Raw genomic sequence first — 56,049 nt, 5'->3', positions numbered from 1 at the left:
CTCCGCCCGCCATGCTACCCCGCCCCGGCGGCCCGTTGCGGGCGGCGGGTGGAGAGATCATGGACGCAACGCTGCCGACCCTGGCGTTCATCGCTTCGGAGACCGAGCAGGCCCAGGAGGCCGCGCGCCGGCTTTCGGCGCTCTACGGCCAGGAGCGGCCGGAGGAGGCCGACGTCATCGTGGCGCTCGGCGGCGACGGCTTCATGCTGCAGACGCTGCACGCCAACATGAATGCCGGCTGCAAGATCTACGGCATGAACCAGGGCACCGTCGGCTTCCTGATGAACGAATACCGCGAGGCCGGCCTGCGCGAGCGGGTGGCGGCGGCGATCGCCGAGACGATCCGGCCGCTGCGGATGCGGGCGATCACGGCCGACGGCGCGGAGGTCGACGCGCTGGCGATCAACGAGGTGTCGCTTCTGCGGCAATCCTACCAGGCAGCCAAGCTGCGCATCACCATCGACGACCACGTGCGGCTCGACGAACTGATCTGCGACGGCGTGATGGTGGCGACGCCGGCGGGTTCCACGGCCTACAATCTCTCGGCGCAGGGACCGATCCTGCCGCTCGACGCGCCGCTTCTGGCGCTCACCCCGGTGAGCGCGTTCCGGCCGCGGCGCTGGCGCGGGGCCCTGATCCCCAACCGCTCGACGGTGCGCTTCGACGTGCTGGAAGCCGGCAAGCGGCCGGTCAACGCGGTGGCCGACCATACCGAGGTGAAGTCGGTGATCTCGGTGACCATCCGCGAGACATCCGACGCGACGGCGACGATCCTGTTCGACGCCAGCCACTCCTGGGACGAGCGCATCCTGGCCGAGCAGTTCCGCTACTGAGGCGGGAGCGGAGCGCCCGGCTGCAAGCGCCGCCGGCCGCCACCCGGGGCGCGCGGGCGGGGAACGCCGGGCGCCATGCGGGCCGGTCGAGCGCCGGAAGCGGACGGCCGAAGCGGCGGACGGAACCCCAGTGGCCGGTTTCCGTTCAGCTTTCCGCCGCGCGGACGCTGCGAAAGGTTGACTTTTGCCGCATTGCACCGTAACGGCACTGACGCATTGCGCAAAAGCGCCCGGTCCGCCGCGCACCTCCGACGCGGCCCGCAGACAATAAAAGACAATCGATATCGTGTCATCAGACGACCAGAACGCTCCGGAAGCGGTGAAGTTTTCAGACCTCGGCCTGTCGGCCAAGGTGCTCGCCGCCGTCACCGACGCCGGCTACACCACCCCCACCCCCATCCAGGCGGGCGCGATCCCGCACGCGGTCGCCGGCAAGGACGTGCTGGGCATCGCCCAGACCGGCACCGGCAAGACGGCCGCCTTCGTGCTGCCGATGATCACGCGCATCGAGAAGGGCCGCGCCCGGGCGCGCATGCCGCGCACGCTGATCCTCGAGCCGACGCGGGAACTCGCCGCGCAGGTGGAAGAGAACTTCATCAAGTACGGCAAGAACCACCGGCTCAACATCGCGCTGCTCATCGGCGGCGTGTCGTTCGACGAGCAGGAGAAGAAGCTGGAGCGCGGCGCCGACGTGCTGATCGCGACGCCCGGCCGCATGCTCGACCATTTCGAGCGCGGCAAGCTGCTGCTCACCGGCGTCGAGATCCTCGTCATCGACGAGGCCGACCGCATGCTCGACATGGGCTTCATTCCCGACATCGAGCGCATCTGCAAGCTGATCCCCTTCACCCGCCAGACGCTGTTCTTCTCGGCCACGATGCCGCCGGAGATCACCAAGCTCACCGAGCAGTTCCTGCAGGCGCCGGTGCGCGTGGAGGTGTCGAAGGCCGCCTCGACGGGCGTCAACATCACGCAGCGGCTGGTCAAGTCCGGCACCAAGGGCTGGGACAAGCGCGAGGCGCTGCGCAGGCTGATGCGCGAGGAGGACGACAACCTCAAGAACGCGATCATCTTCTGCAACCGCAAGGTCGACGTGTCGGAACTGTTCCGCTCGCTGGTGCGGCACGGCTTCGACGCCGGCGCGCTGCATGGCGACATGGACCAGCGGGCCCGCATGGCGATGCTGGCGGGCTTCCGCGATGGCAAGCTGCGCTATCTGGTGGCCTCCGACGTGGCGGCGCGCGGGCTCGACATTCCCGACGTCAGCCACGTGTTCAATTTCGACGTGCCGATCCATGCCGAGGACTATGTCCACCGCATCGGCCGCACCGGCCGCGCCGGGCGGCTCGGCAAGTCCTTCACCATCGTGACGAAGTCGGACGCCAAGTATCTCGACGCGATCGAGAAGCTGACCGGCAACAAGATCGAGTGGCACGACGGCGACCTGTCGACCGTGGTGCAGAGCGAGGGCGAGGACGACGCGCCGCGCCGCGGCCGCGGGGCGCCGAAGCGCGCCTCCGGACGCCGCGAGCGCGACGATGGCGGGCGCGAGCGCGGCCGCAGCCGCGACCGTGCGCCGCGCGAGGACAGGCCCGCCCGCGAGGACCGGCCGGCGCGCGCGGAGAAGCCCGCCGAGGACAGGGTCGAGCGCAAGGCCCGGGTCGAGCGCGAGGACAGGCCGGTGCGCAGCCCCGTGGCCGAGGCCGTGGCGGAATCGGTGGAACTCGACGAGGCTGTCGAAGCCGCGCCCGTCGAACGTCGCGAGCGCCGCGACGCCATCCGCAGCGAGAACACCGCCCGCCGCAGCGCCCCGCCGCGCCCGGCACCGGCCGCCGCCCGTGCGCCGGCCAATTCGAACCGCCACCGTCGCAACGACGACATGAACGACGGCACCGTCGGCTTCGGCGACGACCTGCCGGACTTCATGAAGGTGGTCGTCAAGGTCTGACGACGGCGGACCGCGACAAGCGGTCCGCGGCACGCCGCCGCTCCGCCAGGCCCCCGCCGCCCCTCCCCTTCGTCATCCCGGAACGGCTTCCAAGCGCAGCGCAGGGCGACGTATCCGGGATCCATGCCTCGGCGGCTGCGCCCCGATCCGATGCAGGACGGGTGCCGCTGCCGCTGCACTTCCCCGGCCGCCCCTCCCCCCTTCGTCATCCCGGAACGCGGCGGCGAGCGGAGCGAGACGGCACGTCTCCGGGATCCATGCCTCGCCGGTTGCGCCTCGATCCGGTGCAGGACGAGGCAGATGCCGTCACCCGTCGGCGCCGCTCCACGGTCGTGGCCGTCGTCACGGTCGTCGCCGCATCCTCCAGCGTCGCCCCCCCTCCGTCGTCGCTTCGCGACGCCACCTCCGCCCCCACTGCGTGGGGTGGAGGATAGCCCGCCGCCAGCGCTGACGCCCATCCTCCAACCCCACGCAGTGGGGTGGAGGTGCCGAGCGCAGCGAGGCGGAGGGGGGACCCCGCCGGGCCGGTCCGGGACGGTGGACGTCCGGCACGGCCGGCATGGCGAGGTCCGCAGCGACTTTCCCGCGCATCGGCGCGCCGAAGATCAGGACCGCTCCCCTCCCCTTCGTCATCCCGGAACGGCGTCCAAGCGCAGCGCAGGGCGACGTATCCGGGATCCATGCCTCGCCGGACATGCCCGCGATCCGGTGCGCGACGAGGCAGATGCCGCTGCGCGTCAGCGCCATCGTCACGGTCGTCGCCGCATCCTCCAGCGTCGTCCCCCCCTCCGTCGTCGCTTCGCGACGCCACCTCCGCCCCCACTGCGTGGGGTGGAGTACAGGCTGCCACCGGCGCCGACGCCCATCCCCCAACCCCACGCAGTGGGGGGAGGTGCCGAGCGGAGCGAGGCGGAAGGGGGGACCCCGCCGGTCCGGTCCGGGACGGTGGACGTCCGGCACGGCCGGCATGGCGAGGTCCGCAGCGACTTTCCCGCGCATCGGCGCGCCGAAGATCAGGACCGCTCCCCTCCCCTTCGTCATCCCGGAACGGCGTCCGAGCGCAGCGCAGGACGCCGTATCCGGGATCCATGCCTCGCCGGACATGCCCGCGATCCGGTGCGCGACGAGGCCCGAGCCGTCGCCCGTAGCCGCCGCTCCACGGTCGTCGCCGCATCCTCCAGCGTCGTCCCCCCCCTCCGTCGTCGCTTCGCGACGCCACCTCCGCCCCCACTGCGTGGGGTGGAGGACAGGCTGCCACCGGCGCTGTCGCCCATCCTCCAACCCCACGCAGTGGGGTGGAGGTGCCGAGCGCAGCGAGGCGGAGGGGGGACCCCGCCGGGCCGGTCCGGGACGGTGGACGTCCGGCACGACGGATGCGGCGAGGTCCGCAGCGACTTTCCCGCGCATCGACGCGCCGAAGATCAGGACCGCTCCCCTCCCCTTCGTCATCCCGGAACGGCGTCCAAGCGCAGCGCAGGACGACGTATCCGGGATCCATGCCTCGCCGGACATGCCCGCGATCCGGTGCGCGACGAGGCAGATGCCGCTGCGCGTCAGCGCCGTCGTCACGGTCGTCGCCGCATCCCCCAGCGTGGCCCCCCCTCCGTCGTCGCTTCGCGACGCCACCTCCGCCCCCACTGCGTGGGGTGGAGGACAGGCTGCCACCGGCGCTGACGCCCATCCTCCAACCCCACGCAGTGGGGTGGAGGTGCCGAGCGGAGCGAGGCGGAGGGGGGACCCCGCCGGTCCGGGACGGTGGACGTCCGGCACGGCCGGCATGTCGAGATCGCAGCGACTTTCCCGCGCATCGGCGCGCCGAAGATCAGGACCGCTCCCCTCCTCTTCGTCATCCCGGAAAGGCGTCCGAGCGCAGCGCAGGACGCCGTATCCGGGATCCATGCCTCGCCGGACATGCCCGCGATCCGGTGCACGACGAGGCCCGAGCCGTCGCCCGTAGCCGCCGCTCCACGGTCGTCGCCGCATCCTCCAGCGTCGTCCCCCCCCTCCGTCGTCGCTTCGCGACGCCACCTCCGCCCCCACTGCGTGGGGTGGAGGACAGGCTGCCGCCAGCGCCGCCGCCTTCCGCTCGCGCGCTCGAACAAAACTGCGCACGTCGCCGCCGGCAGAATCAACCGCTTGCGCGAAATCTCAGGCGCTCTTTCCACGCCCCCCGCCACCGGCCGTACGATGCGCGCGGTGAAAGGAGCGGCAATGGACGTGGACGAACGCATCGTGAGACGGATCATCGCGACGCTGCTCGCGCTGGCGGCGCTCGCCGAGCGCGCCGCCGTCCGCTCCTTCCTCGTCCGCTGGATCGTGCTCGCCGCGCTGCGCCGCGCCGAGGGCATCGCGACCCGCTATGCGCCGAGGAGGCCGGCCTCGACGGGCGCTTCTTCGAAGACGAGGACCTCTCCGGCAGCAGCCCCGCCACGGCCGGGATCCTCGCCTGGCGCCTGCGCTGGATCGCCGCGTTTCTGCAGGGCCTGCTCGAGGCCGACTGCCTGCGCCACGCCTGGACGGCGGGCGTCCACGGCCCGCGCCGTCCGGGCGCCGGGCATGGCCTGGGTGCGGCGCGGGCCGCAACGCCGGTCCTCGTCGCGCGCCGGCCCTGGGACACGTCCTGAGGCCGCGGGCCGGCCCGTGCGATCATCCCGGAATGTTATCAGCCGGCGGAGGTCTCCGCGCGGCCCGCAGGCGCATGGGCGGACGAAGGGGCGGTGAGCCGAACCCGGGCGGCCTGCGCGGCGGTTCCGGCCGGCGGGACCCCGGATGCAGTGAACGGTCGCGGACCGAAAGCCGCCGTGCCGGTCGCTCGAAGCTGCGCAGCCGTGCCCTGCGCGTCTCGCATTCGCTCCCCCGCGCGTCCGGCCGAACCGCGCGAGACTGCCGACCCACCGCCGAAGCCGCCCCGATGTTTCCGCTCTGCCCGGACGACCGTCCGACGCAGACGGTCGCCGGGCGACCCGGAAAGGCGCGCTCTCCCCTGGCCCACCACCCTTGCGCCACTGGCGGGTGGTGCGCGACCGCCTGCTCCGCCATCGTCGGTCCGGGGCGCGTGACGCTCCGGGAGGAAGATCGTGATTCAAGCCGCCCCCTCGCCCGGCCGCGCCTATGCGCCGGACAGTTCGTATTCCTGGTTCCGGCTCGCCGTCGCCATGCTGCTCGGCACGATCGGCAGCGTCGGCATGTGGGCGATCGTCGTCATGCTGCCGGCCGCGCAGGCCGAGTTCGGGGTGGGGCGCGGCGAGGCGTCGCTGCCCTACACGCTGACCATGGTGGGCTTCGCCATCGGCAACGTGGTGATCGGCCGCTTCGTCGACCGGATGGGCGTGGCCGTTCCGGTGGCCGTCGCGGCCGTCGTCTCGGCGGCCGGCTTCGTGGCGGCGGCCTGGGCGCCGAGCATCTGGATGCTGGCGGCGGCGCAGCTCCTGATCGGCATCGGCACGGCCGCGACCTTCGGGCCGCTGATGGCCGACGTCTCGCGCTGGTTCGAGAAGCGGCGCGGCATCGCGGTGGCGGCATCGGCCACCGGCAACTACCTCGCCGGCGCGATCTGGCCCTTCGTGGTGCAGTACGGGCTGGAACATGGCGGATGGCGGATGACATCGATGGGCATCGGCGTCTTCTGCGCGGTCACGATCGTGCCGCTGTCGATGCTGCTGCGCGGGCGGGCGCCGGAACCGGCGGGCGGCGCGGGCGCAGCACCGAGGCCGAAGTTCGCCATCGACCTGTCGAACCGGGCGCTGCTGACGCTGCTCATCGTCGCCGGCTTCGGCTGCTGCATGGCGATGGCGATGCCGCAGGTGCACATCGTCGCCTATTGCGCCGACCTCGGCTTCGGCGTGGCGCGGGGCGCGGAGATGCTGTCGCTGATGCTGGCCGCCGGCATCGTCAGCCGGCTCGCCTCGGGCTTCGTCGCCGACCGCATCGGCGGGGTGAAGACGCTGCTCATCGGCTCGGTGCTGCAGGGGCTGTCGCTGCTCCTCTACATCCCCTTCGACGGGCTCGCCTCGCTCTACGTCGTCTCCTTCGTCTTCGGCCTGTCGCAGGGCGGCATCGTGCCCTGCTACGCCATCATCATCCGCGAATACCTGCCGCCGCGCGAGGCCGGCGAGCGGATCGGCATCGTCATCATGGCGACGATCGCCGGAATGGCGGTCGGCGGCTGGATGTCCGGCGTGATCTACGACTGGACCGGCTCCTATGCGGCGGCCTTCCTCAACGGCATCGCCTGGAACGTGCTCAACGTGAGCGTGATGCTGGCGATCCTGACGAAGACGCGGACGAGGCGGGAGGCGGCGCTGGCGTGAGAGGGGGGACGCTGCGGATCTCCCCCCTTGAGGGGGGTCCGAAGGACGGGCGAGACGAGTGGCTCGCCCTGCCCAGCAGGCCAGAGGGGGGCGCCGTAGAGCGCAGACGCGAAAGCCGAAACAGCCGTTCGAACAGCCAATCTCAGACCTGGCGCTCCGTCGCACCCCCCTCTGCCCTGCCGGGCAGGGCGAGCCACTCGTCTCGCCCGTCCTTCGGACCCCCCTCAAGGGGGGAGATCAGGCGCGCCGCCGGCTTCGCGATAATGCAGTCGTCGCCAGACGAACGCCGCCGCCGACACTGCGATCTCCCCCCTTGAGGGGGAGATGCCGGCAGGCAGAGGGGGGTGTCGTAAAGTGCAAGCGGTGGCGGGCCGGCCAGTGCGTCGAGACGACCACCGGGAAGGGCCGCGTTCCGTCGCGCCCCCCTCTGTCCTGCCGGGCGGGGCGAGCCACCGGTCTCGCCCGTCCTTCGGACCCCCCACGAGGGGGGAGATCGGCTGTCGCCGGCGTTTCGCCCTCGCCTGCCCGGCCTCAGAACGCCTTGAAGGTCAGCGTCGTCAGCGTGCGGAAGATGCCGGGGACGTCGGCGACGTTCTCGTCGATGAACTTGCCGATGTCGACGTCCTCGGGGATGTAGAGCTTCATCAGCAGGTCGTAGTCGCCGCTGGTGGAATAGAGTTCCGAGGCGATCTCGCGTTCGAAGAGGGCGTCCGCGACGGCATAGGTCTTGCCGGGGATGCACTGGACCTGGACGAAAACGGCTCGCATGGGCACTCCATCTGCTGTGCGGCCAAGGTCGAACCGGCTGCCGCGCGGCGACCTTCGGCGGATCGGTTCAGCCTGTCAACAGCGTGCGCGTCAGCGCGTGCGAGGGATCGGCGAGGCCGTCGACGACGTTGAAATGATGGCGGTCGGGTTCCTCCACGCAGGCGGTGGCGGCGCCGAGGCCGGTCCAGACATTGGCGAGCAGCGCGTTCTGGCGGATGAACTCGGCACGCTCGCCGGCCCCCACCCAGCAGCAGAGGCGCGTGCCGGGCAGCGGTTCGAGCAGCGCCGGGCTCTCGGCCCGAGCCTCGGCGGCGTCGACGCGCAGCGTCTCGTTCATCGCAAGCCGCATCAGCGGGCGCAGGTCGTGGACGCCGGAGATGGAGACGACGTTGCGGATGCGCCGGCGCACGGCATCCGGCAGCGGCGTGTTCGCGCAGACCATGCGCGTGGCGAGATGGCCGCCGGCGGAGTGCCCGGTGAGGAAGACCGGCCCGGCCACTTCGCCCGCCGCATGCGCGATCGCCTGCCCGACCTCGGCCGTGATGTCGGCGATGCGCACGGACGGGCAGAGCGAATAGGACGGCATGGCGACGGCGAAGCCGCTCTCGACGCAGCCCCTGGCCAGATGCGACCACAGGCTGCGGTCGAAGCGCATCCAGTAGCCGCCATGGACGAAGACGACGAGACCGGCAGGCTCGATCGCCGGCAGGAAGAGATCGTAGGCGTTGCGCTCGCCCGAACCGTAGGCGACGCCGAGCCGCGCGCGCCCGGCCGCGGCCATCTCCTCGCGATAGGCGCGGGCGGGCTCGACCCAGGCCGCCGGCCAGCGGTCGCCGCCGGGAATGTTGGGCCCGTTGGCATAGGCGTCGTCCCAATCGGCGATCTGGCGGTGGATCATGGCACTCTCTCCCTGATGGCGGCCTTTCCGACGGCGGCGGACCGCCCTGCCCTTTGACCGGATTGTAGCGGCTTGTCGAGGGCGGGGAACAGAGCCGGCGGGTATTTTCGGGCGGCCTGGAGACCTGTCGATGCCATCACTCCTCTTCCTCGCGTGTCCGCCGGGCAGGCGTGACTGCACGACACCGGCCGTCATCCTCGGCCCTGTGCCGAGGATCTGCCCCGGCCTCGGGTTGCACGCATTCCGGGTACGTTCCGGAGTGCCGGGACGCGCCGGACCCTCGTCGGTCGGCAGATCCTCGGCACAAGGCCGAGGATGACGGCGGTGGAGCGGTGGCCGCGCTACAGCGGCGGAGCGGCGGCGTTCGAGCGGCGACGGCGGTGGAGCGCCGATGCCGTCAACGCTCGGCCGGGCATCTCGGTGATCGTCCGGCGGGCAAGCGGCATCGCACGCCGACGGCCGTCATCCTCGGCCCTGTGCCGAGGATCTGCCCGGGCCTCGGGTTACACGCATTCCGGCGACGTGCCGGAGTGCCGGGACGCGCCGGACCCTCGTCGGTCGGCAGATCCTCGGCACAAGGCCGAGGATGACGGCGGTGGAGCGGTGGCCGCGCTACAGCGGCGGAGCGGCGGCGTTCGAGCGGCAACGGCGGTGGAGCGCCGATGCCGTCAACGCTCGGCCGGGCATCTCGGTGATCGTCCGGCGGGCAAGCGGCATCGCACGCCGACGGCCGTCATCCTCGGCCCTGTGCCGAGGATCTGCCCCAGCCTCGGGTTTCACGCATTCCGGGTACGTGCCGGAGTGCCGGGACACGCCGGGTTCTCGACGGTCGGCAGATCCTCGGCACAAGGCCGAGGATGACGGCGGTGGAGCGGCGGTGGAGCGGCGGTGGCAGTGGCAGTGGCAGTGGCAGTGGCGGTGGAGCGGCCGCGCCGCCAAGACCATTCCTTCAATCTTGAAATTTCAAGCTTGAAATATCCCGGGGCCGCTGTCATGCTGCCTCCACAGTCTGGCGATGGAGGCACGAGCGAGATGAAGATCGCGGTCCTTGGCGGTGGTCCCGCCGGTCTCTATTTCGCCATTTCGATGAAGCTGCGCGATGCCGCGCATGACGTCACCGTCATCGAGCGCAACCGGCCGGACGACACGTTCGGCTGGGGCGTGGTGCTGTCGGACGAGACGCTCGACAATCTGGCGAAAAACGATCCGGTCAGCGCCGAACGCATCCGCGCGCATTTCGCCTATTGGGACGACATCGCGGTCACCTACCGCGGCACGCGCACGGTGTCGTCGGGTCACGGCTTCTGCGGCATCGGCCGCAAGCAGCTGCTGATCCTCCTGCAGGCGCGCGCCCGCGAACTCGGCGTGGAACTCGCCTTCGAGACCGAGGCGCGCGAGCCGCGGTTCTACATGGAGCGCTACGATCTGGTCGTGGCCTCCGACGGCCTGAACTCGAAGACGCGTACGGCCTTCGCCGACATCTTCAAGCCCGACATCGAGATGCGCGCCTGCAAGTTCGTCTGGCTGGGCACGCACCAGAAGTTCGACGACGCCTTCACCTTCATCTTCGAGGAGACGGACAAGGGCTGGGTCTGGGCGCATGCCTACCAGTTCGATCCCGACACAGCGACCTTCATCGTCGAGTGCAGCCAGGAGACCTGGGACAATTTCGGCTTCGGCACCATGTCGAAGGAGGAGTCCATCGCCACCTGCGAGGCGATCTTCAAGGACCATCTCGGCGGCCATCCGCTGATGTCGAACGCCAACCACGTGCGCGGCTCGGCCTGGATCAATTTCCCGCGCGTGCTGTGCGAGCGCTGGTCGCACGAGAACCTGGCGCTGATGGGCGATGCGGCGGCGAGCGCACATTTCTCGATCGGCTCGGGCACCAAGCTCGCCGTCGAGAGCGCGATCGCGCTCGCCGACTACGTCACCTCGGAACCGACACTCGCCGCCGCCTTCGCGAAATACGAGGCGGCGCGGCGCACCGAGGTGCTGAAGCTGCAGTCGGCGGCGCGCAATTCGCTCGAATGGTTCGAGGACATCGCGCGCTATCTCAACCTCGACCCGGTGCAGTTCAACTATTCCCTGCTCACCCGCTCGCAGCGCATCAGCCACGAGAACCTCAGGCTGCGCGACGCGGCCTGGCTGGCGGGCGCCGAACGCTGGTTCCAGCAGCAGGCCGGCAGCACCGGCAATGCGGCGCGGGCGCCGATGTTCGCGCCGTTCAGGCTGCGCGACATGGAGCTCGCCAACCGCGTCGTCGTCTCGCCGATGGCGCAGTACAAGGCCATCGACGGCTGCCCGACCGACTGGCATTTCGCCCATTATGCCGAGCGCGCCAAGGGCGGCGCGGCGATGGTGACGATCGAGATGACCTGCGTGTCGCCGGAAGGCCGCATCACGCCCGGCTGCCCCGGCTTCTACGCCCCGGAGCACGAAACGGCGTGGAAGCGGCTGGTGGACTTCGTCCATGCCGAGACGGAGGCGAAGATCTGCGCCCAGATCGGCCATGCCGGCGCCAAGGGCTCGACGCAGGTCGGCTGGGAAGACGCCGACGCGCCGCTGCCTTCGGGGAACTGGCCGCTGATGGCGGCCTCGGCGGTGGCCTGGTCGGAGGCGAATGCGGTGCCGAAGGCGATGGACCGCGCCGACATGGACATGGTGCGCGACGAGTTCGTGGCGTCGGCGCGGATGGCCGAGCGCTGCGGCTTCGACATGATCGAACTCCACATGGCGCATGGCTACCTCCTGTCGTCCTTCATCACGCCGGTGACCAATCGGCGCACGGACGACTATGGCGGCAGCCTGGAGAACCGGATGCGCTATCCGCTGGAGGTGTTCCATGCGGTGCGGGCCGTCTGGCCGGACGCGAAGCCGATCTCGGTGCGCATCTCGGCCAACGACTGGGTGGGCGAGGACGGCGTGACGCCGCAGGAGGCGGTGGCCATCGCGCGGATGCTGAAGGAGGCCGGCGTCGACATCTGCGACGTCTCGGCCGGGCAGACGTCGAGGCGGGCGAAGCCGGTCTACGGCCGGATGTTCCAGACGCCCTTTTCCGACCGCATCCGCAACGAGACCGGCATGGCGACCATGGCGGTGGGCAACATCTACGAGCCCGACCACGTCAACTCGATCCTGATGGCCGGGCGCGCCGACCTCGTCTGCCTCGCCCGCCCGCACCTCGCCGACCCCTACTGGACGCTGCACGCGGCAGCGGCACTGGGCGACCGGGGGGTGACGTGGCCGAAGCCCTATCTCGCCGGCCGCGACCAGATGTACCGGCTGGCGGAGCGGCAGGACCAGATGACGGGGAAGGTGTGATGGGGGTGTCCGCTTCCATGCCTGTTCGCTCGGCGTCAAGCGCCCCCTCACCGTCTCGCTTCGCGAGCCACCTCTCCCCCTGCCCGGGGGAGAGGAAAGGCAGGGCGGCGGGGCCGCGGTTCCTCTCCCCCACAATGTGGGGGAGAGGTGGCTCGGGCGAAGCCCGAGACGGTGAGGGGGAACAGCGACGTTCCTGTCCGGCTGGAGGTTGGCCGTGGTCAGACAGCTCCGCTGGGGTCGATCCGAAAAAAGGCTCCGCCAGATGACCATCTCCCTCACCCACGCCCTCGTCACCGGCGGCGCCACGGGCATCGGCAAGGCCGCGGCGCTCGCGCTCGCCGAAGCGGGCGTCGAAGTCACCATCTGCGGCCGGCGCAAGGAGCCGCTGGAGGCGGTCGCGGCGCTGCACACTCGGCTCCATGTGGTCACCGCCGACGTGACCGACGAAGCCTCCGTCGAAGCGCTCTACCGGCAGGCCGAAGCCGCGCGCGGGCCGATCGAGATCGTGGTGGCCAATGCCGGCATCGCCTCGAGCGCGCCGGCGCACAGGACCGCGCTCGCCGACTGGAGCCGGATCATCGACGTCAACCTGACGGGCGCGTTCCTGACCGTGCGGCCGGCGCTGGCCGGCATGGCGGAGCGCCGGCGCGGGCGCATCATCTTCGTGGCCTCGGTGGCCGGCTTGCGGGGGGCCGCCTATGTCGCGCCCTACGTCGCCTCCAAGCACGGCGTCGTCGGCCTGATGCGGGCGCTTTCGGTCGAACTGCTCAAGACCGGCGTCACCGTCAACGCGGTCTGCCCGGGCTATGTCGAGACCGAGATGCTGGAGGAGTCCATCGCCCGGGTGATGGAGAAGACCGGCCGCGACCGCGAGACGGCGCGCCGCGGCTTTGCCGAATCCAACCCGAACCACCGGCTGATCCAGCCCGAGGAGGTCGCCGCCGCCGTCGTCTGGCTGGCGAGCGATGCCGCCGTCTCGGTGACCGGCCAGCCCATCGCCATCTCGGGAGGCGGGTGATGGCCGAGGCCTCGCTCGCCACGCTCGACGCGCCGCCGGCCTCCAAGGAGCGACTGCGGCTCTGGATCCGGCTGCTGCGTGTCTCGCGCATCGTCGAGAACGAGGTGCAGGCCCGGTTGAAGCGCGAGTTCGAGACCACCCTGCCGCGTTTCGACGTGATGGCGGCGCTGAACCGGGCGCCGGACGGCATGCTGATGAGCGACCTGTCGCGCTACCTGCTCGTGTCCAACGGCAACGTGACCGGCATCGTCGACCGGCTCGTCAAGGACGGCCACGTGGCGCGGACGCGGCGCGACGGCGACCGCCGCACCTCGATCGTCACGCTGACCGAGCGCGGCGCCGAGACGTTCCGCACCATGGCTGCCGCGCACGAGGGCTGGATCGACGACCTGCTCGGCGACGTGGGCGAACCGGACGCGCGGCGGCTGTCGACGATGCTGAAGACGTTCCGCAGCAACTGGGAGGACGAACATTGACCGCCATGACCGGGTTCAAGCCGCAGCACTTCCTGTGGGAGGCGAAGGACGGGGTCGCGCAGGTGCGGCTCAACCGTCCGGACCGCAAGAACCCGCTGACCTTCGAGAGCTATGCCGAGCTGCGCGACACGTTCCGGGCGCTCGCCTATGCCGACGACGTCGACGTGGTGGTGTTCCTGCCCAACGGCGGCAATTTCTCCTCGGGCGGCGACGTTCACGAGATCATCGGGCCGCTGACCAGGATGGACATGAAGGGCCTGCTCGCCTTCACGCGCATGACCGGCGACTTCGTCAAGGCGATGCTCCAGTGCGGCAAGCCGATCATCTCGGCCGTCGACGGCGTGGCGGTGGGGGCCGGCGCGATCATCACCATGGCCTCCGACATCCGGATGGCGACGCCCGAGGCCAAGACCGGCTTCCTGTTCACCCGCGTCGGCCTCGCCGGCTGCGACATGGGCGCCTGCGCAATGCTGCCGCGCATCATCGGCCAGGGCCGCGCGGCCGAACTGCTCTACACCGGACGCACGATGAGTGCCGCCGAGGGCGAACGCTGGGGCTACTACAACCGGCTGGTGCCGGCCGAGACGCTGGAGGCGGAAGCGTTGTCGCTGGCGGCCCAGATCGCCGCCGGCCCGACCTTCGCGCACGGCATCACCAAGACGCAGCTCGCCCAGGAATGGTCGATGGGGCTCGAGCAGGCGATCGAGGCGGAAGCGCAGGCGCAGGCGATCTGCATGCAAACGGGCGATTTCCGCCGCGCCTACGAGGCCTTCGTGGCGAAGGTGCGGCCGGTGTTTGCGGGGGATTGAGGGATGGAGGGCTTTGCATTTCGCTCGACTTGCGAACCTCGCGTTCCGTCGCGCCCCCCTCTGCCCTGCCGGGCATCTCCCCCACGAGGGGGGAGATCAGCTGTCGCATCGGCTTTCGCCAACCGCGAACGTTGCATGGTAGGCGTCGTCGTTGAAGCTGCCGATCTCCCCCCTCGTGGGGGAGATGGCCGGCAGGCCAGAGGGGGGCGCGGCAGAGCGCTGACGTCGAACGAGGGAGGGACGCGGCATGCCTGACCGCTCCTTCCTCGCCTGGCCGTTCTTCGACGACCACCACCGCGCCCATGCCGAACGGCTGGAGGCGTGGTGCAACAAAAACCTGCCCGTCGACCACCATGACGTCGATGCCGCCTGCCGCAGGCTGGTGGCCGATCTCGGGCGCGACGGCTGGCTGTTGCCCACCGCCGTCGACCCCGCCTCCCCCGGCCCGCTCGGCGTGCGCACGCTCTGCCTCACCCGCGAGACGCTCGCCCGCCATGACGGGCTCGCCGACTTCGCCTTCGCCATGCAGGGGCTCGGCACCGGCGCGATCAGCCTGTTCGGCAGCCCTGAGCAGCGGCGCTGGCTCGACAAGACCCGGCGCGGCGAGGCGATCTCGGCCTTCGCGCTGTCGGAGCCGCGATCGGGCTCGGACGTCGCCAACATGGACATGCAGGCCGTGCGCGACGGCTCCGACCACGTGCTCACCGGCGAGAAGACCTGGATCTCCAACGGCGGCATCGCCGACCTCTACACGGTCTTCGCCCGCACCGGCGAAGCGCCGGGGGCGCGCGGCATCTCCTGCTTCCTCGTGCCCGCCGACACGCCCGGCCTGACGGTGGCCGAGCGGCTGGAGACCATCGCGCCCCATCCGCTGGCGCGCCTCGCCTTCGACGGCGTGCGGGTGCCGGCGGCGGCGATGATCGGCAGGCCGGGCGACGGCTTCCGCATCGCCATGTCGGTGCTCGACGTCTTCCGCTCGACGGTGGGCGCAGCCGCGCTCGGCTTCGCGCGGCGTGCACTCGATGAATCGCTTATCCGCGCCAACCAACGGGAACTGTTCGGAAAACCGCTGTTCGACCTGCAGATGGTGCAGGGCCACGTCGCCGACATGGCGCTCGACGTGGATGCTTCGGCGCTGCTCGTCTACCGCGCCGCCTGGACCAAGGATTCGGGTGCCGCGCGGGTGACGCGCGAGGCGGCGATGGCCAAGCTCCATGCCACCGACCGGGCGCAGGCGGTGATCGACGCGGCGGTGCAGCTGCATGGCGGGGACGGGGTCCGCAAGGGCCACATCGTCGAGAGCCTCTATCGCGAGATCCGGGCGCTGCGGATCTACGAGGGCGCGTCGGACGTGCAGAAGGTGGTGATCGCGCGGCAGGTGATGGGGGGTCAGGGGGTATGATGTCGCAAGCGGCAGTGTCTTCGCGAGGCCGAAGCACCCCCTCACCGTCACGCTTCGCGTGCCACCTCTCCCCCTGCCCGGGGGAGAGGAATCGCCAACCGTCGGCGGCACATCCGCAGTTGGACGAAATCGCTCTCTGCAGGGACGCGTCTCCAGCCTGGGTTCCTCTCCCCCGGGCAGGGGGAGAGGTGGCCCGCAGGGTCGGTGAGGGGGTGCTTTTCGAACGCGGAGAGTTACCATGCACGGACGCCCAGCCATGATCCTCGGTCCCTCCGCCCACACAGACACCTTCTCCCGCGACAACCTCCCCCCGGCCGACCGGTGGCCGGATCTGCTGCTCGAGGGCTTCGACTATCCGGAATGGCTGAACGCGGGCGTCGAGCTTTCCGACCGGATGGTGGAGCGCGGCTTCGGCGACAACACGGCGCTGATCGGCAATGGCCGCCGGCGCACCTACAAGGAACTGTCGGACTGGACCAACCGGCTGGCGCATGCGCTGGTGGAGGATTACGGCGTAAGGCCCGGAAACCGAATCCTGATCCGGGGGCCGAACAACCCCGCCGTCGTCGCCTGCTGGCTCGCGGCCACCAAGGCCGGCGCCGTCGTCGTCAACACCATGCCGATGCTGCGGGCCGGCGAGCTCGCCAAGATCGTCGACAAGGCGGAGATCGCGCTGGCGCTCTGCGACACGCGGGCGCTGGACGAGATGGTGGCCTGCGCCAAGCAGAGCCGCTTCCTGAAGCAGGTGGTCGGGTTCGACGGCACCGCCAACCACGACGCCGAACTCGATCGCGCCGCCCTCGACAAGCCGGTGCGCTTCGAGGCGGTGAAGACGGGGCGCGACGACGTGGCGCTGCTCGGCTTCACCTCGGGCACCACGGGCGTGCCGAAGGCGACGATGCATTTCCACCGCGACCTGCTGATCATCGCCGACGGCTATGCCAAGGAGGTGCTCGGCGTGACGCCGGACGACGTGTTCGTCGGCTCGCCGCCGCTCGCCTTCACCTTCGGGCTCGGCGGGCTCGCGATCTTCCCGCTGCGCTTCGGCGCGGCGGCGGCCCTGCTCGAGAACGCCTCGCCGCCGAACATGGTCGAGATCATCGAGAGGTACCGCGCCACGATCACCTTCACCGCACCGACCGCCTATCGGGCGATGCTGGCGGCCATGGACGAGGGCGCCGACCTGTCGTCGCTCCGGATCGCGGTATCGGCCGGCGAGACGCTGCCGGGGCCGGTGTTCGAGGACTGGACGCGGAAGACCGGCAAGCCGATCCTCGACGGCATCGGCGCGACCGAGATGCTGCACATCTTCATCTCCAACCGGCTCGACGACCGGCACGCTGCCACCACGGGCCGGCCGGTGACGGGCTACGAGGCAAGGATCGTCGACGAGGCGATGAACGAGGTGCCGCGCGGCACCGTCGGCAAGCTCGCCGTGCGCGGCCCGACCGGCTGCCGCTACCTCGCCGACGATCGGCAGGGCGAATACGTCAAGGCGGGCTGGAACATCACCGGCGACGCCTTCTACCAGGACGAGGACGGGCGATTCCACTTCGCCGCGCGGGCCGACGACCTGATCGTCTCGGCCGGCTACAACATCGCCGGACCCGAAGTGGAGGCGGCGCTGCTCGCTCATCCCGACGTGCTCGAATGCGCCGTCATCGGCGTCGCCGACGAGGCGCGCGGCCAGATCGTGCAGGCCCATGTGGTGCTGGTCGCCGGCTGCGCGGCCGACGACACCACGATCAAGCGGCTGCAGGACCACGTCAAGGCCACCATCGCCCCGTTCAAGTATCCGCGCTCGGTGATCTTCACCGACACGCTGCCGAAGACCCAGACCGGCAAGATCCAGCGGTTCAGGCTGCGGGAGTCCACGCAATGACCGATTTCGACGCGACCCGCGCGCTGTTCGACCTGCCCGAGGGCGTCGTCTATCTCGACGGCAACTCGCTCGGCCCCCTGCCCCGCGCGTCGCGCGAGCGGGTGGCGCGGGAGGTGTCGCAGTCCTGGGGGACGCTTTTGATCCGCGGCTGGAACGAGGCCGGCTGGATGGACCTGCCGCAGGTCGTCGGCGACAAGATCGGCCGGCTGGTCGGCGCGCCGGCGGGATCGGTGGTGGCGGGCGACTCCACCTCGGTGAATCTCTTCAAGGCCTTGACGGCGGCTCTTTCGCTCTCGGGCGAGCGCAAGGTCGTGCTGTCGGACAGCGGCAATTTCCCGACCGATCTCTACGTCGCGCAGCAGGCACTCGCCGCGCTGGGACGCGGGCACGACCTGAAGATCGTCGCGCCCGAGGCGGTCGAGCACGCGATCGACGAGACGGTCGCAGTGCTGATGCTGACCCAGGTCGACTATCGCACGGGACGGCTGCACGACATGGCGGCGCTGACGGCGAAGGCGCAGGCCGCCGGCGCGGTAACGGTCTGGGACCTCGCCCATTCGGCCGGGGCCCTGCCGGTCGACCTCCAGGGCGCAGGCGCGGACTTCGCCATCGGCTGCGGCTACAAGTACCTGAATGGCGGCCCCGGCGCGCCGGCCTTCATCTATGTGCGGCCCGGGCTCGGCGACCGTGTCTCGCCGGCGCTCGCCGGCTGGATGGGCCATGCCGCGCCCTTCGCCTTCGATCTCGGCTATGCGCCTGCCGAAGGCGTCAACCGGATGCGGGTCGGTACGCCGCCGATCCTGTCGATGGCCTCGCTCGACGCCGCGCTCGAGGTGTGGGACGGGGTGTCGATGGCGGATCTGCGGGCGCGGTCGATCGAGCTGTCGGAGACCTTCATCGCCGAGGTGGAGGCGCGCTGTCCGCAACTCGCGCTGGCCTCGCCGCGCGATCCGGAACGGCGCGGCAGCCAGGTGTCCTTCGCGTTTTCCGAGGGGTATGCCGCGATGCAGGCGGCGATCGCCAATGGCGTGGTCGGCGACTTCCGCGCGCCCGACATCATGCGCTTCGGCTTCACGCCGCTCTATGTCGGGCTCGACGACGTGCTTCGCGCCGCCGCGACGCTGGAGCGCGTGATGGGCGAGCGGCTGTGGGACCGTCCGGAATTCAAGCAGCGGGCCAAGGTGACATGAGCACGCCGCACGATCCCTCGACGGAAGGTGCCGTCACCGATTTCGCCCGGCGGATGTCCTATTCGGACTATCTGAAGCTCGACGGCATCCTCGCCGCCCAGGCGCCGCTGTCCTCCTCGCCCGACGAGATGCTGTTCATCGTCCAGCACCAGACGTCGGAACTGTGGATGAAGCTCGCGATCCACGAGCTCACGGCGGCGATGGCGGCCATCGCGCGCGACGACCTGCGCCCCGCCTTCAAGATGCTGAGCCGGGTGGCGCGCATCTTCGAGCAGCTGAACGGGGCCTGGGACGTGCTGCGCACCATGACGCCCAGCGAGTACACGCGCTTCCGCTCGGCGCTCGGCCAGTCGTCGGGCTTCCAGTCCTGGCAGTACCGGGCGATCGAGTTCCTGGCCGGCAACCGCAACCTCGCCATGCTGAAGCCGCATGGCCACGACGCGGCGACGACGGCGGTGCTGGAGGGCATCCTCGCGCGGCCGAGCCTCTACGACGAGGCGATCCGGCTGCTCGGGCGCGAAGGCTTCGACCTGTCGGGAGAGGCGGAGCGGCCGGACCTGCGCCAGCAGCGGGCGGCGAGCGACGTCGTCATGGGCGCCTGGAAGGCGGTCTACCAGGATCCGGAACGCCACTGGGCGCTCTACGAACTGGCCGAGAAGCTGGTCGATTTCGAGGATTATTTCCGCCGCTGGCGCTTCAACCACGTGACCACGGTGGAGCGCATCATCGGGCTGAAGCGCGGCACCGGCGGCACCGGCGGGGTTTCCTACCTGCGGCGGATGCTGGAGGTGGAACTCTTCCCGGAATTGTGGAAAGTCAGAACGGAACTCTGAGCGGAAACATCCGCCGGAAGGAAATGCCGGACAAAGGCCGCGCGAGGCGGCAGCCGGTCGAAAGCCAGAGGGCAAGAAAAGGGAGACTGACCATGAACAAGATCATCGCAGCCGGGCTGATGGGCCTCGCCATGAGCGCGAGCGGCCTGGCCTATGCGGAGCCGGTCAAGATCGGCATGATCACCACGCTGTCGGGCGGCGGCGCCGGCCTCGGCGTCGACGTGCGCGACGCCTTCGCGCTGGCCATGAAGCAGGCGAACAATCCCGACGTGACGGTCGTCACCGAGGACGACGCCATGAAGCCGGAGATCGCGGTGCAGATCGCCGACAAGATGATCCAGAGCGAGAAGGTCGACATCCTGACCGGCATCATCTGGTCGAACCTCGCCATGGCGGTCGTGCCGAGCGTCACCGGCCAGGGCATCATCTACCTGTCGCCGAATGCCGGTCCCTCGCCGCTGGCGGGCGCCAACTGCAACGCCAACTATTTCAACGTCGCCTACCAGAACGACAATTTCCACGAGGCGATGGGCGAGTACGCCAACAAGGACTACAAGAAGGTCTTCATCCTGGCGCCGAACTATCCGGCCGGCAAGGATTCGCTGACCGGCTTCAAGCGCTTCTACAAGGGCGAGCTCGCCGGCGAGGTCTACACCCAGCTCGGCCAGACCGACTATGCGGCGGAGATCGCGCAGATCCGCGCCTCGGGCGCCGACGCGGTGTTCTTCTTCCTGCCGGGCGGCATGGGCATCGCCTTCACCAAGCAGTGGGCGCAGTCGGGCGTCGACCTGCCGCTGATGGGCCCCGCCTTCTCGTTCAGCCAGGACGTGCTGCCGGCCATCGGCGACGCGGCGATCGGCGTGAAGAACTCCGCCTCCTGGTCGCCGGACCTCGACAACGAGGCCAACAAGGCCTTCGTCGCGGCCTTCAAGGCCGAATACAATCGCCTTCCCTCGGTCTATGCCGCCCAGGCCTACGACACGGCGAACCTGATCCTTTCGGCGATGGGCAAGGCATCGATCTCCGACAAGGACGCCTTCAAGGCGGCGCTGAAGGAAGCCGACTTCGACAGCGTGCGCGGCTCGTTCAAGTTCAACACCAACCAGCACCCGATCCAGAACATCTACGTGCGCGAGGTGGTGAAGGAAGGCGACGTGCTGACCAACAAGATCGTCGGCACCGCCTTCGAGAACCACGAGGACGCCTACGCCAAAGACTGCAAGATGTGACGGCCGCCTTCTCCCCGGCTGCGGGGAGAAGGTACCGGCAGGTGGATGAGGAGCTGCGGCAGCAGTGCCGCGGCCGCCCTTTCAGCACCTGCTCTGCCCCTCATCGGGCCCTTCGGGCCACCTTCTCCCCGTGAACGGGGAGAAGGGATCGCAAATCCACCGGTCCGGGGACCGACGCTTGCAAACCGCCCTCCTCATCGAGCAGATCCTCAACGGCCTCCAGTTTGGCGTCATGCTGTTCCTGATGGCGGCCGGGCTGACGCTGATCTTCGGCGTCATGGGGCTGATCAACCTCGCGCACGGCTCGCTCTACATGGTCGGCGCCTTCGCCTGCGCGGCGGTGGCGGCCGCGACCGGTTCGTTCTGGCTCGGGCTGATCGCCAGTCTCGCGGCGGCGGCGGCGGCCGGCGCGCTGATCGAGGTCAGCGTCATCCGGCGGCTCTACGAGCGCGACCATCTCGACCAGGTGCTGGCCACCTTCGCGCTGATCCTCGTCTTTTCGGAAGGCACGCGCTGGATCTTCGGCTCGATCCCGCTCTATCTGAACATACCGCCGCTGCTCTCCGGTGCCATCCCGCTGCCCGGCGGCTCGGCCTATCCGCTCTATCGCGTGGCGATCATCGGCGTCGGCATCGCCGTGGCCATCGGCCTGCACCTGCTCATCACCCGCACGCGGCTCGGCATGCGCATCCGCGCCGGCGAGAGCGACCGCGAGATGATCGGCGCGCTCGGCGTCGACATCCGCACGCTCTACACCGTCGTCTTCGCGCTCGGCGCGGCACTGGCCGGGCTTGCCGGCGCGCTGGTCGGCGCGATCCAGTCGGTGCAGGTGGGGATGGGCGAACCGGTGCTCATCCTCGCCTTCGTCGTCATCGTCATCGGCGGCATCGGCTCGATCCACGGCGCGCTGGTGGGTGCCCTGCTCATCGGGCTGATCGATACGCTCGGCCGCTTCCTGCTGCCCGCCGCGCTCGCCGCCTTCATGGGACCGTCGGCGGCGGCCAGCATCGGCGCCTCGCTCGCTTCCATCCTGATCTACGTCTTCATGGCGCTGGTGCTGGCGATCCGCCCGCGCGGCCTGTTTGCCGCTGCCGGCTGAGGATGCGCCCGTGAGCCGCGAAACCCTGATCAGTACCGCCATCGTGCTCGCACTGCTGGCCATCCCCCTCTGGGCGACGGCGGCGGGCGAGACCTTCTACGTCACGCTCGCCACTCGCATGGCGATCCTGGCGCTGGCCGCGGTCGGCCTCAACATCGCGCTCGGCCTCGGCGGGCTCGTCTCCTTCGGCCACGCCGCCTTCTTCGGCATCGGCGGCTATGCGGCGGGCATTTTGGCCAGCCATGCGTTCAACATGGAGCCGCTTGCCTTCGGCCTGCCCGGAACCAACGCCATGCCCGTCATCTGGGGCGTGGCCATCGTGGCGTCGGGGCTCGTGGCGCTGGCGATCGGGGCCATCAGCCTCAGGACGGCCGGCGTCTACTTCATCATGATCACGCTGGCCTTCGCGCAGATGATCTTCTACTTCGCCATCTCCTGGCCGGCCTATGGCGGCGAAGACGGGCTGTCGATCTACGTCCGCAACCGCTTCCCGGGCGTCAACACGCTCGACGGGCTCAGTTTCTTCTTCATCTGCTTCGGGCTGCTCCTCGCGGGGCTGGCGCTGTTTGCGCTGCTGCGCGGTTCGCGCTTCGGCGCCGCGCTCCAGGCGGCGCGGCAGAACGAGCGGCGGCTGGCGACCGTCGGCATCGCGCCCTACCGCATCCGGCTCGCCGCCTTCGTTGTCTCGGCCATGGTGACGGGCGTCGCCGGCGCGCTGTTTGCCGACCTCAACCGCTTCGTCAGCCCGTCGATGCTGTCCTGGCACATGTCGGGCGAACTGATCGTGCTGATCATCCTCGGCGGCGTCGGGCGGCTGGCCGGCCCGGTGGCGGGCGCCATGCTCTACGTCGCGTTCGAGTATTTCCTCGGCGGGATCACCGAACGCTGGCAGCTGTTCCTCGGCCTGCTCCTGCTCACCGTCGTGCTGTTCGCGCGCGGCGGCGTCGTCGGGCTGCTGGCCGGAAAGGCACGCCATGGCTGAGCCGATCCTGCAGCTTTCCAACCTGACCAAGACCTTCGGCGCGCTGAAGGCGACGGACGACGTGTCGCTCGACCTCAGGCCCGGCGAGATCCACGCGCTGATCGGGCCGAACGGCGCCGGCAAGTCGACGCTGATCCACCAGATCGCCGGCAGCCTCAGGCCCGACACGGGCACGATCCGCTTCCTCGGCCGCGACGTCGGCGCGCTCGGCGTGCCCGAACGGGCGCGGATGGGGCTCGGGCGGACGTTCCAGATCTCGTCGCTGACGCCGGAATTTTCCGCCCTGCGCAACGTCATGCTCGCCGTCCAGGCGCGCCAGGGCACGAGCTTCCGGTTCTTCAAGCCGGTGATGCGCGACCGCTCGCTGACGGAGCCGGCGCTGGCGATGCTGGAGCGGGTCGGCCTCGCGGACCGCGCGGCCATCCCCGCCGCCGAACTCTCGCATGGCGAGCGGCGCCAGCTCGAGATCGCCATCGCGCTGGCGCTGGGCTCCAAGGCCTTCCTGCTCGACGAGCCGATGGCCGGGATGGACCCGGAAGGCTCCAAGACGCTGACCGGTTTCCTCGACCAGCTGCGCGCGGAGGCGCCGATCCTGCTCGTCGAGCACGACATGGACGCCGTCTTCGCGCTGGCCGACCGCATCTCGGTGCTGGTCTATGGCCGGGTGATCGCGACCGGCACGGTGAGCGAGATCCGCGCCGACGCCGAGGTGCGCCGCGCCTATCTGGGAGAGGAGGCGTGACCATGCTCCTCGACGTCTCCGGCATCGAGACCTTCTACGGCGCCAGCCAAGCGCTGTTCGGCGTCGATCTCACGGTCGCCGAGGGCGAGGTCGTGGCGCTGATGGGCCGCAACGGCATGGGCAAGACGACGACGATCCGCTCGATCTGCCGGCTCAACCCGCCGCGCAAGGGACGCATCGCCTTCGGCGGCCGCGACACCGCCGGCCTGCGCGCCTTCCGCGTCGCAAGGCTCGGCATCGGACTGGTGCCGGAGGGCCGCCGCTGCTTCCCCAACCTGACCGTGCGCGAGAACCTCGTCGCCGCCGCGCGGCCGGGGCAATGGACGCTGGCGCGCATCGAGAGCCTGTTCCCGCGGCTCGCCGAACGGCGCGACCAGTTCGCCTCGACGCTGTCGGGCGGCGAGCAGCAGATGCTGGCGATCGGCCGGGCGCTGATGACCAATCCGCGGCTGCTGATCCTCGACGAGGCCACGGAGGGCCTGGCCCCGGTCATCCGGCACGACATCTGGGCCTCGATCCGCACGCTGAAGGCCGAGGGCCAGTCGATCCTGGTGGTCGACAAGACCATGGCCGAACTGCTGCCGGTCGCCGACCGCTGCACCATCATCGAAAAGGGCCGCACCGCCTGGAGCGGCGTGCCGGCAGCCCTCACCGACGACATACGCGACCGCCTTCTCGGCGTCTGACTGGAGGAACCTCGAATGGCGAACACGCCCGAAACGCGGGAACTGCACCCGTCGCACTGGAAACCGGCAAAGGGCTATGCCAACGGCATGCTGGCCGAAGGACGCACCGTCTGGATCGGCGGACAGATCGGCTGGAACGGCGACCAGGAGTTCGAGACCGACGACTTCGTCGGCCAGGTGCGCCAGGCACTGGAGAACATCGCCGCCGTGCTCGCGGAAGCCGGCGCGGAGCCGCGCCACCTCGTCCGGCTGACCTGGTTCGTCACCGACAAGGCCGAGTATCTCACCCGTCTGCCGGAAATCGGCCAGGCCTACCGCGCGGTGATGGGCAAGCATTTCCCGGCCATGACCATGGTGCAGGTGGTGGCGCTGATCGAGGACCGGGCGAAGGTCGAGATCGAGGCGACGGCGGTGCTGCCGGGGTGAGGATACCGCCTCCGTTCGCCGGCCGGAGCGCCCGCACCCGCCTTTATCCTTGCAAATTTAAAATCCCGCTTTAAATTTGCAAGGATGTTACGGCGAATTCACCTCGATCGCGTTCTGGCGGCTCTAAACGGGCGCGCCGCGGTCGCCCTGCTCGGTCCACGTCAGGTCGGCAAGACGACGCTGGCCCTCGATATCGCCGAGCGCATGCCCTCCGTATACCTGGACCTGGAGCGGCCGTCCGACCTTGCGAAGATCCAGAACGCCGACCTCTACTTCGAGAGCATTCCCGACCGGCTGATCATCCTCGATGAGATCCAGCGCTTGCCGGACCTGTTTCCGGTGCTGCGCAGCCAGATCGACATCAACCGGCGTCGCGGACGCCGGACCGGTCAATTCCTCCTCCTGGGATCGGCCGGCAACGACCTGCTGCGCCAGTCGTCGGAGTCGCTTGCGGGCCGCATCGCCTATATCGACCTTCCGCCGCTCAACCTGCTCGAAGTGGGCACCGATCGCATCGACGCACTGTGGACGCGAGGCGGATTTCCTGAAGCGTTCCTCGACGCGGCGGAGAGCTTCGACTGGCGCCTCGATTTCATCCGCACCTACCTCGAAAGGGACATTCCGTCGCTGGGGCCGCGCATTGCGGCGACCACGCTTCGCCGCTTCTGGACGATGCTGGCGCATCACCAGGGACAGATCTTCAACGCCTCCAATCTCGCCGGCTCGCTGGGCGTGACCAGCCCGACGGCCGCGAGCTATCTCGACCTGATGGTGGACCTGCTCCTCGTCCGCAGGCTGCAGCCATGGTTCGCCAATGTCGGGAAGCGGCTGGTCAAGAGCCCGAAGACCTATGTCCGCGACAGCGGGATCGTCCACGCCCTGCTCGGGCTGAAGGATCTCGACGAAGTCCTTGGCCATCCGGTGGTGGGCGGCAGCTGGGAGGGCTTCGTCATCGAGAACCTCCTGGCGGTCGCCCCGAATGGCACGGAGCCTTCCTTCTACCGGACCAGTGCCGGGGCAGAGATCGACCTGCTGCTCCGCTTCGGCAAGGAACTCTGGGCGATCGAGGTGAAGCGCAGCAGCGCGCCCGCACGCACGAAGGGCTTCCACAACGCCTGCGACGACGTCAAGCCGACGGCCCGGTTCCTGGTCTATCCGGGCAGCGAGGCCTTTCCACTCCGCGACGAGGTGACGGCGCTCCCCCTCCCCGACCTCATGAACCGCCTTCGCGCGCACGGGTGATCCGGCTCCCCTGGCCCAACATCCGCCCGTCGGCGCGGGCTTGCGGCGTCGGGCGGGCTTTGCCACAGACGGGCGATGAACGATCAGGCCTCCCTTCCCAAGGCCGCGCTCTGGATGGGCGGCTGGCTCGCATTGATGCTGACCATGACGGTCGCCGGTCGCGAAGCCACGCGCGAACTCGACGTCTTCCAGATCATGGTCATGCGCTCGTCGATCGGGCTGGTGCTGCTGATGCCGCTGGTGATGATGGCGGGGGGCTTGCGGTCGCTGCGCACGACGGCCTTCGGCCAGCACGTGGGCCGCAACGTCGTCCACTATACCGGCCAGTATCTCTGGCTCTACGCGCTGACGCTCATCCCCATCGCCCAGCTGATCTCGATCGAGTTCACGATGCCGATCTGGACGGCGATCCTGGCGGCGATCTTCCTCGGCGAGCGCATCGGCTGGCGCAAGTCGGCCTCGATCGCGCTCGGCCTGGCGGGCGTGGCGATCATCGTGCGGCCTGGAGCCGACTTCAATCTCGGTCAGCTGCTCGCGCTCGCCTCGGCGGTGACCTTCGCGGTCTCGGTGATCATGGTCAAGGCGCTGACGCGGCGCGACAGCGTCACCACCATCATCTTCTGGATGCTGGTCATCCAGTCGGTGCTGGGGCTCGTTCCCGCGCTCATGGTCTGGAAGACGCCGTCGGCGCAGGACTGGCCCTGGATCGTGCTCGTCGCCTTCTGCGGCTCCTTCTCCCACTACTGCATGGCGCGCGCCATGGTGCATGCCGAGGCGACGATCGTCGTGCCGATGGACTTCCTGCGGGTGCCGCTCGCCGCCGTCGTCGGCTATCTCGTCTATGCCGAGGCGATCGACGTCTTCACCGCGCTCGGGGCCGGGATGATCCTGTTCGGCAACATGCTGAACCTGAAGCGGGGCGGGACGGCGCGCATTCCCGCCAAATGACGCGCGGGACGTGGGGATAAGCCGCGAAAGCGGGCCTTCCGGCCGGCTTTTCCTTGTCAAGCGCCGCCGGGCCAGTCTATCACCGGGCGCATCCGGGACGATGAGAACAGGCGCAGCAAGCGCCGCGCCCGGCAAAGGGAGTCCGGCGGGCGCATGCCGACCATCATCGACGTAAAGGACGTGTCGAAGCGCTTCGGCAACGTGCTGGCGGTCGACCATTGCTCGCTGTCGGTCGAGAAGGGCTCGATCACCGGGCTGATCGGTCCGAACGGTGCGGGCAAGACGACGCTGTTCAACATGGTGGCAGGCGCGTTTGCGCCCTCGTCCGGCCGGATCCTGCTCGACGGGCAGGACGTGACCGGACTGAAGGCGCACGAACTGTTCGGCCGCGGCCTGCTGCGCACCTTCCAGATCGCGCAGGATTTTTCCAACATGACGGCGATCGAGAACCTGATGATGGTTCCTGCCGACCAGTCGGGTGAGAGCCTGTTCTCGGCCTGCTTCCGCCGCGGCGCCGTGATGGCGCAGGAGGCCGAGGTGCGGCGCCGCGCCGAGGAGGTGATCGAGATCATCCGCCTCGGCCACGTGAAGAACGAGCGGGCGGGCAATCTCTCGGGCGGGCAGAAGAAGCTGCTGGAACTCGGCCGCGTGATGATGGCGAAGCCGCGCGTCGTTCTGCTAGACGAGATCGCGGCGGGCGTCAACCGCACGCTGCTCAACGACCTCGCCGCGGTGGTGCAGCGCCTCAACCGCGAGGAGGGCCTGACCTTCTTCGTCATCGAGCACGACATGGACCTGATCGCCCGGCTCTGCGACCCGGTCATCGTGATGGCGGCCGGCAGCGTGATGATGCAGGGGCCGATGGCGCAGATCCGCAACGATCCGGAAGTGATCGAGGCCTATTTCGGCGGCGCGCCGGCCGCGGAGTCACGCTGATGCCGCTGCTCGAGATGACGAACATCCATGGCGGCTATGGCGGCGCCAACATCCTCAACGGCGTGTCGATCGCCATCGATGCCGACCAGATCGGCGTCATCGTCGGCCCCAACGGCGCCGGCAAGTCGACGACGCTGAAGGCGCTGTTCGGGCTGCTCAAGGTCGGCGAAGGCAGCGTGGTCTTCGACGGCAGGACGGTCACCAACATGGCGCCGGAGAAGCTGGTGCTGGAAGGGCTGTCCTACGTGCCGCAGGAGTTCAACGTGTTTCCGACCATGTCGGTGGAGGAGAATCTTGAAATGGGCGCCTATGTGCGGCGCGATTCCTTCCGGCACCTGATCGACCAGGTCTACGGCTTCTTCCCGCCGCTGAAGGACAAGCGTCGCCAGCCGGCGGGCGAACTGTCGGGCGGGCAGCGCCAGATGGTGGCGATCGGCCGGGCCCTGATGACCGAACCGCGGCTCCTGCTGCTGGACGAGCCGACGGCGGGGCTGTCGCCGCGCTACATGGGCGAGATCTTCGATCGGATCGTCGCGGTCAACAGGGCCGGGGTCGGCATCCTGATGGTGGAACAGAACGCCCGTCAGGCGCTGGCGCTGGCGCATCGCGGCTTCGTCCTGGCCGGCGGCCGCAACCGCTTCACCGGCACCGGCGCGGAACTGCTCGCCGATCCCGAGGTGGCGAAGAGCTTTCTGGGCGGAGGAGCCGACCATGCCTGAGGCCGGCCTGCTCACGATCCTGCCGATGAACGAGATCGTGTTCTTCCTGAACAAGGTCGTCATCGCCGGGCTGATCATCGGCTCGGTCTATGCGCTCGGCGCCGTCGGCGTGACGCTGATCTTCGGCATCCTGCGCTTCGCGCATTTCCCGCATGGCGACATGATGACGGCCGGCGCCTTCGTGGCGCTGGTGCTTTTGTGGATGTTCCCCGGCGCGGGTGCCGCGGTCGGGCTGCCGACGGCCTTCGTGCTGATGCCGATCGCCATGGCCGTCACCGCGCTCTTCGCCGTCGGGCTCGACCGGACCTTCTACCGGCCGATGCGCAAGGCAGGTGTCAAGCCGGTGGTGATGGTGATGACCTCGATCGGCGTCATGCTGATGATGCAGGGGCTGCTGCGGCTCTTCGCCGGCACCGGCACGCGCCAGCTCTATGTCGACACCGACGCCAAGGACATCTACCGCATCCCGCTCGGCGGCCGCGACCTCGTGATCACCGAGCCGCAGCTGCTGCTCTTCGCCACCACGATCGTCGCGGTGGTGGCACTGCACCTGTTCCTCACCCGCTCGCGCATGGGCAAGGCGATGCGCGCGGTCTCCGACAATCCGGATCTCGCGCGCGTCTCGGGCATATCGATCGACCATGTGGTGCGTACCACCTGGCTGATCGCGGGTGCGCTGGCGGCGGCCGGCGGCACGCTGCTCGCGCTCGACGTGACGCTGAAGCCGGACCTCTCCTACAACATCATCCTGCCGATCTTCGCGGCCGCCATCGTCGGCGGTGTGGGCCAGCCCTATGGCGCGATCGCCGGCGGGCTGCTCGTCGGCTTCAGCGAGACGCTGGCGGTGTTCAACTGGTCGGTGCTGCTGCGGCCGCTGCGGCCCTACCTGCCCGAATTCATCGAGATCCCGGCCAAGCTCGCCTTCGTGCCGACGGAATACAAGATCGTCGTGCCCTTCTTCATCCTGGTCGCGGTGCTGATCTGGCGGCCGACCGGCATCTTCAGAGGGAGGGTCAACACGTGAGTCCGTCGCTGCGCGAAGCCGGCCTCTTCGCCGGCCTGGCCCTCCTCGTCGCCGGCATCTTCGCCTGGCTCGGCGCCGCCTATGGCGTGCGCATGCTGGCGGAAGCCGCCTGCTATGCCATCATCGCCCTCGGGCTGACCATCCAGTGGGGCTATGCGGGCCTGTTCAACGTCGGCCTGATGGGCTTCGTGGCGATCGCCGCCTTCACGACGGTGCTGGTCTCCTTCCCGGTCAACGACGCCTTCTGGCAGGGCGACGGCCCGGTGATGCTCGGGCAGGCGGCGCTGACGCTGGCGATCGGCGTCGCCGTGACGATCCTGTTGTCGCGCTCGACCCGGATCGGCATGCCGAAGGGCCTGCGCACGGCGCTGACGCTCATCGCCGCCGCGATCACCTATCTGGCGGTGCAGGGACAGCTCGATCCGGCGGCGACGCTGATCGAGCGGGAAGCGGGCTTCGTCGGGGGGCTCGGCCTGCCTGTCTGGATGGGTTGGGTGGCCGGCGGCGTCGTCGCAGGGCTGCTCGGCTGGGCGATGGGCCGCATCACGCTCGGCCTCAGGGCCGACTACATGGCGATCGCCACGCTCGGCATCGCCGAGATCGTCAAGGCCTTCCTCAAGAATGCCGACTGGCTGACGCGCGGCACGCTCACCGTCTCGCCCCTGCCCTGGCCGGTGCCGACGCCGCAGGAACTCGGTTTCGTCGCCTCGCGCTCGGCCTATCTGGCGGTGACCGCCGTGATGATCGTCGTGCTCTACGTGCTGCTCGAACGCGCGTGGCATTCCCCCTGGGGCCGGATGATGCGGGCGATCCGCGACAACGAGGTCTCGGCCGCCGCCATGGGCAAGGACATCAACCGGCGCCGGCTGGAGATGTTCGTCGTCGGCAATTTCATCATCGGGCTAGGCGGCGCGGCGCTGATCACCTTCACGACGATCTTCGATCCCTCCTCCTTCGCGCCGCTGAACCATACCTTCCTGATCTGGGTGATGGTGATCCTCGGCGGTGCCGGCAACAATCTCGGCGCGATCTTCGGGGCGCTGCTGGTCTACGTCATCTGGATCATGTCGGAGCCGGTCGCGCTCTTCCTGTTCACCAGCGCGGAGGCCTGGGGCGAAAAGCTGTTCGGCTGGCAGGCGCCCGACGATCTCTACACGCGCGCCCTGCAGATGCGCGTCTTCGTCATCGGCCTGACCATCACGCTGGTGCTGCGCTTCGCCCCGAAGGGTCTGCTGCCCGAAAAGGTCATGCGGTACGACTGACGCCGTGGGGAGCCGGCCTCAGGCCGGCTCGCGCTCGCGGCGCAGACGCGCGACCTGCGCGGCGACGATCATCTCGACGACGTCGAAGGGAACGTTGCCGTCGAGCGGGAAGCGGACCGTGTCCTTCCAGTCCCGCCAGGGCCCGACCTTCTCCTCGAACTCGGCCGAGCCGCGATGGATCGGATAGAGGCCGACATGCTTCTTCCACGCCGCATAGTAGACGATGCTCGCGCCGTCGAGCAGCGCGGTGGGCATGCCATAGCGGATCGCCTCCTGCGCACCGGGCGCCGCTTCGGCGATGAGTTGCCGGATCCTGCCCATGATCGAGCGTGAAAGTTCCGGAAGCGATTCAAGGTAAGTGTCTACGGAATCGAACGTCTCTGCCATGCTCATGCCCCGATCACGGTGGCCGGATCATAAGCAGGCTTCCGACGGAACGTCCATCGGATCGTTGCACCGGACGGGTTTCGCAGCGGCATCGCTGCAAGGCTGCAACGGTCGGTGGGACCGGGGCCGCGGCGATCACGCCGCTGCCGCATTTCGCGCCGGAAGGGCTGCTGGCGAAGAAGGTGGTGACGTGGCGTCGAAGGTGGTCGCTTGCAGCGACTGCCCTGCTCGACTATTTTTTGGTCGGGAGTACCGCAGGAACCATCATGTCCAGCATCGTCACGGTTCCGGAGCGCAAGGCCAGAGAGACGGAGCGTCGTCGGCAGGCGGCCGCTGCGGTCATTGAGGATCTGCGGGATTTCGTCAGATCGCACGGCGGCCGGTTCTACGTGTTCGGCTCGGTTGCCGAAGACAGGCTCCGCTACGACAGCGACGTGGACATCCTCATCGACGTGCCTCCAGCCTTCGAACGTGCGGCATGGGAACAGGCGGAACAGGCCGGGCGACGCCACCGCATCGCCGTCGACATCCTGACGACGGCTTTCGCCTCGCCGGCATTCGTCGATCGCGTGAAATCGTCCGCGATCGTGATCGCATGAGCGACGCACGCTGGTCGGACGTCGGAGCCGCCTGTCAGTCCGCGGTGCTGCATTTCCGAAATTCGCTCGAACTCTACTGGCGCGGCGGCTTCGATGCGCCGGGTCTCGAAGGCTACATGCCTTCGATGGCCATGATGCATGCCATGCAGGCAGGACACACGTCGGCGGAAGCCGCGCTCAAGCGCATCCTAGACATTCTCGGCGAGGAGCGGCCGACCGGAGAGGACTGGCACGAAACGCTGATCCTGAGGCTGGCACGGCCGATGGAGGGCAGCCGCGAACGGCCGGCCGTCCTTTCGCGTGAGACTGCGGCGGCGCTCCAGGAGACGCGCCGCTTCCGCCACATCGCTGCGCACGGCTACGACCGCTTCGATCCGGGTCTCGCGGCGCCATCCATACGGGCGGCGAGACACATCGCAGACGAGATGGAGGCCGAAATCAAACGGTTCAGAGAGATCGTCGATCCCGACCGCGGTTGACGACCTTCGACAGGATCGCACCCCCCAAAGGAAAGGCCCGGGCGGTCTCCCGCCCGGGCCTTTCGCGTTATTCGCAGGCCAGGCCTTACTTGACCTCGCCGACTTCCTTGAAGCCCTTGCCTTCGACGACCATCTCGATGATGACGCCCGGCACGTCGCCGGCCTCGTCGAACTCCTGGGCGCCCGAGGCGCCCTCGTAGTTGATGTCCTTGCCTTCGGCGAGGAGCTTCTTGGCCTTCTCCCACTCGCCCGGATAGATCGCCTCGCCCGGCGCGCTCGCCACTTCGCGCAGCGCCGCGCTGAGGCCCTCGCGGCCGGCCGAGCCGTTCTTCTGGATCGCCAGCGCGAGCAGGAAGGCGGCGTCGTAGGCCTGCGGGCCGAAGGAGGCGTTGGGATCGATGCCGCCGGCCTTGGCGAGGTCGGCATAGAGCGCGGTGCCCGGGGTTTCGGCGCGGCCGATCTTGGTGCCGATGAAGCCGTCGAGCTTGCCCTCGCCGACCGCGGTGACGAGGCTGTCGCCGACCATGCCGTCGCCGCCGGCAAAATTGGCGAAGTCGCCGCTTTCCAGCGCCTGGCGCACGATGGTCTGGCCGGAACCGTCGACATAGGCGAGCACGACCAGCATGTCGGCGCCGGACGAGGCGAGCGAGCCGATCTCGGCGCGGTAGTCGGCCTTGCCGTCCTCATGCGCCTCATTGGCCGCCACGGTGCCGCCGAGCGCCTCGAAGGACGACTTCAGCGCGTCGGCATAGCCCTTGCCGTAGTCGTTGTTGACGTAGGTGACCGCGATGGTGTCGTGGCCCTTGGCCTTCAGGATCTTGGCCAGCACCTCGCCCGAATAGGCGTCGGACGGCGTGGTGCGGAACAGGAGGTCGTTGTCGGCCACGGCGGTGACGGCCGGCGAGGTCGCCGAAGGCGACACGATGACGACGTTGCCGGGGATGGCCGCGCTGTTGGCCGCCGCGATCGTCTCGCCCGAGCAGAGCGGGCCGACCAGCGCGGTCACCTTCTCGGCGTTGACCATGCGGTCGGCGGCGTTGGAGGCGGCGGTGGCGTCGATGCAGGTGGAATCGGCCGAGACGATCGACAGCTGTCCGTCGAGGATGCCGCCCTGGGTGTTGACATGGGCGACCGCCAGCTTGGCGGCGTCGAAGATCGGCGGCACGAGGCTCTCGATCGGACCGGTGAAGCCGCCGAGGAAGCCGAGCTTGACGTCCTCGGCCTGCGCGGCACCGGCTGCGACGAGCGCCGTCGTCGCGACGGTCGCGGCGATCAGGCTGCGAAACGCGTTACGCATGAAGAATCTCTCCCAAAAATGTCCGTGATTGTCTGTCCGTGCACCGGACCGCCGTTCCCGCGCGCCGGACGTGCGGCGGAAACCGTGGCGCGATATTGGAAGGGCGGGTTCTATTTGTAAAGCGCAACCGGGCTCCGCAGGTGCGTCGCGGCAGCCGCGAAAGCGGGAGAAGGCCCTCCGGACCCATTGACGAATGTAATAACATTACCGTATGTCGAACGTGCCGGATCGGTCCGCTCTCCTCCCGCGACCGGGCGGCTCCGGCGCGGTCTGACAAGGAGCCTGACATGCGTTCATTCCTGCTTGCCCTCACGGGCTCTGTCTTCTTCTCCCCGGCGATGCTCTCGGGCGCGGCGGCCGAGCCGCTCAAGGTGGTCGCCAGCTTTTCCATCATCGGCGACCTTGCCCGCAACGTCGGCGGCGACCGCATCGAACTGACCACGCTCGTCGGGCCGAACGGCGACGCCCACGTCTACGAGCCGCGCCCAGCCGATGCCGCGGCCGTCGCGCGCGCCGATCTGGTGCTGATCAACGGGCTGCATTTCGAGGGCTTCCTGGCGCGCCTCACCGAGGCCAGCGGCAAGGATGTGCCGGTGGTCGAACTGACGCGCGGGGTGACGCCGATCGCCATGGACGAGGACGGCCACCATCACGAGGACGAGGCCAAGACAAAGGCCGACGACCACGGGCACGACCATGCCGAAGGCGAGCACGACCATGCGACGGAAGCGGCCGGCGGGCATGACCATGACGAGGAAGGGCATGGGCACCACCACGAAGGCGGCGTCGACCCGCATGCCTTCCAGTCGGTGCCGAACGTGAAGATCTACGTCGCCAACATCGCCGACGCCTTCTGCGACCACGATGCGGCGGGCTGCGACGGCTACCGCCAGAACGCCGCCGCCTACACGGCCAAGCTCGACGCGCTCGACGCCGAGATCCGCGCCGCCGTCGACGCGATTCCTCAGGACAAGCGCACGCTGATCACCTCGCACGACGCCTTCGGCTATCTCGCGGCCACCTACGGCCTCACCTTCCTGGCGCCGGAAGGCATTTCCACCGAGGCCGAAGCCTCGGCCACCGACGTCGCCGCTCTGATCCGCCAGATCCGCGAGGACAAGGCCTCGGCCGTCTTCGTCGAGAACATCACCAACACGCGCCTGATCGAGCAGATCGCCAGCGAGACCAATCTGAAGATCGGCGGCACGCTCTATTCCGACGCGCTGTCCGATCCGGACGGCCCGGCCGGCACCTATATCGGCATGATGCGCCACAACATCGAGACCATCGCCGGCGCCATCGCCGGCAGCTGAACGGCCTCCGCAACCTCGGGGCGGTCCGCGATGCGGCCGCCCCTTTTTTTGCGCGGTCCCGCCGGGCACGCAGCCTCACAGCGCGATCGCCGTCTCCTGCTTGATCTCCTTCAGGACGAGGTTGGTGCGGACGGTGGCCACCCCGGGCAGGCGGAACAGGAAGCGCTCGAGGAAGTCGTTGTAGGCGGAAAGGTCGGCGCAGACGACGCGCAGGTGATAGTCCGCCTCGCCGGTGGTGGCCTGGCAGCCGAGCACCTCCGGTCGGCGCCGCACCTCGGCGATGAAGGTCTCGACGTTGCGCTCGTCGTGGCGCGTCAGGGTGACGTGGACGATGGCATGGAAGGTCATTCCGACGCGCACCGGATCGACGATGGCGCAGTAGCGGCGGATGATGCCGGCCTCCTCCAGCGCCTTCACCCGCCGCCAGCAGGCCGAGGCCGACATTCCGGCGAGGTCGGCGAGCTGCTGGTTCGACAGGCGGCCGTCCGCCTGCAGGGCGTTGAGGATGCGCCGGTCCGCGTCGCCGATCCCGTCCATGCTGCAGGCCCTTTCCCGAACGATCCTACCGTCTCGATACGGTGTAGCGGCAGAACTTTCCAGAGGGGAGCCGTCCGGAGGCGATTGCGGTGACTTTTTCCGGCGTTCGGCGGGTAGAATGTCCGGGATACCCAATGGGAGGTCCCATGACGGCACACGACCCCATCCGCGACCTGTCCCGCTATCGCCTGCAGGACCGTTACACGCAGCCCGCGGGCCGCGTCTTCATGACGGGCACGCAGGCGCTGGTGCGCATCGTTCTCGACCAGGCGCGCCGCGACCGCGCCGCCGGGCGGAACACGGCCGGTTTCGTCTCGGGCTATCGCGGTTCGCCGCTCGGCGGGCTCGACCTGGAGCTCTGGCGGTCGAAGACGCTGGTGGAGGAGAACCGGATCGAGTTCCTGCCGGCCGTCAACGAGGATCTGGCGGCCACCGCCGTGCTCGGCTCCCAGCAGGTCGAGACCGACCCGCACCGCACCGTCGATGGCGTGTTCGCCCTGTGGTACGGCAAGGGTCCCGGCGTCGACCGCGCCGGCGACGCGCTGAAGCACGGCAATGCCTACGGCTCCTCGCCGCAGGGCGGCGTGCTCGTCGTTGCGGGCGACGACCATGGCTGCGTCTCGTCCTCCATGCCGCACCAGTCCGACGTCGCCTTCATGGCCTGGTTCATGCCGACGCTGAACCCGGCGAGCGTGGCCGAATACCTCGCCTTCGGCGAATGGGGCTACGCGCTGTCGCGCTTCTCCGGCATGTGGGTCGGCTTCAAGACGATTTCCGAGACGGTCGAATCCGCCGCCTCGGTCGAGCTGTCGCCCGACCGCGCCTTCGCCGCGCCAGACTTTGCGCCGCCGCCGGGCGGGCTTCACTATCGCTGGCCGGACCTGCCCGGCCCGCAGATCGAGGAGCGCATGGAGGCCAAGAAGCAGGCCGTCCTCGCCTTCGCCGAGGCCAATCCGATCGACCGACGCATCCACGACGTGACGGATGCCCGGTTCGGCATCGTCACCACCGGCAAGGGCCATCTCGACCTGATGGAGGCGCTCAGGCTTCTGGGAATCGGCGCGGCGGAATGCCGTCGCTTCGGCATCGACGTCTACAAGGTCGGCATGGTGTGGCCGCTGGCGCGGCGCGATGCGCTCGACTTCGTGCGGGGCAAGGAGGAGGTGCTGGTCGTCGAGGAGAAGCGCGGCATCGTCGAGAGCCAGCTGAAGGAATATTTCTACGACTGGCCCGGCCACAAGCCGCGCGTGATGGTGGGCAAGCGCGACGAAGCGGGCGAGCGGCTGGTGCCGTGGACGGGCGAGCTGTCGCCGCGGCTGCTCGTGCCGATCCTGGCGAAACGGCTCGAAGGCCTGTTCCCCGGCCGCGGCTTCGCGGAACGGGCGGCGCGCATCGCACGCGAAACGGCGCCGACGATCAGCGTGCCCGGCGCGACTCGCACGCCCTATTTCTGCTCGGGCTGCCCGCACAACACCTCGACCAAGGTGCCCGAGGGCTCGAAGGCGCTGGCCGGCATCGGCTGCCACTTCATGGCGAGCTGGATGGACCGCGAGACGACGTCGCTGATCCAGATGGGCGGCGAAGGTGTGAACTGGGCCGCGTCCTCGCGCTTCACCGGCAGGGGCCACGTGTTCCAGAACCTCGGCGAAGGCACCTGGTATCATTCGGGCTCGATGGCGATCCGACAGGCGGTCGCGGCGGGCGCCAACATCACCTACAAGATCCTCTACAACGACGCGGTGGCGATGACCGGCGGCCAGCCGGTCGACGGGCCGGTGTCGGTGCAGGCGATCGCCCAGTCGGTGCGGGCGGAGGGCGTGGAGCGCATCGCGCTCGTCTCCGACGCACCGGAGAAATTCCAGCCGGGCGACTTCCCGGCGGCCACCACGATCCACCACCGCCGCGATCTCGACGCCGTGCAGCGCGAGCTGCGCGGGATCCCCGGCGTCACGGCGCTGATCTACGAACAGACCTGCGCCACCGAGAAGCGGCGGCGGCGCAAGCGCGGCACAATGGAGGACCCGAAGACCTTCGCGGTGATCAACGAACTCGTCTGCGAGGGCTGCGGCGACTGCTCGGTGGAGTCGAACTGCCTGTCGGTGGAGCCGGTGGAGACCGAATTCGGCACCAAGCGGCGCATCAACCAGTCGTCCTGCAACAAGGACATGTCCTGCCTCAACGGCTTCTGCCCGAGCTTCGTGACTGTGGGAGGCGCCACGCGCCGGAAGCAGACCGGCGTCGGGATCGACGTTTCGGCGGTAGCCGCAGCCCTGCCCGCGCCGGACCTGCCGTCGCTCGAAAAGCCCTTCGACCTTCTGATCACCGGCGTCGGCGGCACAGGCGTCGTCACCGTGGGGCAGCTGATCACCATGGCGGCGCATCTGGAGGCGAAGGGCGCGACGGTGCTCGACTTCACGGGCTTTGCCCAGAAGTTCGGGCCGGTGCTCTCCTTCGTGCGGCTCGCCCGCAGTCCCGACGCGCTGCACCAGGTGCGCATCGACGCCTGCTCGGCCGACGCGCTGATCGGCTGCGACGTCGTCGTGTCGTCCTCGCCCAAGGCCTCGGCCACCTACCGGCCGGGCATGAAGGCCGCGGTCAATCTGGCGAAGATGCCGACCGGCGACATCGTGCGGCGGCGCGACGCGGACCTCGCCGTCGACCGCCGGATCGCCGCCATCGCCAGCGTGACCGGACCGGAGGCGCTGACGACGGTCGACGCCAACCATCTGTCGGAAAAGCTCTTCGGCGACAGCGTCTTCGCCAATGTGATGATGCTCGGCTTCGCCTGGCAGCAGGGGCTGGTGCCGGTGTCGCTGGAAGCGCTGCGGCAGGCGATCGAACTGAACGGCGTGGCGACCGAGGCGAACCACCGCGCCTTCCTCGCCGGCCGCATCGCGCAGGCCATGCCGGAGCGGCTGGAGGACGTGCTGGCGCCGAAGACGCGTGCGAAGGAGACGCTCGAGCAGATCGTCGCTCGCCGCGAGGCCTTCCTGACCGACTATCAGGACGCCCGCTACGCCGCGCGCTATCGCCGGACGGTCGACCGCGTGCGCCGGCTCGAGCGCGAGATCGGCGGCGAGGCGCTGACGCAGGCGGTGGCGCGGTCGCTGTTCAAGCTGATGGCCTACAAGGACGAGTACGAGGTGGCGCGGCTGCACACGCAGGCGGGCTTTGCGGAGCGGCTTGCGCAGGAGTTCGAGGACGGGTTCCGCATCGCCCACCACCTCGCTCCGCCGCTGCTGCCGACCGGGCACGATGCCCGCGGGCGGCCGCTGAAGCGCGCCTTCGGACCGTGGATCCGGATACCCTTCAAGGCCCTCGCCCGATTGAAGCGGCTGCGTGGCACCCCGTTCGACCCCTTCGGCGACACGGCGGAGCGGCGCATGGAGCGGGAGCTGATCGGCTGGTACGAGGCCAAGGTCGACGCGGCACTGGACCGGCTCACGCGCGACAACCACGCCCGCCTCGCGGAGGCGCTCGCCCTGCCGATGCAGATCCGCGGCTACGGACCCGTGAAGGAAGAGGCCGCGGTGCGGGTGCGGGCCGAGATGGAGCGGATGCTGCCGAGCGAACCGAGGGCGTTGCGGCGGTGATTCCGCATCGCCGTGCAAGCCCCTGACATCGCGTCATCTTCCGTCCATTCCGGAGGCGTCGGATTGACTTCTCCGGCCAGCGTCGACACTCGATATCGAGACTTCGCAGATAAAACGTTGACAATTTGTCATCGTGTGACAGGATCGTGATCAGCAAGGCTGACGCAGGGAACCGCATGGATCCGATCGGATCGAGCACCGGCACGAAACGGCCGATCGTGGTGATCGGCGCCGGCATCGTCGGCGTCTCGACCGCCATCTGGCTGCAGCGCGACGGCCAGGAGGTCGTCCTGATCGATCGCGGCGAACCGGGATCGGGCACCAGCTACGGCAATGGCGGCGTGCTGGCTTCCGCCTCCGTCGTGCCCGTCACCGTGCCCGGCCTGCTTGCGCGGGCGCCGCGGATGCTTCTCAGCCCCGACCAGCCGCTGTTCCTGAAATGGTCCTACCTGCCCAGGCTCCTGCCCTGGCTGCGCCGCTATCTCGCGCATTGCACGCCGGAGGCGGTGAACCGCATCGCCGACGCGCTGCTGCCGATCGTCGGCGACAGCCTGGCCGACCACCAGGCCCTGGCAGCCGGCACCGGCGCGGAGCGCTGGCTGCGCCCCTCCGACTATGTCTACATCTACCGGGACCGGGCCCACTACGAGGGTGACGCCTTCGGCTGGGGCATCCGCAGGGAGCGGGGCATCGCCTGGGACGAGATCGAGGGCGAGGCGCTGCGCGCCTACGATCCGGCGCTGTCGCCATCGCTCGGCTTCGCGGCGAGGTTCCCGAACCACGGCACGATCACCGATCCCGGCCGCTACGTCCAGGACCTCGCCGCCCATGTCGTGGCCTCCGGCGGACGGCTGGTGAAGACGGAGGTCACCGGCATCGTGCGCGAGAACGGGACGGTGACCGGCGTGCGCGCGGGCGGCGAGACGATCGCCTGCGCGGCCGCGGTGATCGCCACAGGCGTCTGGTCGAAGCGGCTCTGCGCGACGCTCGGGCTCGACGTTCCGCTCGAAAGCGAGCGCGGCTACCATGTCGAGCTCTTCGGCCCGTCGGTGGCGCCGCGCAATCCGATGATGATCGCTTCCGGCAAATTCGTGATGACGCCGATGGACGGGCGGCTGCGGCTGGCGGGCATCGTGGAGTTCGGCGGGCTGGACGCGCCGGCCTCGCGCGCGCCCTTCGACCTCCTGATGAAGAACGTGAAGGCTGCCCTGCCCGGCCTGACCTTCAGGGAGAAGAGCGAGTGGATGGGGCATCGGCCGGCGCCGGCGGATTCCATCCCGGTCATCGGCGAGGTGCCCGGCGCCCGCGGCGCCTATCTCGGCTTCGGCCACCATCATGTCGGGCTGACCGGCGGTCCGAAGACCGGCCGCATCCTGGCGCAACTCGTTTCGGGGCGAACCCCGAACATTGACCTTGCACCCTATGCGCCTTCGCGCTTCCAATAGGACAGGGACAGACGACCACAGGGAACTTCATCCAGCAACCACAACAATGGGAGACAAGACCATGATGAAGAGCTTCAGGACGCTGCTTGCCGCCACCGCCCTTTCCGGCATGGCCGCCAATGCCGCCACGGCCGAAACCTGGGACATGCCGATGGCGTACCCGGCCACCAACTTCCACTCGGAGAACGCGACCACCTTCACCGCCTGCGTGAAAGACGCCACCGGCGGGGCGCTCGACATCGTCACCCATCCGGGCGGCTCGCTGTTCTCCGGCGCCGACATCAAGCGGGCCGTGCAGACCGGCCAGGCGCCGATCGGCGAGCGGCTGCTGTCGGCCCATGCCAACGAGAACCCGCTGTTCGGGGTCGATTCCATTCCCTTCCTCGCCACCTCCTTCGCCGACTCCAAGAAGCTCTGGGAGGCGGCACTGCCGCAGCTGGAGAAGGTGCTGGCCGACCAGAACCTGGTCTACGTCTATTCGGTGCCGTGGCCGCCGCAGGGCATCTACGCCAAGAAGGACCTGAATTCGGTGGCCGACATGGCCGGCATCAAGTTCCGCGCCTACAACGCCGCCACCGCCCGCATCGCGGAACTGGCCGGCATGGCGCCGGTGCAGATCGAGGCGGCCGAGCTCAGCCAGGCACTGGCCACAGGCGTGGCGGAGGCCTTCATCTCGTCGGGCTCCACCGGCGTCGATTCCAAGGTCTGGGAGAGCCTGACGCATTTCTACGACGTGCAGGCCTGGCTGCCGCGCAACGTGATCGTGGCCAACAAGGAGGCCTTCGAGGCGCTGGACGAGGCCACCCGCAAGGCCGTGATGGATTGCGGCGCAGCCGCAGCCGAGCGCGGCGCGACGAAGTCGGAGGAGCTGACCGCCGGCTACCTGAAGACGCTGGCCGACAACGGCATGAAGGTCGCCGGCCCGAGCGACCAGCTGCGCTCCGACCTCGCCGCCTTCGGCGCGACCATGACGGACGAATGGGTGAAGGCCGCCGGCGACGACGGCAAGGCCATCATCGACGCCTACAAGGCGAAGTAACCGCCCGCGGGTTCCCATGACGCGATCCGGCCCCGCTTGCGGGCGCTGGCCGGATCGCCCCTTATCAACCGGGGTACCGACATGGCTTCCGCAATCCGCCGCGCGCTCGACGCGGTCTACGATCTTGCCGCCATGCTCGCGGCGCTTTGCCTGGTGCTCATCCTGGCGGTCATCGTTCTCCAGATGGCCTCGCGCTGGACGGGCATCCCGTTTCACGGCTCCTCCGAATATGCCGGCTACCTGATGGCCGCGGCGTCGTTCCTCGCCTTCGCGCATGCGCTGAACCACGGCGCGCACATCCGCGTCAGCCTGCTGCTCGGCGCGCTCGGCCGCTACCGCCGCTGGGGCGAGCTCTGGGGCCTGGCGGTCGGCACGGCGGCCAGCGCCTATCTCGCCTGGTACGCGGTGCGCACGGTGCATCTGTCGATCCGCTTCAACGACATCAGCCAGGGCCAGGACGCGACGCCGATCTGGATCCCGCAGCTGCCGATGGCGGCCGGCGCGATCCTGCTGGCGGTGTGCTTCGCCGACAATCTGGTTACCCTCATCGCCCGCGGCCGCGACAACATCCGCGCCTCGGCGATCGAAGACGCGGCGGAGTAGGCGCGGTGGAACAGCTTCTCCCGATCGGCATCTTCCTGTTCGTCCTGTTCCTCCTGCTCGGCACCGGGGTCTGGGTGGGGCTTGCCCTGCTCGGCGTCGCCTTCGTGGGCATGGAGCTCTTCACGACGCGTCCGGCCGGCGACGCGATGATGACGGTGATCTGGCGCTCGGCCTCGTCCTGGACGCTGACGGCGCTGCCGCTGTTCATCTGGATGGGCGAGATCCTGTTCCGGACGCGGCTGTCGGAGGACATGTTCAAGGGCCTGTCGCCCTGGATGGCGAAGCTGCCGGGCGGCCTGCTGCACACCAACATCGTCGGCTGCACCGTGTTCGCCGCGGTCTCCGGCTCGTCGGCGGCGACGCTGACCACGGTCGGCAAGATGTCGATCCCGGAACTGCGCAAGCGCAACTATCCCGAGAAGCACATCATCGGCACGCTGGCGGGTGCCGCCACGCTGGGCCTGATGATCCCGCCCTCGCTGACGCTGATCGTCTATGGCGTGACGATCAACGAATCCATCACCAAGCTGTTCATCGCCGGCGTCGTGCCCGGCCTCGTGCTGGCGGCGATGTTCATGCTCTATGTCGTTGCGGTGTCGCGACTTTCGCCAGACTACCGGCCCGATCCGGAGCCGCCGATGCGCCTTGCCGAACGGGTGGCGAATTCGCGCTTCCTCATCCCGGTGCTGCTCCTGATCATGGCCGTCATCGGCTCGATGTATCTCGGCTTCGCCACCGCCACCGAAGCCGCCGCGATCGGCGTGGTGGGGGCGCTGGTGCTGGCCGCCGCGCAGGGCTCGCTGACGTGGTCGACCTTCACCGAAAGCCTGCTCGGCGCGACGCGCACCTCGGCGATGATCGCGCTCATCCTGGCGGGTGCGGCCTTCCTGTCGCTGTCGATGGGCTTCACCGGCCTGCCGCGGCATCTGGCCGAATGGATCGGCTCCATGCAGCTGTCGCGGTTCGAACTGCTGATGGTGCTGCTCGTCTTCTACATCGTCATCGGCTGCTTCCTCGACGGCATCTCGTCGGTGGTGCTGACGATCGCCGTGGTGGAGCCGATGGTGCGGGCGGCGGGGATCGACATCATCTGGTTCGGCATCTTCATCGTCGTCGTCGTGGAGATGGCGCAGATCACGCCGCCGATCGGCTTCAACCTGTTCGTGCTGCAGGGCATGACGCGGCACGAGATGAACTACATCGCGAAGGCCGCCTTCCCGATGTTCCTGATCATGGTGGCGATGGTGTTCGTGCTGATCGCCTTCCCCCAGCTCGCGACCTGGCTGCCCGACAACATGCGCCCGGCCGCGGCCGGCTGACGGACGCGCAGCGCATGGATCTCGTCGCCTATACGGGGCTCACCGTGCCCTGGCTCGCTCTCGTCGGGCTGATCATCGTCGCGGCGGCGATCGTGCAGCTGGGGCTCGGCATGGGCTTCGGCCTGACCGCCGCGCCGCTTCTGGCGCTGATCGACCCGGAGCTGGTGCCCGTGCCGACGCTGATTCTCGGCATGCTGAGCTCCGGCTGGGGCGCGTTCGGCGAACGCCACGCGATCGCCTGGAACGAGGTCGCCACCGGCGCGATCGGCCGCGTGGCAGGGGTGGCGGCGGCGACCGGCGTGCTGGCCGTCCTGAGCGACGAGCGCGGCTTCTCCATCGCCTTCGGCCTGATGGTCGGCCTGGCCGTGGCGATGTCGGTGTTCGGCAGGCGCATCCCGTTCAACCGGCCCAACCTGATCGGCGTATCGGCGCTGTCGGGCCTGATGGCCACCATCACCTCGGTCGGCGCGCCACCGCTGGCGCTGATCTACCAGGACAGGCCGCCCGGGGAGGCGCGCCCGACGCTCGCCGCCTTCTTCGCGCTCGGCTGCCTGCTCGCGCTCGCGGGCCTGGCCATGGCCGGCCGCGCCGGGCTGCGCGAGGTGGCGCTGGCCGCATTGATGCTGCCGCCGATGCTGGCCGGCATCCTCATCGCGCGGCGGCTGCGCGGCCGCTTCGACCGGCGCTACCGCCCGGCCCTGCTCGCCATGGCCGGCATGGCGGCCGTGCTGCTCGTCCTGCGGGGCATCGCGTGACCGCCGCCGCACTGCTCGCCTGGCCCGCCCGCCACGGCCGCGGCGTGCTGGTGGCGGGACTCGTGGCGGGGATCCTGATGCCGGGCGTGGCGCTCGCCATGCGCGACTGGATCGCCGAACTGGTGGCCGGGCTTCTGTTCATCGCCGCCCTCAGGGTCGGGCCGCGCCAGGCCTTCGGCGCGCTGTCCGACATCCGCGCGTCGCTGGGCGTCGCCCTCGTCTATCAGGTGGCGCTGCCGGTGGGTTTCATCGCCGCCTTCGGCCTTGCCGGCTGGCACGGCGCGCTGGCCACCGGGCTGGTGCTGATGGCGGCGGCGGCGCCGATCTCGGGCAGCCCGAACCTGACGGTGCTGACCGGCAACGATCCGGCGCCGGCGCTCAGGCTGATGGTTCTGGGCACCGCCATCCTGCCGCTGACGGTGGTTCCGGTGTTCTGGCTGTCGCCGATGCTGGGCGAGGCAGGCGCGGTCGTGGCTTCGGCCGGGCGGCTGCTCGGCATCATCGGCGGCGCGGCGGGCGCGGCCTTCCTGATTCGCGGCTTCCTCGTCCGCAACCCCTCGCCCGCGGCGATCGCCGCGCTGGACGGGGTGTCGGCGATCGCGATGGCGATCGTGGTGGTGGGGCTGATGTCGGCCGTGGGGCCGGCGATCCGCGAAAGCCCGGCCGACCTGGCGCTGGCGCTCGGCGCTGCCTTCGCCGGCAATTTCGGCCTGCAGATCGCGGCGGCGACGGTGTTGAGGCGGACGGCGCCGCAGCGCTTCGTGGCGCCGCTCGGCATCATCGCCGGCAACCGCAACATCGCGCTGTTCCTGACCGCGCTGCCGGCGGCCGTGACCGAGCCGCTGCTGCTGTTCATCGGCTGCTACCAGGTGCCGATGTACCTGACGCCGATCCTGCTTGGCCGGCTCTACCCGCCGCCGGCACCGGAGCGTGCTGATTCAGTCGGTCCAGGGCGGCTTCACTGAGGCGAAGGCCTTCCAGCCCGACAGCAGCCGGTCTTCGGTCGCCTCGAGATCGCGCGCCTGCCAGCCGCGGATCTCGCCGCAGGCGCGGAGGAGCGCCGCCGTCGCATCGCCCGCGGCGAGCCTGTGCAGCAGCGGGTCGGTGGTGGCGACGTCGTTGTAGCGGCCGAGCCCGTCCTGCAGCCGCGACAGCGCCTTGACGAAGGCCGCAGCCTTCCTGTCCTTCGTGCACAGCGGCAGCAGGAAGTCGCTGAGGTAGCGCAGCTTCTTCAGCGCGAGCCGCACCTCGTGCCGCCCCTCCGCATCGAGCTTGCCGAAGCGGCGGCCGCGTTTCAGGACCTTGCGGTGCTGGCGGTCGAGAAGATCGCGGGCGAGGTCCGCCGCCGGTTCGGCCAGACGCGCCAGCGCCTCGGGCGCGGCGCCGTCGCGCCAGCCGCGCAGCTCGATCCAGCGGGCGAGCGCCAGCGGCAGCCGCAGCGCGGCCGGATCGCGGAAGGCGGCACGGGCGCGGGCATAGCCCTCCGCACGCAGCGGGTCTGCGGCCGCGCGGACGGCATCGAAGCCGGACGGATCGGCGCAGGCGGCCTCCACCGGCGGGACGGTCTCGGCCAGGAAGACGTCGAAGCCGCGCGCATCCCCCTGTTCGCCGGCGAGCCATTGCGCGGTCGCGGCGAAATCCGGCGCGGCGGCGCTTCCCGTCGCCCCGGCCACGACCTTGAGGATCGTGCGCAGGCGCCGCAGCGCGACCCGCGTCTGGTGGATACCTTCGGCGTCGCGGCCGTCGAGCGCGGCCGGCCGGTTGTCCAGGAAATGCCGCAGCGCCTCCGACAGCATGGCCGCGAAGGCATCGTCGAGCGCGGCGGAGCGCGCGATCGCCGCCCGGCGCGGCTTGCGCCAGGCGGGCGGCCGGTCGAAGGCGAGATCGAAGCCGCGCGCCGCCTTCGAGTAGAGGCTCATTTCGGCGGGACCACGCTCCAGCATGGCCAGCGCCACGTCGTAGAGCGCACTCGCCTCGCCGGAAACGAGTTCGAGCTCGATCTCGCTCAGCGGCTCCGTGCGGCCGCCCGCTTCCACCGTGCCGGTGTCGATGCAGAGTTCGATGCAGGCGGACGGCAGGTCGAGCTTGCGCGACCGGCGACGCACCTTCGTTGCGACGACGGGCTCGAGCACGGCGTCCGCAAGGAGATCGCGGAAGGCCTGCGGCACCGCGTCCGGCACGGCGGCGAGATCGGGCGTCTCGCCCGCGATGTCGACCTCCCACTCGCCGCGGCCGACGAGCCCGTCGGCCGCACCGCCCCCGGCGGTCTTCACGGTCATGACCCGCCTGCGGCCGACGCTGCGCACGCGCAGCGCAAATCCGGCCTTCGTCAGGTCGCGGCCGGGCGTGTCGAAATAGGCGGAGGCGAGATTGCGCACGGTTCCGGCATTGCGGGCCACGGCCTGCACGAGGTCAGCCGAGGCGAGCGCGTCGAGCGCGTCGGGCGGCGCCACGAGCTTGAGTTCGACCTCGCGCGCGGGCGCAGCCGGCACGAGCGCCCGGCGAAGCGGCATCTCGCCCGTCCCGGTGGTCTCGGAATTCCCGCCCAAAGCCTTCGCCGCCCTCGTGTCCGATCGTCCTGGAAAGGTCGGGGTTTTCTTGGGGCGGGTCAAGGGTGACGGCGGATGACGTGATGGCGGGTCCGATTCCCGGGAGAACATCCGAGGTAGACCGGGAGATGGCGCATTCCCGGGCGCAGCCGCACCGGCCAGGATGTACCGGCGACACAGGACATTCGCTGAAGAGAAAATGGCGCGAGTGACGGGGCTCGAACCCGCGACCTCCGGCGTGACAGGCCGGCACTCTAACCGACTGAGCTACACCCGCGCATTGGACTGGGGCGGCGCTGCGCCCGTCGTCGTGGGCGGGTGATTACGGGGTTCGGACGGGAGTGTCAAGCGCCTTCAGGCGGGTTCAGCCGACGAAAAAGAGGCCGGCAGGAAGTTCTTCATGCGGCGGGCCGGATGCCCCAGCGGAAGCCCAGGCCCGAGGGTGGGCGACGAGGCCGCGGGCGGCAAAGAGGACGGGTCCGGGAGATGCGGCATCAGAGTGCGGGCAGGCTGTCGAGAGACGTCGGCGGGGCGGACGGACGAGCGCGCCCGAGGCCGTCGGCCTGACGGGGAGCACGGGACCGGCGCAATGCCGGCCGGACGTCCGGGCAGGCCCTGCAGCCCGACGGTGCCGGACGCGATTTGGCGCGCACGCGACTTGCGCGGACGCGCCAAAGCGCTTAAATCGCGCCGGTCCGGGCGATTAGCTCAGTTGGTAGAGCGCTTCGTTTACACCGAGGATGTCGGGAGTTCGAGTCTCTCATCGCCCACCAATCATTTCAGGCACTTAGCCAGCGTGCTTGCCGGAACCGCCACGAAAACCGCCACGAAAACCCCGTGGCGGCTTTCGCGCCTTCAGCCCTGAAATCCTTGGCTTTTCGGCCCGATCAGCACGCCAACCGCCCGCAGGATTCGTAGTCCGGCCCAGTGCGGCGGGCCGCTTGAAGCCCGCCTGACGAGCGCCCTGCCGATGTCTTCGAGCGTCAGCAGTCGTCGACGAGGTCGGGCCAGCGCCGGCGGGCGATGGCTGCTAGGTCCCATGCGTCCGAGATGTCGCCGCCGGGTGTCACGGCGCGAAGCTTTCGGCCTCCTCGGCGACGATAGGCTCGAGGTCCATCCCCGAGACGAGCTGCTTGAAAGTTCGCGGCGCGTATCCGGTGTCCGGACAGTCAACCCCGACATCGCGGCTACGGCCGAACGGAGCCAGCCGGCCGTGCGAGTGGCCGAAGAAGTGGAAGCTGCCCTTATGCTGGCCGGGCCACGTCCGTGCGGCGTAGTGGCTCAGATAGACCCGCTCGCCCTCGTCGATCGTCTCCATCGCTGCCGCCGGCGGTGCGTCCCAAGCCAGTCCGGCCAGGGTCGGATGGATGACGTTGGCCTTGGCATAGTCATGGTTGCCAAGCACGAGACGCTTGCGGCCATTCAGGCGACGGAAGACCGACTCAACCCGGGCAGCATCGCCGAGGCCCATGCTGAAATCGCCGAGATGGAATACCAAATCGTCCTTCCGGACGACGCTGTTCCAGCAGTCGATCAGGCACTCGTCCATCTCCTTCGTCGACGCGAAGGGTCGCGCGCAGGCGGTCTCGGACAGCATCAACGCGTGTCCGAAGTGATGATCGGCGGTGTAGAATTTCTGGGTGAAGGACATAGGTAGGCTCCTGAATACGTGCATGCGGGATCGGCCCTTGAGGGGGCGGCGGTCAGCGCGCTGTGCGTATCGAGAGCCTCGCCATGTCTTCTGTGTCCTTATGCTGCCCGCAGCGTAGCCGGCAGGATCTAACAAGGTGCGATCGGGATACAGGGCTCCCAGCAGCCGCGTCAACGCCCCGGCATCAGAACGGGATCTCCATCGACACCTCGCCTTTCGGCTTGAGCTGGCTGAATTCGAAGTCCTTCGCCTTCTCCACCTCCATTGCCTCGTCGTCGGACACGTCCCAGTCGGATGCCCAGCGTCCACGCCCTTGCGCCCCGCGCGCGGTCTGCCTGACGACGATCTTCTCGTGCCACAGGCGGTCGCCTCCCTCTTCGTCGACTTCCGTGCTGCCGCCTGCCGGCCGCCAATCAAGGACCCGCTCGCAGATTTCGCGCAGGCGCTGCGGGTGACCGTTCGCTACGCAGACCAGGATCGAATGCCACCACGCAGGCATCTCCGGATGATCGGAAACGTGCGTGATTGCCCGGCTTACGAGACCCTGCAGGACCTCGTCGGCGCGCATCAGGTTCGGAAGCTCCCGCGGCATGACTTCGCGCAGGTACCATGCCAGCCAGCCTTTCCTCAGCTGGCGGCCGGCTAGATGGCGGGACAACTGGCCGGCCTCGGCCATCGCCTCCGGATCGAGTAGGAAACGGAGGCCGGGCTGGACGGAAGTTGCCGCGACCGGGAGGACCGGGGCTGCCTTGGGCTCAATCCGTTTGCGCGCGTAGATATTGGGCTGCATCACTCGAACTCCTCGATGTCACTGATTGCTGTCCTGAAACGCCGCAGGACAGTGTCGATGTCGTCCTCGGACACCGGGTAGCGTCCGACCGTCCATGTCTCGTGGCCGTGCGCGCCGAAGCGCAGGATGACATCGACCGCGCGGTTGCCCGTCCATGTCATCTTCGCGATGAAGGTGCCGACATCGTCGACTTCTAGGCTGCCGCAAGCCGGGTCGACGGGGAAGACGACCGCGTTGCAGTCCTCGAGCGTCAGGTCCGTCGGCACTGCCTGTGGCTCGGCTACCGGTGCGGCTGCGGTCTCGTCGGCGATGAACGCCGGGGCCCGCTTACGGGTGCCTCGCGGAGCCTCGTCGCCGAGGCGTTCGTAGCGTGCCTCGTCGGCCGCCTTCTCCCGTGCGAGGTATGCGCTGAAGTCCTCATGACGGATGAGCCGGATGTCCGGTTCCGCGCACTCTTGTCCGAAGAAGTCCCAGGCGGCATGGTCCGCGCCGCGGGACGCTATCGCCGCCAGCAACTGTTCGCCTCGGGTCGGCCGGGTCGCGTAGCCGTCGCTGATCGGATCGCCGGAAAGCGCTTCCTCAAGCGCGATCTGCCAGAGCGCGGAAAACTCGCTGCCGTGAATCAGCCCCATCGCGCGACCGAAGGTGGCGTTGGCGCGGCGGACCGTCCTGGAATCCAGCATGTATTCCTCGAGGTCCTTGCGGCCAACGCGGACGGGATCGAGCGATGGCTGGAAGAACAGGCGAACCGCACGGCGTTCGGGTGGAGATAGCGTCAGTTCGATGTCAATTGCCTCAACGGGAGCACCCCTGCCGCCTCCCTTTCTCGGGGCGACGGCGATCCGGAACGCGCGCACGTCGGCGAAATCCTTCGGAAGGTGATCGAGGACGCGCTCCCGCAGCTTGCCCGCCTTCACGCCACCGCTGGCATCGAGCGGAAATCCGACCCAGCCGGCCAACTCCGCGGGTGTCGGGGAGAGCCGGATCGTATTGTCCTCGCCCGGGACCCACTTCCGCTTCGAGGCCTCCAGCGCGAGACGCTTGTAAAGTCGCAAGGAGTATTTGCTCGACATGGTCGGCAGCGCCGCCAGTTCGAGGTAGGCGTAGCGCGGCTGGGTGCCGAGCAGCTCTCGGATCGGAGCCGGGAGGCGGTAGCGGACTACGTCCTCGTCCTCGGTTGTCTCCGACCACCACTCCAGAAGGGAGACATCCGCGAACTTGCGGCCACCGGCCGCGCCGTAGGTCACGGTCGCCATCTTCAGACGGCGCAGGCTAGCCAGAACGTCGCTGCGTTCCACCCGGCCGCGGGGAACCCGGTCGTCATTCTTCTCGGCTTTGGCGTTGTGCTCGATGGCCCGCGAGTTGAGGTAGCGCTGCGCGTCCGCGATCCGGAGAGTGTGCATCTGGTCTGCCATCGACTGGTCGGCTTCGTACGCCTTGCTGGCGAGCAGGTCGTGCAGGATCTCGTCGTCGACGGTCAGGTTGAACCCGGCCGGCTGGTGCAGTGCCACGCTATCCAACATCTCCGCCGGACGCGGCGACTCGGGCGATACCTGCGCCAGCCCGCCAAGCGTCGAGAGAGCCTTGGCGACCGTTCCCCGGGGGGCCGGACGGAAGTGCCCGGTGGGTGCCCTTGGCCTCGGTGGCTTGATCTGGCTCGGCATCGTCCTCCTCCTCGTCGTCTGCCTCCATCGAGGATTGGCCGGCCGGCGCAGTGGGACAAGGTCTCGAAGCCATCTTTCCGAAGCCGTGGGTTCGAAAGATCAAAACCCATCCATCCCGAGGCATGAGTTTTGATCTCAATCCCTTGATCTGCAAGGTTTCGACCCACCCATCGCACGCCATGGGTTCAAGAGAAGCGGACGTTCTGAACCCATCCGGCCCAGAGGATGGGATAAGTTTGCGGAATACGGGTTTTGAACGTTTTCGGTGAAAAGCCGAAACAGCGGAATACGGGTTTTAAAGCCAGTTGACCGATGCAGGTCCGGCCTGCCTTTCCCGGTGCTTCGGAGGTCGGCCAGACCCCCCTGATTCCAGCAGGAAGAAATCGGGGACGGATTCCGTCCTTGAATCCGTGGTCGGGGCAGCTGTCGCCTTTAGGCTCCTGGGCCGCCACCGTGGGGCTCCGATCGACGCTTCCCCGTCATCCCGGCCTGAAGAAGGACCGTGCCGCTTCGCGGTTTTGTCTGTTCAGGTTGTGCCAGTGGCTTGCTCCGTTTTTATCCTGCAAGGGCAGTGGCATTTGCTTCGCCGAGCCTGACCCACCGGGCTTCGATCCCTGCCGGCCGCACAGCCACGCCCCCAGTTCCGGGACGGCGACAGAGGCTCCCGCTCCCGGGATGGATGGCTCCTTCGGAAGGCTCGTCATCTTGCCGGGTGCGCCGCAGGCCTCCGTTGGGCTAAAACCATTTTTTGTTTCTACGCATAGAAACATGTTGCGATTGTCTCCGGCGCTGGTCAGCATGATCGTAGGCCGGGTTCTGAGAAGGACGGGGATGAGACAAGCGACGGACGACGAGCTGCTGAGGCTCCACGATGAAATCCGGTCCAGGCGACTGGCACGGACGAAGTTCCTGCGGCTCGACGATGCCGGGAAGCGGGCATACAAGGCGGAGAAGCAACGGCAACGCCGCGCCGCCCTTCGTGCCGCAGGCGAGGCAGGCAAGCCGAAGGCGACCGTGCCGGCCATCCGTGACGTGCTTGCCGATGCCGCCGCGGTGCTCCTGCGGTCAGACGGTCACGGTGCCGACGTGATCCGCGCAGCGCTTGCCGAGGCCTTCCAGGCGCCGGCCATGGGCATGACCGTGACGGGGATGGCGCGGACCGGACGGCTGCCGCCCCGACTCCTCCCGGTCGACTGGTCCCCTGTGCCGAAGGCCGCCTTGCCGTCCGCGCCCGACCTCGTTCCGGACGCGCCAGTAGCGGACGTGCTGGACGACCTGGACGGCTTCGAGCCTCCGGCTTTCCTTCGCCGATCTGGCTACTGAGGCTTTGTCCCTTTCGTGCGGCGGGCGAGATGTGTTCATAGTGACGCTCGTAGTGACGGGAGGACGGGGGAAATGCCGAGGGTGGGTCATCCTGCCAACGCCAGCAACGCGCAGCGTACACGGGACTACCGTGCGCGGCTGAGGAAGCGCGGCGCGCCGCCCGAGCCGGGGAAGCCTGAAGGTCGTGGCGCGCCCGAGTCCTGCCACGTCGACGTGGCGCTGGCGGCGGCCTTCGCGGCCTACCGCTACTCCGCGGCAATCGAGGGCGGCGGTCCCGGCCACCGGAAAGTCGTCACGGCCCTCATCGCGGCAACGATCGCGCTGCTGGTGGAGCGTGGCTACGACCAGAAGGAAGCGGTCCGCGTGGTTCGGCATCGACTTCGGAGGGACGACCTCCTGGACCTGGCGAAGACGGCAGCCATTCCGGAACGGCTCGAGGCCATCGAAAAGAGGCTCGCACCATGACCCACGGATCCCCCCATTACTCCACCGTTCGGAATCGTTCTCTTGGCCTCGTTCGGAGTGACGCTCGATGACGGAGACCGTGAGCCTCTGGGACGACGACCCGGCCGCCTTCGTCGACGCGTTCAACGGCAGCGGCGACGCGCGACAGCTGCGCGGGCAGACCACGACCCGCCGGCGCGGCGGACTGGAGCGCATCGCAGCCCGTGCCAGCCCGTCGCTGTGCGGCATGTCTCTTCCAGAACTCGACCGCGAAACCCGGCCTTCCGCAGCTGCCCTCGAAGCCGCTCACGCCGCGCTGCGCACGGTCGCCGGCTACGACCCGGACCACGCCGAGGAAGCGAACGGACTGGGCTTCGCCAAGGGCGACGTAACGCTCGGTCACGCCCTTGCCTCCGCTCCCCTCGGCGACCTATCCCGGCGGCGCTTTCGCGGCCCTCGTCATGCGGCTGGCGGCGCGGTATCGTCGTCAGGTCTCCGCCGGATCGAGGTTCAGGCAAGGCATTTCGGATCAACTCGATTTTTTCGACGCGTAGAAATGGGCTGGAAAACGGATCACAACTACGAAAAGGCCCGGCAGGAGGACTACCGGGCTTTCGTCGCGTCGCTGAGCTGGCGGGAGTGGATCGATATGCACGTCCGGCACAAACGGCCGTTTCTGGCCGGGACGGCAAGCGCCGCTTTCGTGGCATGGATGGTCCTCGGCTGATCAGCCCCGGATCGTGATCTCGATCGCGTCGGGCGACACGCCAAATGTTTCGGCCAGCCCAGCCTTCGCTTCGGCGATAGTCAGCGGGCGCGGCGCGGGTTCATCATCGTCGGCATCAATATCATCTCCCTCATCCTTGGCGGCCGGCACGATGGCATCGGGCTCGGGCATCGGCTGCCAGTCGAGCGTGTCCGGGTCCATACCGAGATCTTCCATGCACGTGTAGCGGACTGGGTTACGCCAGCCCTTCCCCCAGACGTTGGGGATGTCGGCGATGGCATATTCTGAGAACTGGATCAGCCAGCGCTCAGGACGCTCCGGAGACGGCACCACGTCGGAGATGCGGCCGACAAGGAACGCGGTGGCGTGCCGCTCGGGTCCTTCGGCTTCGCGCGTGTTGGCGTTACGGGTGCAGACGGCGAACTCGAACTTGCGGGCGTTGGCGCGGTTCAGCGCCCAGGAACAGGTGCCTCCAACGCTCAGGATATGTTCCCGAGACTTGAAGGTCAGAACGGCGATGGCGGCGCGGGGCATGGGATAAATCTCATATACTATGGCGATAATCTGTAGATAGTTTAGGCCCCGTTTATCGTCACGGTATAACGTCAACTACTTTTGAGCGGGCCGATTTATCGGCTGCACCCCCATTCCCTTTCGTCTCGGCAGTCAACTCCAGCGACACGCCTTCGAGGGGAACATGGCGCGCCGGGGAAACGCAAGCAGCAGGTACGGATCGCGACAGATCTCGGGACACCCGAGTCCGGCATCGACTGACCCGCCATGCCATAGGAAGGCCCCCACAAACCGGAGCCTCCCTATGATCGACGATACGCCACCCCCTCCACCGACCGACGAGATCCCGTCCCAGCGCAAGGTCGAGCACGCCCAGGCGATGCTCGAGGCCGCCCTTGAAATGGTCGACTGGGAGCGCAAGCGGCGCAAGGAGCGGCCCACCCTTCCGGACAACCCGGCCATCCTTCAGCAGATGCTCGTGGATGCCTGGCGCGAGTGCGACAAATGGAGGTCCGACTACTACGACATGCAATACGGCAAGTCCGTTTTCCGGCTGCATGCCGAGCGGCTCAAACTCGAGATGGACCGCTACGAGGACCTGGTCCGGCGCATCAAGGTGGACCTGCCCGAGCCCGATCCGCGGCGATGGGCGCTGTCGATGTGATCATTCCGGCCGGCGGTTGGTCATTTCCGCCGGCGGACACACCCTTCTTGAGAACGCCGTTGAGGAACGGCCTCTCGGAGGGGGACCATGCCAGTCAGATCGGTCGAAGACGAGCCTGACATCACGCTCGAATCCTGGGGCATCTACGCCAGCCCGTGGGACACCCTGCACGTCGTCGGCTCGCCTTCCGGCACCACCCGCGCACGCCGCTCCTCGCCTGTCGAATCCTTCGACGTGAACACGATGACTGCTGTGACCGAGAGCGGGCGGACTTACCGCCTTGTCGGCGAACAGGACCATGAGACCGCGCGGCTGATCGCCGTCACGATGTTCGGGGCGGTCGCCTACTTGGGCAAATGGATTTCGGCGGAGGAACTGGCGCTCGCGGTTGCGCGGCCGGACATGGGAGGGTGGCACTGATGCGCCGGGTTACTTGGAACGAATTTATTGAACTGCCCGCAGGCACGATCTTCACGGAGTCGCCACCTCGGCAGATATGGGCGAGATTACTACGTGGCCGATCTCTCTCCCTGTCACACGTTCGGGCACACGCTCGGAGGATACATGCCCGAGGACGGGACAGAGGTCGTGATCGAGAGCTCCGGATGGCGACGCGCCAATGGATGGGAGCGCGATCGCAGGGATTGGTCATGTTGAGTCTGGGGCCGTGCGGACCGACTCCGGCTAGCGCGTTGGCTTCTCGATCCCGCTGACACGCTCGACCGCATGAATGAAGACGTGAGCGGCCTGATCTGGCGGGGCGACGCAGGGAGGCTGCCATGCTCGGACTAGAACGCGAACTCCGCGCCACCATCACGCTCTCCATCCTCGACAGCATCCGCCAACGCGGGCTGAGCACCGAAGAGGCCGCGGCCATCGCCGGGGTCCATCCGGAAGACATGCGGACGTTGGTCGAACGGCGCGACAACAAGGGGTTCACGCTTGAAGCTCTCGACGATGTGCTGCAGGCGATCGATGCGCATGGTCCGAGGTACGGCGGATGAACGACGACTTCGACTTCGAGCAGTACAACATCTTCCGTCAGCTCGGCTTCGCCGACTGGCAGTCGCGCACCCAGAAGGCAGACCTCTCCATCGCAATCAGCGACTTCCTGCGCGACGGAGAGGTGTCGTGGCCCGATGCCGCGGCGGCTGCAGGGGTTAGCGACGACGACCTCCAGGCGATTGCGTGGAGCCGGATGGACCGTTAGTCGGTTCCGGAGCTAGAGGCGATGAAAGCGGGGATGGAGGCAAACAATCCGCCGATGAATAACCGCCGCTGAGCGTCGCGGAATCCCCCCCATCCGTGTAGTCTACACGGATGGGGGGATTCCTCGTTGAAGATTACCCGTGTCCAGATCGCCAATTGGCGG

The 56,049-nt window shown here is 68.8% G+C and carries 51 protein-coding genes and 2 tRNA genes (1 of these 53 cut by a window edge); 42 read left to right on the top strand and 11 right to left on the bottom strand.

Annotated elements, in window-relative coordinates; translation table 11 throughout:
• Positions 1–59 precede the first annotated feature (59 nt).
• The 3 genes from IAI54_RS01895 to IAI54_RS01885 all read left to right on the top strand — a co-directional run bounded on the left by IAI54_RS01895 (position 60) and on the right by IAI54_RS01885 (position 7,091).
• The gene (locus IAI54_RS01895; RefSeq protein WP_187970748.1) at positions 60–833 is read left to right on the top strand and encodes an NAD kinase; all 774 of its coding nucleotides are present in this window, start codon (positions 60–62) and stop codon (positions 831–833) included.
• Positions 834–1,119: 286 nt separating this feature from the next.
• The gene (locus IAI54_RS01890) at positions 1,120–2,781 is read left to right on the top strand and encodes a DEAD/DEAH box helicase (RefSeq protein WP_187970747.1); all 1,662 of its coding nucleotides are present in this window, start codon (positions 1,120–1,122) and stop codon (positions 2,779–2,781) included.
• 3,077 nt (positions 2,782–5,858) lie between these two features.
• On the top strand, positions 5,859–7,091 hold the full coding sequence (locus IAI54_RS01885) for an MFS transporter (protein ID WP_420838258.1): 1,233 nt from the start codon (positions 5,859–5,861) through the stop codon (positions 7,089–7,091).
• Between the two features lie 531 nt (positions 7,092–7,622).
• Here IAI54_RS01885 and IAI54_RS01880 read toward each other — a convergent pair.
• Together IAI54_RS01880 and IAI54_RS01875 are read right to left on the bottom strand one after the other, a co-directional pair.
• Entirely contained in the window at positions 7,623–7,859 is a 237-nt protein-coding gene (locus IAI54_RS01880) for an Lrp/AsnC ligand binding domain-containing protein (protein WP_187970746.1), read from the bottom strand.
• 67 nt (positions 7,860–7,926) lie between these two features.
• Complete coding sequence (locus IAI54_RS01875) at positions 7,927–8,757, bottom strand: alpha/beta hydrolase (protein ID WP_187970745.1); 831 nt, start codon at positions 8,755–8,757, stop codon at positions 7,927–7,929.
• Positions 8,758–9,789: 1,032 nt separating this feature from the next.
• On the opposite strand from IAI54_RS01875, the gene IAI54_RS01870 reads away from it, so the two are divergent.
• From IAI54_RS01870 to IAI54_RS01775, 20 genes are all read left to right on the top strand, one after another.
• Positions 9,790–12,081 (top strand): bifunctional salicylyl-CoA 5-hydroxylase/oxidoreductase, encoded by a 2,292-nt coding sequence (locus tag IAI54_RS01870; protein WP_187970744.1) that lies wholly within the window; start codon positions 9,790–9,792, stop codon positions 12,079–12,081.
• 262 nt (positions 12,082–12,343) lie between these two features.
• Positions 12,344–13,099, top strand: a complete 756-nt coding sequence (locus tag IAI54_RS01865; protein WP_187970743.1) for an SDR family NAD(P)-dependent oxidoreductase — start codon at positions 12,344–12,346, stop codon at positions 13,097–13,099.
• A complete protein-coding gene (locus tag IAI54_RS01860; RefSeq protein ID WP_187970742.1) occupies positions 13,099–13,575 on the top strand; it encodes a MarR family winged helix-turn-helix transcriptional regulator in 477 nt (158 codons plus the stop codon). Before IAI54_RS01865 ends, IAI54_RS01860 begins: the two co-directional genes overlap by 1 nt.
• 5 nt (positions 13,576–13,580) lie before the next feature.
• The gene (locus IAI54_RS01855; RefSeq protein ID WP_420838287.1) at positions 13,581–14,384 is read left to right on the top strand and encodes an enoyl-CoA hydratase family protein; all 804 of its coding nucleotides are present in this window, start codon (positions 13,581–13,583) and stop codon (positions 14,382–14,384) included.
• A gap of 247 nt (positions 14,385–14,631) precedes the next feature.
• Positions 14,632–15,786, top strand: coding sequence for an acyl-CoA dehydrogenase family protein (locus IAI54_RS01850; RefSeq protein WP_187970740.1), 1,155 nt, complete (start codon positions 14,632–14,634; stop codon positions 15,784–15,786).
• A gap of 259 nt (positions 15,787–16,045) precedes the next feature.
• Entirely contained in the window at positions 16,046–17,668 is a 1,623-nt protein-coding gene (locus IAI54_RS01845) for an AMP-binding protein (RefSeq protein ID WP_187972975.1), read from the top strand.
• Positions 17,665–18,858, top strand: a complete 1,194-nt coding sequence (gene kynU, locus IAI54_RS01840) for a kynureninase (RefSeq protein WP_187970739.1) — start codon at positions 17,665–17,667, stop codon at positions 18,856–18,858. Before IAI54_RS01845 ends, kynU begins: the two co-directional genes overlap by 4 nt.
• A complete protein-coding gene (gene kynA, locus IAI54_RS01835; protein WP_187970738.1) occupies positions 18,855–19,691 on the top strand; it encodes a tryptophan 2,3-dioxygenase in 837 nt (278 codons plus the stop codon). The genes kynU and kynA overlap by 4 nt, the downstream gene beginning before the upstream one ends.
• A 92-nt stretch (positions 19,692–19,783) precedes the next feature.
• Entirely contained in the window at positions 19,784–20,920 is a 1,137-nt protein-coding gene (locus tag IAI54_RS01830) for an ABC transporter substrate-binding protein (protein ID WP_187970737.1), read from the top strand.
• A 178-nt stretch (positions 20,921–21,098) separates the two neighbouring features.
• Positions 21,099–22,019, top strand: coding sequence for a branched-chain amino acid ABC transporter permease (locus IAI54_RS01825; protein WP_187970736.1), 921 nt, complete (start codon positions 21,099–21,101; stop codon positions 22,017–22,019).
• Between the two features lie 10 nt (positions 22,020–22,029).
• Positions 22,030–23,001: a branched-chain amino acid ABC transporter permease gene (locus IAI54_RS01820; RefSeq protein WP_187970735.1), complete on the top strand. Its 972-nt coding sequence runs from the start codon at positions 22,030–22,032 to the stop codon at positions 22,999–23,001.
• Positions 22,994–23,743 (top strand): ABC transporter ATP-binding protein, encoded by a 750-nt coding sequence (locus IAI54_RS01815; protein WP_187970734.1) that lies wholly within the window; start codon positions 22,994–22,996, stop codon positions 23,741–23,743. Before IAI54_RS01820 ends, IAI54_RS01815 begins: the two co-directional genes overlap by 8 nt.
• Positions 23,744–23,745: 2 nt before the next feature.
• Positions 23,746–24,429: an ABC transporter ATP-binding protein gene (locus IAI54_RS01810; RefSeq protein ID WP_187972974.1), complete on the top strand. Its 684-nt coding sequence runs from the start codon at positions 23,746–23,748 to the stop codon at positions 24,427–24,429.
• 15 nt (positions 24,430–24,444) lie between these two features.
• Positions 24,445–24,855: a RidA family protein gene (locus tag IAI54_RS01805; RefSeq protein WP_187970733.1), complete on the top strand. Its 411-nt coding sequence runs from the start codon at positions 24,445–24,447 to the stop codon at positions 24,853–24,855.
• An 84-nt stretch (positions 24,856–24,939) separates the two neighbouring features.
• Positions 24,940–26,097, top strand: a complete 1,158-nt coding sequence (locus IAI54_RS01800; RefSeq protein WP_187970732.1) for an ATP-binding protein — start codon at positions 24,940–24,942, stop codon at positions 26,095–26,097.
• 75 nt (positions 26,098–26,172) lie between these two features.
• Positions 26,173–27,045 (top strand): DMT family transporter, encoded by an 873-nt coding sequence (locus IAI54_RS01795; RefSeq protein ID WP_187970731.1) that lies wholly within the window; start codon positions 26,173–26,175, stop codon positions 27,043–27,045.
• A 153-nt stretch (positions 27,046–27,198) separates the two neighbouring features.
• Positions 27,199–27,981 carry an ABC transporter ATP-binding protein gene (locus IAI54_RS01790; protein WP_187970730.1) on the top strand — a complete coding sequence of 261 codons (783 nt, stop codon included), beginning with the start codon at positions 27,199–27,201 and terminating at the stop codon, positions 27,979–27,981.
• On the top strand, positions 27,981–28,700 hold the full coding sequence (locus IAI54_RS01785) for an ABC transporter ATP-binding protein (RefSeq protein ID WP_187970729.1): 720 nt from the start codon (positions 27,981–27,983) through the stop codon (positions 28,698–28,700). Before IAI54_RS01790 ends, IAI54_RS01785 begins: the two co-directional genes overlap by 1 nt.
• Positions 28,693–29,724, top strand: coding sequence for a branched-chain amino acid ABC transporter permease (locus tag IAI54_RS01780; protein WP_235679221.1), 1,032 nt, complete (start codon positions 28,693–28,695; stop codon positions 29,722–29,724). The genes IAI54_RS01785 and IAI54_RS01780 overlap by 8 nt, the downstream gene beginning before the upstream one ends.
• A complete protein-coding gene (locus IAI54_RS01775; protein ID WP_235679220.1) occupies positions 29,721–30,986 on the top strand; it encodes a branched-chain amino acid ABC transporter permease in 1,266 nt (421 codons plus the stop codon). Before IAI54_RS01780 ends, IAI54_RS01775 begins: the two co-directional genes overlap by 4 nt.
• A gap of 18 nt (positions 30,987–31,004) precedes the next feature.
• Here IAI54_RS01775 and IAI54_RS01770 read toward each other — a convergent pair whose 3' ends face one another.
• Complete coding sequence (locus IAI54_RS01770) at positions 31,005–31,373, bottom strand: iron chaperone (protein ID WP_187970728.1); 369 nt, start codon at positions 31,371–31,373, stop codon at positions 31,005–31,007.
• Between the two features lie 266 nt (positions 31,374–31,639).
• Here IAI54_RS01770 and IAI54_RS01765 point away from each other — a divergent pair, with 266 nt between their 5' ends.
• Both IAI54_RS01765 and IAI54_RS01760 read left to right on the top strand, forming a co-directional pair.
• Positions 31,640–31,972, top strand: a complete 333-nt coding sequence (locus tag IAI54_RS01765) for a nucleotidyltransferase family protein (RefSeq protein WP_187970727.1) — start codon at positions 31,640–31,642, stop codon at positions 31,970–31,972.
• Positions 31,969–32,451 carry a ribonuclease toxin HepT-like protein gene (locus IAI54_RS01760; protein ID WP_187970726.1) on the top strand — a complete coding sequence of 161 codons (483 nt, stop codon included), beginning with the start codon at positions 31,969–31,971 and terminating at the stop codon, positions 32,449–32,451. Before IAI54_RS01765 ends, IAI54_RS01760 begins: the two co-directional genes overlap by 4 nt.
• Positions 32,452–32,536: 85 nt before the next feature.
• On the opposite strand, the gene IAI54_RS01755 is transcribed toward IAI54_RS01760, so the two are convergent.
• On the bottom strand, positions 32,537–33,748 hold the full coding sequence (locus tag IAI54_RS01755; RefSeq protein WP_187970725.1) for an ABC transporter substrate-binding protein: 1,212 nt from the start codon (positions 33,746–33,748) through the stop codon (positions 32,537–32,539).
• A 287-nt stretch (positions 33,749–34,035) separates the two neighbouring features.
• On the opposite strand from IAI54_RS01755, the gene aztC reads away from it, so the two are divergent.
• Positions 34,036–35,061: a zinc ABC transporter substrate-binding protein AztC gene (aztC, locus tag IAI54_RS01750; protein ID WP_187970724.1), complete on the top strand. Its 1,026-nt coding sequence runs from the start codon at positions 34,036–34,038 to the stop codon at positions 35,059–35,061.
• 75 nt (positions 35,062–35,136) lie between these two features.
• Here aztC and IAI54_RS01745 read toward each other — a convergent pair whose 3' ends face one another.
• Complete coding sequence (locus IAI54_RS01745; RefSeq protein ID WP_187970723.1) at positions 35,137–35,598, bottom strand: Lrp/AsnC family transcriptional regulator; 462 nt, start codon at positions 35,596–35,598, stop codon at positions 35,137–35,139.
• A 146-nt stretch (positions 35,599–35,744) separates the two neighbouring features.
• Between IAI54_RS01745 and IAI54_RS01740 the strand changes: the two genes are divergently transcribed.
• From IAI54_RS01740 to IAI54_RS01710, 7 genes are all read left to right on the top strand, one after another.
• Entirely contained in the window at positions 35,745–39,191 is a 3,447-nt protein-coding gene (locus IAI54_RS01740) for an indolepyruvate ferredoxin oxidoreductase family protein (RefSeq protein ID WP_187970722.1), read from the top strand.
• A gap of 176 nt (positions 39,192–39,367) precedes the next feature.
• A complete protein-coding gene (locus IAI54_RS01735; protein WP_187970721.1) occupies positions 39,368–40,636 on the top strand; it encodes an NAD(P)/FAD-dependent oxidoreductase in 1,269 nt (422 codons plus the stop codon).
• Between the two features lie 64 nt (positions 40,637–40,700).
• A complete protein-coding gene (locus tag IAI54_RS01730; RefSeq protein ID WP_187972971.1) occupies positions 40,701–41,675 on the top strand; it encodes a TRAP transporter substrate-binding protein in 975 nt (324 codons plus the stop codon).
• An 81-nt stretch (positions 41,676–41,756) separates the two neighbouring features.
• Positions 41,757–42,278, top strand: coding sequence for a TRAP transporter small permease (locus IAI54_RS01725; RefSeq protein ID WP_187970720.1), 522 nt, complete (start codon positions 41,757–41,759; stop codon positions 42,276–42,278).
• 5 nt (positions 42,279–42,283) lie between these two features.
• Positions 42,284–43,597 (top strand): TRAP transporter large permease, encoded by a 1,314-nt coding sequence (locus tag IAI54_RS01720; protein WP_187970719.1) that lies wholly within the window; start codon positions 42,284–42,286, stop codon positions 43,595–43,597.
• Between the two features lie 14 nt (positions 43,598–43,611).
• On the top strand, positions 43,612–44,352 hold the full coding sequence (locus IAI54_RS01715; RefSeq protein WP_187970718.1) for a TSUP family transporter: 741 nt from the start codon (positions 43,612–43,614) through the stop codon (positions 44,350–44,352).
• Entirely contained in the window at positions 44,349–45,317 is a 969-nt protein-coding gene (locus IAI54_RS01710; RefSeq protein WP_187970717.1) for a hypothetical protein, read from the top strand. The genes IAI54_RS01715 and IAI54_RS01710 overlap by 4 nt, the downstream gene beginning before the upstream one ends.
• Here the strand turns inward: IAI54_RS01710 and IAI54_RS01705 are convergent.
• Positions 45,291–46,865: a CYTH and CHAD domain-containing protein gene (locus IAI54_RS01705; RefSeq protein ID WP_187970716.1), complete on the bottom strand. Its 1,575-nt coding sequence runs from the start codon at positions 46,863–46,865 to the stop codon at positions 45,291–45,293. The two genes, IAI54_RS01710 and IAI54_RS01705, sit on opposite strands and share 27 nt — an antisense overlap.
• A 236-nt stretch (positions 46,866–47,101) precedes the next feature.
• Positions 47,102–47,178 (bottom strand) — tRNA-Asp (locus IAI54_RS01700).
• Positions 47,179–47,598: 420 nt separating this feature from the next.
• On the opposite strand from IAI54_RS01700, the gene IAI54_RS01695 reads away from it, so the two are divergent.
• A tRNA-Val gene (locus IAI54_RS01695) sits at positions 47,599–47,674 on the top strand.
• Between the two features lie 293 nt (positions 47,675–47,967).
• Here the strand turns inward: IAI54_RS01695 and IAI54_RS01690 are convergent.
• From IAI54_RS01690 to IAI54_RS01680, 3 genes are all read right to left on the bottom strand, one after another.
• Positions 47,968–48,552, bottom strand: a complete 585-nt coding sequence (locus IAI54_RS01690) for a hypothetical protein (protein ID WP_187970715.1) — start codon at positions 48,550–48,552, stop codon at positions 47,968–47,970.
• Positions 48,553–48,736: 184 nt separating this feature from the next.
• Positions 48,737–49,342: a hypothetical protein gene (locus IAI54_RS01685; RefSeq protein WP_187970714.1), complete on the bottom strand. Its 606-nt coding sequence runs from the start codon at positions 49,340–49,342 to the stop codon at positions 48,737–48,739.
• On the bottom strand, positions 49,342–51,006 hold the full coding sequence (locus IAI54_RS01680) for a hypothetical protein (RefSeq protein ID WP_187970713.1): 1,665 nt from the start codon (positions 51,004–51,006) through the stop codon (positions 49,342–49,344). The genes IAI54_RS01685 and IAI54_RS01680 overlap by 1 nt, the downstream gene beginning before the upstream one ends.
• Before the next feature lie 831 nt (positions 51,007–51,837).
• On the opposite strand from IAI54_RS01680, the gene IAI54_RS01675 reads away from it, so the two are divergent.
• The 3 genes from IAI54_RS01675 (at position 51,838) to IAI54_RS01665 (ending at position 53,500) form a co-directional block, all read left to right on the top strand.
• On the top strand, positions 51,838–52,329 hold the full coding sequence (locus tag IAI54_RS01675) for a hypothetical protein (protein ID WP_187970712.1): 492 nt from the start codon (positions 51,838–51,840) through the stop codon (positions 52,327–52,329).
• A gap of 72 nt (positions 52,330–52,401) precedes the next feature.
• Positions 52,402–52,794, top strand: a complete 393-nt coding sequence (locus IAI54_RS01670; protein WP_187970711.1) for a hypothetical protein — start codon at positions 52,402–52,404, stop codon at positions 52,792–52,794.
• A 67-nt stretch (positions 52,795–52,861) separates the two neighbouring features.
• Positions 52,862–53,500, top strand: a complete 639-nt coding sequence (locus IAI54_RS01665; protein WP_187970710.1) for a hypothetical protein — start codon at positions 52,862–52,864, stop codon at positions 53,498–53,500.
• Here IAI54_RS01665 and IAI54_RS01660 read toward each other — a convergent pair whose 3' ends face one another.
• The gene (locus IAI54_RS01660; RefSeq protein WP_187970709.1) at positions 53,501–54,034 is read right to left on the bottom strand and encodes a hypothetical protein; all 534 of its coding nucleotides are present in this window, start codon (positions 54,032–54,034) and stop codon (positions 53,501–53,503) included.
• Positions 54,035–54,317: 283 nt separating this feature from the next.
• Here IAI54_RS01660 and IAI54_RS01655 point away from each other — a divergent pair, with 283 nt between their 5' ends.
• The 5 genes from IAI54_RS01655 to IAI54_RS01635 form a co-directional block, all read left to right on the top strand.
• Positions 54,318–54,677 carry a hypothetical protein gene (locus IAI54_RS01655; RefSeq protein WP_187970708.1) on the top strand — a complete coding sequence of 120 codons (360 nt, stop codon included), beginning with the start codon at positions 54,318–54,320 and terminating at the stop codon, positions 54,675–54,677.
• 87 nt (positions 54,678–54,764) lie between these two features.
• A complete protein-coding gene (locus tag IAI54_RS01650) occupies positions 54,765–55,097 on the top strand; it encodes a hypothetical protein (protein ID WP_187970707.1) in 333 nt (110 codons plus the stop codon).
• Positions 55,098–55,456: 359 nt separating this feature from the next.
• The gene (locus IAI54_RS01645; RefSeq protein ID WP_187970706.1) at positions 55,457–55,681 is read left to right on the top strand and encodes a helix-turn-helix domain-containing protein; all 225 of its coding nucleotides are present in this window, start codon (positions 55,457–55,459) and stop codon (positions 55,679–55,681) included.
• On the top strand, positions 55,678–55,887 hold the full coding sequence (locus IAI54_RS01640; RefSeq protein ID WP_187970705.1) for a hypothetical protein: 210 nt from the start codon (positions 55,678–55,680) through the stop codon (positions 55,885–55,887). Before IAI54_RS01645 ends, IAI54_RS01640 begins: the two co-directional genes overlap by 4 nt.
• 126 nt (positions 55,888–56,013) lie before the next feature.
• Positions 56,014–56,049, top strand: partial view of an ATP-dependent nuclease gene (locus IAI54_RS01635; RefSeq protein WP_187970704.1) — the start only. The gene runs 1,653 nt beyond the window's last position; only the first 36 of its 1,689 coding nucleotides appear in the window; it begins with the start codon at positions 56,014–56,016; the stop codon falls past the right edge of the window.

The organism is Aquibium microcysteis (assembly GCF_014495845.1).
Lineage (GTDB): Bacteria > Pseudomonadota > Alphaproteobacteria > Rhizobiales > Rhizobiaceae > Aquibium > Aquibium microcysteis.
Note: the sequence above shows the minus strand (reverse complement) of the source record. Positions and strands in the feature narration are given on the sequence as shown.

What these genes read in the sequence shown, in the direction of transcription:
- IAI54_RS01895 (WP_187970748.1), top strand. Translation starts at nt 60, where the DNA reads ATGGACGCAACGCTGCCGACCCTGGCGTTCATCGCTTCGGAGACCGAG.
- IAI54_RS01880 (WP_187970746.1), bottom strand. Translation starts at nt 7,859, where the DNA reads ATGCGAGCCGTTTTCGTCCAGGTCCAGTGCATCCCCGGCAAGACCTAT.
- IAI54_RS01875 (WP_187970745.1), bottom strand. Translation starts at nt 8,757, where the DNA reads ATGATCCACCGCCAGATCGCCGATTGGGACGACGCCTATGCCAACGGG.
- IAI54_RS01870 (WP_187970744.1), top strand. Translation starts at nt 9,790, where the DNA reads ATGAAGATCGCGGTCCTTGGCGGTGGTCCCGCCGGTCTCTATTTCGCC.
- IAI54_RS01865 (WP_187970743.1), top strand. Translation starts at nt 12,344, where the DNA reads ATGACCATCTCCCTCACCCACGCCCTCGTCACCGGCGGCGCCACGGGC.
- IAI54_RS01860 (WP_187970742.1), top strand. Translation starts at nt 13,099, where the DNA reads ATGGCCGAGGCCTCGCTCGCCACGCTCGACGCGCCGCCGGCCTCCAAG.
- IAI54_RS01855 (WP_420838287.1), top strand. Translation starts at nt 13,581, where the DNA reads ATGACCGGGTTCAAGCCGCAGCACTTCCTGTGGGAGGCGAAGGACGGG.
- IAI54_RS01850 (WP_187970740.1), top strand. Translation starts at nt 14,632, where the DNA reads ATGCCTGACCGCTCCTTCCTCGCCTGGCCGTTCTTCGACGACCACCAC.
- kynU (WP_187970739.1), top strand. Translation starts at nt 17,665, where the DNA reads ATGACCGATTTCGACGCGACCCGCGCGCTGTTCGACCTGCCCGAGGGC.
- kynA (WP_187970738.1), top strand. Translation starts at nt 18,855, where the DNA reads ATGAGCACGCCGCACGATCCCTCGACGGAAGGTGCCGTCACCGATTTC.
- IAI54_RS01830 (WP_187970737.1), top strand. Translation starts at nt 19,784, where the DNA reads ATGAACAAGATCATCGCAGCCGGGCTGATGGGCCTCGCCATGAGCGCG.
- IAI54_RS01815 (WP_187970734.1), top strand. Translation starts at nt 22,994, where the DNA reads ATGGCTGAGCCGATCCTGCAGCTTTCCAACCTGACCAAGACCTTCGGC.
- IAI54_RS01810 (WP_187972974.1), top strand. Translation starts at nt 23,746, where the DNA reads ATGCTCCTCGACGTCTCCGGCATCGAGACCTTCTACGGCGCCAGCCAA.
- IAI54_RS01805 (WP_187970733.1), top strand. Translation starts at nt 24,445, where the DNA reads ATGGCGAACACGCCCGAAACGCGGGAACTGCACCCGTCGCACTGGAAA.
- IAI54_RS01800 (WP_187970732.1), top strand. Translation starts at nt 24,940, where the DNA reads ATGTTACGGCGAATTCACCTCGATCGCGTTCTGGCGGCTCTAAACGGG.
- IAI54_RS01795 (WP_187970731.1), top strand. Translation starts at nt 26,173, where the DNA reads ATGAACGATCAGGCCTCCCTTCCCAAGGCCGCGCTCTGGATGGGCGGC.
- IAI54_RS01790 (WP_187970730.1), top strand. Translation starts at nt 27,199, where the DNA reads ATGCCGACCATCATCGACGTAAAGGACGTGTCGAAGCGCTTCGGCAAC.
- IAI54_RS01785 (WP_187970729.1), top strand. Translation starts at nt 27,981, where the DNA reads ATGCCGCTGCTCGAGATGACGAACATCCATGGCGGCTATGGCGGCGCC.
- IAI54_RS01780 (WP_235679221.1), top strand. Translation starts at nt 28,693, where the DNA reads ATGCCTGAGGCCGGCCTGCTCACGATCCTGCCGATGAACGAGATCGTG.
- IAI54_RS01770 (WP_187970728.1), bottom strand. Translation starts at nt 31,373, where the DNA reads ATGGCAGAGACGTTCGATTCCGTAGACACTTACCTTGAATCGCTTCCG.
- IAI54_RS01765 (WP_187970727.1), top strand. Translation starts at nt 31,640, where the DNA reads ATGTCCAGCATCGTCACGGTTCCGGAGCGCAAGGCCAGAGAGACGGAG.
- IAI54_RS01760 (WP_187970726.1), top strand. Translation starts at nt 31,969, where the DNA reads ATGAGCGACGCACGCTGGTCGGACGTCGGAGCCGCCTGTCAGTCCGCG.
- IAI54_RS01755 (WP_187970725.1), bottom strand. Translation starts at nt 33,748, where the DNA reads ATGCGTAACGCGTTTCGCAGCCTGATCGCCGCGACCGTCGCGACGACG.
- aztC (WP_187970724.1), top strand. Translation starts at nt 34,036, where the DNA reads ATGCGTTCATTCCTGCTTGCCCTCACGGGCTCTGTCTTCTTCTCCCCG.
- IAI54_RS01745 (WP_187970723.1), bottom strand. Translation starts at nt 35,598, where the DNA reads ATGGACGGGATCGGCGACGCGGACCGGCGCATCCTCAACGCCCTGCAG.
- IAI54_RS01740 (WP_187970722.1), top strand. Translation starts at nt 35,745, where the DNA reads ATGACGGCACACGACCCCATCCGCGACCTGTCCCGCTATCGCCTGCAG.
- IAI54_RS01735 (WP_187970721.1), top strand. Translation starts at nt 39,368, where the DNA reads ATGGATCCGATCGGATCGAGCACCGGCACGAAACGGCCGATCGTGGTG.
- IAI54_RS01730 (WP_187972971.1), top strand. Translation starts at nt 40,701, where the DNA reads ATGAAGAGCTTCAGGACGCTGCTTGCCGCCACCGCCCTTTCCGGCATG.
- IAI54_RS01725 (WP_187970720.1), top strand. Translation starts at nt 41,757, where the DNA reads ATGGCTTCCGCAATCCGCCGCGCGCTCGACGCGGTCTACGATCTTGCC.
- IAI54_RS01715 (WP_187970718.1), top strand. Translation starts at nt 43,612, where the DNA reads ATGGATCTCGTCGCCTATACGGGGCTCACCGTGCCCTGGCTCGCTCTC.
- IAI54_RS01705 (WP_187970716.1), bottom strand. Translation starts at nt 46,865, where the DNA reads ATGCCGCTTCGCCGGGCGCTCGTGCCGGCTGCGCCCGCGCGCGAGGTC.
- IAI54_RS01690 (WP_187970715.1), bottom strand. Translation starts at nt 48,552, where the DNA reads ATGTCCTTCACCCAGAAATTCTACACCGCCGATCATCACTTCGGACAC.
- IAI54_RS01685 (WP_187970714.1), bottom strand. Translation starts at nt 49,342, where the DNA reads ATGCAGCCCAATATCTACGCGCGCAAACGGATTGAGCCCAAGGCAGCC.
- IAI54_RS01680 (WP_187970713.1), bottom strand. Translation starts at nt 51,006, where the DNA reads ATGCCGAGCCAGATCAAGCCACCGAGGCCAAGGGCACCCACCGGGCAC.
- IAI54_RS01675 (WP_187970712.1), top strand. Translation starts at nt 51,838, where the DNA reads ATGAGACAAGCGACGGACGACGAGCTGCTGAGGCTCCACGATGAAATC.
- IAI54_RS01670 (WP_187970711.1), top strand. Translation starts at nt 52,402, where the DNA reads ATGCCGAGGGTGGGTCATCCTGCCAACGCCAGCAACGCGCAGCGTACA.
- IAI54_RS01665 (WP_187970710.1), top strand. Translation starts at nt 52,862, where the DNA reads ATGACGGAGACCGTGAGCCTCTGGGACGACGACCCGGCCGCCTTCGTC.
- IAI54_RS01660 (WP_187970709.1), bottom strand. Translation starts at nt 54,034, where the DNA reads ATGCCCCGCGCCGCCATCGCCGTTCTGACCTTCAAGTCTCGGGAACAT.
- IAI54_RS01655 (WP_187970708.1), top strand. Translation starts at nt 54,318, where the DNA reads ATGATCGACGATACGCCACCCCCTCCACCGACCGACGAGATCCCGTCC.
- IAI54_RS01650 (WP_187970707.1), top strand. Translation starts at nt 54,765, where the DNA reads ATGCCAGTCAGATCGGTCGAAGACGAGCCTGACATCACGCTCGAATCC.
- IAI54_RS01645 (WP_187970706.1), top strand. Translation starts at nt 55,457, where the DNA reads ATGCTCGGACTAGAACGCGAACTCCGCGCCACCATCACGCTCTCCATC.
- IAI54_RS01640 (WP_187970705.1), top strand. Translation starts at nt 55,678, where the DNA reads ATGAACGACGACTTCGACTTCGAGCAGTACAACATCTTCCGTCAGCTC.